Genomic DNA, 57,671 nt, shown 5'->3' on the forward strand with positions numbered 1-57,671 from the left:
ACATATTAGGTCACGGTAGTGGCGCCTCGGTTGTCTTCGTTTGCTTGTAACGCATGCCATCTGCGCCGTATTTAAACGTAGGCGTGGTGCCGTTTTTAACGAGGGTCATGGGTTTATTGTGTTTGTTATAAACGGTTTGCTTTAAACCGTTAACGGTGAGCGTATTGATTCCGTTAATATTTCGTCAATTCTTCAATATAAACCACTATAGAGATTTTACAATTCTGTACTAAGCAATAGTAGTCCGCTTTTTCTGGGTTTTTCGCCAATGTCATTATAGACAGCGGTAATAGTGCTGCCTTTGGCGTCTTTTATGTAGTCAGGTGCGCCTGCACTGCCATTGTTAATTGCCCACTTGCCAATTTAAACAAGTCATCAAAAGTGTAGTTGCTATATTACGACTCTATATATTCCTGTTATGTTAATATCCTTCGTAAAACGGACATCCACGAACCATTTGTTTTCACCTACACTGAGCGTAAATGTCATTAAATTTTCATCAGTCAAGTCATACCTTAAAGTATTGTAGATTCGAATTTTCTCAGAAGAAGTATCAATAATATCGAAAAACGCACTAAATTCATCATAGAAATTTCTCTCATACCACCCAATATTTGCGCGTAAGAATGAGGCTTTTTGTTTTTTTAATGATAACCAAAAATCATATGCACGGTTGACTAGTATTAAATTTTTAGAATCATCATAATCTTCGAAAAACAAAAACTGTGGACTTGAATGACTCTGACAGTTTTCAATACCTCCCCAGTACCTTCCGAGTTTGACGACACCTCTTCCATCAATCACAAACTCATCAAAAAAACAGAGATTAGACGGGCCTTTTTTGATTTGGCCGAAAAACACTTCATCACACTTAAAGTATTCCGTTGTATTTGATGATTGAGGACTTGCTACAAGAGCAGAGAGTTCTTCTTTGCTTGCCTGCTCAATTTTACAGGTTAAATTTGAAGCGTTAGTCGTAAACGAAACAAAATATAAACTAAAAAATGCCAAAGTTAATTTGTTCATTGAAACAAACTCCAAAAACAGCGCTAAGCAAAATTGGTCTTAAGGATTAAGTGACACTGACCCCTTTTTTACTCGCCACAAAAATTTAACTCGTTTCTTTAGGTTCTTTTCTTGCCATGAGTTTTTTCTTACGGTCGTCTTCTTGCAACCATTTATTTAAAAAACGGATCTGCCCGTTTTTATAGGCTGCATAGGTTATGCGTAACGAGTTGGATATAATATCGTTATCAGTCCAACCGGTTTTCTCTACAATTTCTTTGTAGTTGTCCATCGCGTCAGGTGTAATGTACCCGCGTACCATTTTTTTACCCAAGGCTTTTTGACGTTCTCTAAAACGCTTTTGTTTTTCTGCGTTTGCGACTAATTTTTTATTTTTCATATCGGTTTTATTTGTGACTTATGCTGTTAGTGTAGATCAAAATTTAAATTATTTTCATCTTTTTAACTGTTCAGAGTTGTTTAGCGTACAAGTGTTCGCTAAATTAGCGGATAATGATAATGTTACAACAACTTAAAAAGAAAATACCATGACGATGAATAAAAGCAGTTTTACCCGCGAAGAATTACTATCTTGTAGTACAGGCGAGCTATTCGGTCCAGGCAACAGTCAATTACCTGCCCCTAACATGCTAATGATGGACAGAATTACCATCATAAGTGAAGACGGCGGTGAAAACGATAAAGGCTTTATAGAGGCCGAGTTAGATATTACGCCTGATTTATGGTTCTTTGATTGCCATTTCCCTGGAGACCCGGTTATGCCCGGTTGCTTAGGACTTGACGCCATGTGGCAATTAGTCGGCTTCTTTTTAGGATGGTCGGGCGGCCCTGGCAAAGGACGAGCGTTAGGCGTGGGTGAAGTTAAATTTACAGGGCAAATATTACCCACCGCTAAAAAAGTTACCTATAGAATCGATTTTAAACGTGTCATTAAACGTAAATTGTTTATGGGACTAGCAGATGGCTCGGTTGCGGTTGATGGTCGTGTGATATACACCGCTAAAGATTTGAAAGTGGGTCTGTTCCAAGATACTTCTGCTTTTTAATGCAGCGTGAAAAAAAACTTGTTTAAATCAAAAAGCCCGTCGTAATGACGGGCTTTTGTTTAATTGGGTTTTATTTACTATCTTAAACCAGCGTGCCTGTCTGCAAAGGCCTCTCGCCAGCCTCCTAGCCACTCTACTCTTGCATTTGATTCTTGAAATGGACAATTCTCTTTAGAACGACCGACAATACCGGCTTGATAACCTTTGGAATGTGCTCTGGTCAACTTATCTCTTTTTTGTCTTTTCATTAATAGCCTCTCTTGGTTAAATAAATAAAGTAGAGAACATTTATTGCGGGTAACATTACTGCTTGCAGTGACACTTTCTACTATCGTTTATGCAGTGTCAAAAAATTGCCTACTGTCATTCTTATCAATGACATAGGCCCACTTGTGCAATACCAAGTCCCTACAATTTATTAGTACACCCATGAGTTAGATAGTTCAACAATGTGAAGCGGGAAAAAGTGATTAAGTTATATAACTACTTGAAAAACCTAGGAGCTTTTTTTTGTAATATTTGGTGCTAATGAAAAGGTAAAATATGCAAAAAAGTAATTAAAAAAGCGCAAAGTCACGGTTAGAGGGACTTTGCGCTTATAAAGTTTATTTTAGGATGTACATCCTACGTTACACTGAAAGCATGATTTATTGAGTGTAAATGTTGCGTTTCCTGAACACACTTATGAGTAATAATCCCGCAATCGTCAAAAAACCAACACCTGCACCTTGTCTTTCGGCTAATGAAGAGTCTTCCTCAGATAAGTCACAATCGCTGGCCGCTTCACCTGTAGGCGTTAGTTTAACCGCTACAACGCTATCAACTAAAACTTCTTGCCCGTCAGAGTCTAGCAAGACTTCGCCTCTTAAATCACGGGCAGGTCTTTTTACTAAGGCATCAGCAATGATTTCGCCGCTGTCGTTAATGTCATTTGCGGCAACGATGTCCATGTCAGCATCACAACTTATTAGCGCATTCAAATTAGTAAAAGTGTCTTCTTCTATATTGTATATGAAGCCACTTCTTCTTCTTGTTCCTTGCGTGGCTTCTGACTCTGCTTCTCCTACTACAAGGTTTTGATTATTGATTGCTCTTGGAATTGTTGATGAATTTACAAAAAAACCATCTAAGAACTCAACTTCTTGCGTAGAACGATTATGAACGAACATAATTGTTTTAAACACACGTGATACAAGCTTAGATTGATAACCTACAACATATCCGTTGTTGTTAATACCTGTAGCTGTATTTGGCATTAAGTCTTCGTCTTCTATAATACGAATCGTTTCACCGTTTTCAAAAACTACCGCGGTGTTGGCATAGGTAGTAGATACAGGCGCCGAGCTTGCACCAACCGCAACGCCAGCATCGTTAATATCATTTGCTTCAGTTGAAAGGGCAATGGTTACATCGTCATCAGGCTCAAATACCAAGCCATAGTTTGTTTGGCTTAATACTTGTCCAGTTGAGTCTACCTGCCAAATTGATGCTCGACGATTTGTAAACTGAGAAAAACTGTCACTGGCTAAACGAATTCTGTATAAACATACATCAGCGGGTTCATCAAGAGGACGCTCATCGTCGTCCAAACACTGCTCTATTGATTCACTTAATAACGCTTGCGGACCAATGCTGGTGGTCCCTGCAACTTGCAAACCAGCATTTATTGCTTTGGCAGTGCTAACGCCGCCACCAGAAAGATCATCAGGTACTAACTCAGTAACCGTATCACCTACTTGAATAAAACCACGCAAATTAAAGTCATTAATCGTGTAAACAACTTCTACACCACCTTCAGTTGTATGATTAAGCTGTCTAAAAGGGCCTGCCATGGTGCCTACTATGTGAGTACCATTTTGTGAGCCAGCAATAGTCGTTCTTTGAGCAAAGGTAAAACCATTGGTACCATCAGTTTCTTGGTCTAACCCAAATACATAATCAACATCAGTTCCGTCAGTTTTATAGACTATTTGTGATGCTAGTTTTTGACCCGTCAAACTGTTGTTTGACGTTTGTGAATAAATATAACTACCAAGGACATTGTAATCTGTATCGTCAAAATCTCCCTGTGCAGCGCCGTCTGGATCATTCAATGTAAAAATAGATAGGTCTATTAATGACAGATCAATTGGGGGATTGAATGGGCTATTCAAGGTCACCAAGACCAAACCTGTATTATCAATTGCACTACCAAATTGATTTAATGACAAGTCCTCGGTTGGGAGCTCTTCAATTGTATATGGCGCGGCATTCGCCAAAAGCGGTAAACTGCTTAGCATTAACAAAGTTGTTATGCGGTTTAATTTCATGAAATTTCCTGTTACTACAAATTATTCTGTAATGATTCTAACTCTTCCCAACGTGCAAACGCCTTTTCTAATGCGTCCTCCGTCTGGGCAAGCTCGTCCAATATAGGTTGAGTTTTAGTTACGTCAAGACTATAAAAGCCTGGTTGACTAACTTCCAGTTGTAATTTTTCTAAGCTTTCTTCTAATACTTCCAATTGCTTGGGCAAATTTTCTAATTCGCGCTGATCTTTATATGATAACTTTTTAGCGCTAGCCTGAGTAGTCGATTGTGTCGATTTAGGCTTTTCTTTTATCTGCTTTTGCTTAGAAGCTTGCGCCGTGGCAGCAGCTTCTTCAGTGGCTTTACGGTTCACATACCAATCGTGTACATCCTGATAGCCACCAATAAATTGAGATATCTTCCCATCACCTTCAAAAAACAGGCTTGAGGTTACCACATTGTCGATAAATTCTCGGTCATGGCTCACTAATAAAAGCGTGCCTTGATAATCTACCAACAAGGACTCTAGTAATTCCAGCGTTTCGACATCGAGATCATTAGTTGGTTCATCTAAAATCAACAAATTACTTGGCTTGAGCATCAACTTCGCAAGCATTAAGCGATTTTTTTCACCGCCAGAAAGAGTCGACACTGGCGCATTAACGCGTTCAGGAGAAAACAAATAGTCTTGCAGGTAACTTATAACATGACGAGGCGAACCATTAACTTCAACTTCCCTTTTGCCATCAGCAATAACATCAATTAGCGGTTTATCCAATTCGAGCTGGTTTCTGTGCTGATCAAAGTAGGCAATTTCAAGATTAGCACCCCTGAATACTTCTCCACTTTGCGCTTCTAATTGTCCTAGCAGTAACTTAATTAACGTTGTTTTACCGCAACCATTTGGTCCAATAAAGGCAACTTTATCGCCTCTATTAATGAGTACATCAAGATGTTTGATAATTGGCTTACTGTCATACTGGTAATTTACGTCCTTAAGCTCAAAAACTCGTTTACCTGATTTAACGCCAACAGAACTGACTATATTTGCACTACCAAGCTGATTGCGCCTAGTTTTAAATTCTTCTCGTAAGGCTTTAAGTGCCCTTACTCTGCCTTCATTTCTGGTTCGTCGGGCTTTAATACCTTGACGTATCCAAACCTCTTCTTTCGCTAACTTCTTATCAAACTCGCGCGCATGAGTTTCTTGAATTTCCAAATCATGCGCTTTTTGTTCTAAGTATTTTTCATAATTACCCGGATAAGACGTAACGCAGCCGCGGTCAATATCCACTATGCGTGTCGCCATACTGCGAATAAACGCACGATCGTGGCTAATAAACACAATTGAGCCTTGAAAAGACATGAGTGTTTTTTCTAACCATTTCACCATATCAATATCTAAATGGTTGGTGGGTTCGTCTAGTAATAATACATCGGGTTGCGATACCAGCGCGCGGGCCAAAGCCGCTTTGCGACGCCAGCCGCCAGATAAGCCCTGTAAACTGGTTTCGCCGTCTAATCCAAGTTGCGTAAGCACATTACTAATGCGTTGTTCTGTTTGCCAGCCATTGTTAGCATCTAAGATTTCTTGTAAACGCTGTAACTCAGCTAAGGCACTTTCACTGCTATCTTCGCTAATTTTATGTATTTGTGCGTTGTAGGCTTTAATAACTTGGGCATCTTCGCTTAAACCTTCTGCTACATAATCAAACAAACTAATATCGTTGTTGGTAGGTGGGTCTTGCGCCAATCGAGCTATGTTTACGTGATTGGCACCAATGCGCTGCCCTTCATCTAGCTTAACTTCACCGCTTAATATTTTAAGCATGGTTGATTTGCCGCTACCATTACGCCCTACAATGCAAACCCTTTCCTTTTCATGCAGTACAAACTCGGCTTGGTCCAACAAAGGTGGTTGACCAAACAAAATACTGGCTTGCTTTAGTTGCAATAAACTCATTTTACAAAATCTCTTAATTGCGCCAGCGAGAATGGCCATCCCAGGTCATCATTAGCGCCAATAGCAATATCATTATTTTTCTTGATAACAGGAATACGCATTGCGTAAAGATGGTATAGCTCTGCGCTATCTCTGATGTTCACTTTTTCAAGCTCTACGGGGATATCTAATTGCGCTATCAAATCTTGCGCTTGTTCACACAAGCCGCATTGGGGGCCAGTATAAAGTGTTAGTTTCATGCGCTTAATACCCAGCAATGGTGAATTTTTTGATTGCGTTTAAAATCTTCATCGATGGTTTGGCGAGTAATATCTTCTAGGCTAAAGCCAAGCGCTTCTAGTGCCTGACTATCTATTTTAAAATTACGCAAGTTATTACTAAAAAATATCTTCCCGCCTGTTGCTAACATTGCTTTAGCATCTGTTAGCAAGGCAACATGATCCCTTTGCACATCCCAATCATTATCCATACGCTTTGAGTTTGAAAACGAAGGTGGGTCAATAAACATCATATCAAATTTTTGCGCCGTGTTTTGGCGACTCAACCACACTAAACAGTCAGCTTGTACGAACTCATAAGCACCGCTGAGATTATTAGCCGCAAAATTGTCTTTTGCCCACGCAATATAGGTGTTCGACATATCTACCGAGGTCACTGATTTTGCCCCATGCATGGCCGCATGCACTGAAACACTGCCGGTATAACAAAATAAGTTGAGGACATGTTTATTTCGGCACATTGATGCAAAGCGCTGACGAGTAATACGATGGTCAAGAAATAAACCAACATCTAAATAATCACTAGGATTGATCAAAAACTTAGCTTGATGCTCATGCACTTCTATACGTTTTTGTTTTGCATCTACCTTTTGATACTGTGCCTTGCCCTCTTGCTTTTTGCGCACTTTCAGCACAATGCGCTTTTTATCAACCTTAAGAATATGAGGTATATGCAAAAGCGCTTGCGCTAAACGTTCTTGTGCAATGCCCTCAGGAATCGTTTTAGGTGGCGCATATTCTTGCACAATGACCCAGTCGGCATATATATCTATAGCAAAGTTATAATTGGGTAAATCTGCATCATAAACGCGATAAGCGTTGGTGTCGGTGCGTTTTAACCATGACGATAAACGTTTAAGATTTTTACTTAGGCGGTTGCTAAACTCATCTTCATTGGGTTTTGCTTGAAATGCCTGCAAATTCTCTGCCGTTAACTGATAAAGCGCTAGTACCGTTTCAATTTTACCATTAAACAATTTAAAGCGTTTATGGGTTCTTAGTTTAAGCGCTTTTAATAACTGTTCATTTGAACTTAATAAGGCCACTTTCCAGTTGGCAAAATTTGCCTTTAAATGTGCACCAAATTGAGTATAGAGGGGCAATAAACCTACGTAGTCGTCAAGCCTTTCACCATAAGGTGGATTGCTCACTATATAGCCTTCGGTTTCTTTTACTTTAGCGTGCAAAGCATCACACTGCTTAAAGTCAATATAATCTACAACACCTGCGTTTTCGGCGTTGCTTACCGCGTAATCAAGTACGGAAGTGCTAATATCAAAGGCGTAAATTGGGCCTTCAGGCGTTTTTTGCGCAGCTAGTACTTCTGCTTTTACCGCTTCAAATTCACTTTTTTGATGTCCAAACCAGTTTCTAAAGCCCCATAATTGCCTATCAATGTTTGGTGCGATATTCGCAGCAATCATAGCGCCTTCAATTGCAATGGTGCCTGATCCGCACATCGGATCAAGTAAGGCTTTGCTGCTATCTTTGTGCCAACCGCTACGATATAGAATTGCCGCGGCTAATTGCTCTTTTAAAGGAGCATCGCCTGTTGCCTCTCTATAACCACGTTGATGCAAGCTTGTTCCCGACAAATCGATGCAAATGGCCACTGATTCTCTACGAAGACGCACATGAACTTGAAATTCTGGAAACTGCCTTTCAACGTTTGGTCTAGCTTGGCCATCTTCAACAAATGCATCAACAATGGCATCTTTTACTTTTAAGGCACCAAATTGTGTATTATTTATTGCCTTACTAACGCCAACAAATTGCACTGCAAAAGATGTATTTGCACTAAACTGCTGCGGCCAATCAACCTGTGCGGCAACTTTATAAAGCTCTTCTGCGTTGCTTGCTTTGCCTTCATTCATCACAATCAATACACGATTTGCTAAGCGCGAACACATGCAAATTTTATAAGCGTCTTTTAATTCAGCTTCAAAACTAACCTGGCCAGGTTGCACCCTCGCAAAAGCTTGTCTTTCATCATCTGGAATATTTAACATATCCGCAATTTCAAGCTTGAGTAATTCATCAAGCCCTTTTGCTGCTGTTACTATAAATTTATGCATTGATGAGTTCTTTTATTAGCGCTGGGCCTTGATATATAAAACTGGAGTAAACTTGTAACAAGCTCGCGCCAGAAGCGAAGCGTTCTTTTGCATCATCACAATTGCTAATGCCACCAACGCCTATGATGGGCATAGCGCCCTTAAGCGCGCTATGAAGATATTTGGTGATTTGGTTGCTTTGACTCGTCAGTATTGCGCCACTTAAACCACCCATTTCATTGGCGTGTTTGTGCCCTGCTACCGCGTCGCGTGCGAGTGTAGTATTGGTTGCAATAACGCCATCCATGCCTGTCTCAATCAACGCAGCGGCGATGTCTTGTATTTCAGTTTCACTGTTGTCAGGGGCGATTTTTACCGTTAATGGCACGTATTTACCGGTCGCTTGATGTAATTTATGTTGCTCTTGCTTCAGGTCATTGAGCAAAGCTTTTAATAAGTCGCCATATTGCAAATTGCGCAAGCCTGGGGTGTTTGGTGAAGATATGTTAATCGTAATATACGAGGCTAATTCGTATACTTTGCGCATACAAATTAAATAATCGTCAATCGCGTTTTCTTCAGGTGTATTTTTATTTTTGCCTATATTGATGCCAAGTACGCCCTTATAGCGACTCGCTTTTACTTGATCAACTAAATAGTCAACGCCTTTATTATTAAAGCCCATTCGGTTAATAATTGCGCCATGTTCTGGCAACCTAAACATACGCGGTTTGTCATTGCCAGCCTGCGCTTTAGGGGTTGTAGTACCCACTTCAATAAAGCCAAATCCCATAGCATCGAAGGCATCTATGCATTCGGCATTTTTGTCTAAACCCGCAGCAAGGCCAATAGGATTTTTAAACTGCAGTCCCATGCATTCGACAGGTTTACTATCAACATTTTGGGCATAAATATTTTTCAACAGATTATGTTGAGACCGCTTGAGAAATTCCATTGAAAAATCGTGACTCCATTCGGGATCACAACACATTAATGACTTTTGAACTATTGAATACACATTTATCCTAGCTATAAAAAAGCCCTGCAAGCAGGGCTGTCTACTTTTTCGAGCTATAGTTTAATGGTTTGCGCTGATACTTAACAGCATCAATTCACGTAAGGCGACAGAAAACTTAGCAAACTCGTGATTATCGGAGGTTTTGAACTCCGTCATCATATGCTGCCAACGAGATAATTTCTCACTGTTTGCGCTAACCCAATCACTAAGTATTTTATCGGCGTCTTTACTTTCTGGTGCCGAATGTAATAAAACCATCGTAATTGCTCGTTGCTGCCAATCTAGCTCTTCTCTATATGAAGCTCTAGCAAGAGCCTGCCAATGATTACTAACACTTTGCTGGATAATTTGGGTCAAGAACCAATGTAACTCAAATTGGTTACCAAGTTGATAATATACACGTGCCACTACATCCACAGGTCTATCTTCTAACTCTGCAATTTGGGCCAAATCAAGTACCGAGAACAAGTTACCTAAACACGCCACACGATAGGCAATTTCTTTAGGAACATTGTTCGACACTAAGTGAGCACAACGTTCGTCAACTTCTTTCACTTCCTCTTCAACCAAGTAAGACCTTAAGTTGGCACTAATTGTGGTAAAAGCAGGCTGGTACTTAGCAATGGCTTGTTCAATACCAATACTCTTCTCGCCATGGCGAATAAACCATCGCACAGTGCGCCTTAGCGTTCTTCTCATTCCATCTAAAATTTCAAGTTGCAATGCTGATGAAATTTCGTTATCCAGTGCTTCAACCTCTTCCCATAAATTCCCCATGTTAAATATCGCTTTAACAATGGAATACGCGTTACAAATATCAGTCACACTAGCACCGGTTTCTTCGTTAATTCTATGGACAAAATTTAAGCCCATGTCATTAATAATTTCATTGGTCAATTTAGTCGCAATGATTTCTGAACGAAGTGGATGCTCTTGCATCTCATTGGCATATTTTTCTCTAAGTACTTTAGGAAATGCATTAAGCAAATAGCGATTATAATATGGGTTGTTGGTAATCGATACGACTTTAAAATCTTCTTTGAGTACCATTTTTCCGTATGCGATCAAAACCGAAAGTTCAGGACGTGTTAGACCTTGGCCGGTAACCACACGGTCTGAAATTTCATCGTCAGAAGGAATAAACTCTAACTCACGATTTAGTGAACCATCTCGTTCAAGACCATGAATAAAACGCAATTGCTCTTTAAGTTGTTTTACGCCCATCATTTGAGTAATTGAGATGGACTGTGTTTGACGATAGCAATCTTGAATAACAATATCACCAACATCGTCGGTCATGTCATACAGCAAACTATTTCGCTGTTTAAGCGTTAAATCACCGTTGTTCATGATTGTATTTAACAATATTTTGATATTAACTTCGTTATCTGAACAATCTACCCCACCTACATTATCGATGAAATCAGTGTTTACTCGTCCGCCAGCTGCTGCATATTCTATGCGCCCCAGTTGAGTGAGCCCTAAATTGCCACCTTCACCAATAATCTTGGCCTTTACATCAGCGCCGTTAACACGCAGTGAATCATTAGCTCGGTCACCTACATCAGAATGTGATTCTTTTTGCTTTTCACATAAGTACCAATGCCACCGTTCCAAATCAAATCCACTGGCATTTTTAGCACATTGTGAATAAGCTCTACCGGAGACATGCTTTGTTGGCGTGTATTTAGCCACTTTTTCATTTCTGGGCTAAGCTTTATCGATTTATCGCTACGCTTGAAAACACCTCCGCCTTTGGAAATAAGGCTTTTATCGTAGTCGTCCCAATTTAAACTAGGATCATTGAACAAGCGTTGACGCTCTTTAAAGGTCGCAGCTGGATCTGGGTCTGGGTCGAAAAATATATGCATATGGTTAAATGCACAGACAATCTTAGTCTGCTCAGAGGCTAGCATTCCGTTACCAAAAACATCACCCGACATGTCGCCTATACCCACGCAAGTAAATGGCGTTGTTTGGCAATTGATACCAATTTCTCTGAAATGTCGTTTAACTGACTCCCATGCGCCTCGGGCAGTAATTCCCATTTTCTTGTGGTCGTAACCTACGCTTCCACCTGAAGCAAACGCGTCACCCAACCAAAATTTAAACTCTTGAGAGATACCGTTAGCGATATCTGAGAAAGTCGCGGTACCTTTATCTGCAGCAACAACTAAATATGGGTCGTCTTCATCCAAACGCACTACGTCCTTTGGCGGGACTACATTGCCGTCAATAATATTGTCGGTAATATCAAGTAAGCTTCGAATAAATATTTTGTAGCAGGCTTGTCCCTCTGCTTGAATCGCTTTACGATCACCGCCCACAGGCATTTTTTTACAAACGAAACCACCTTTAGCACCTACTGGCACGATAACCGTATTTTTTACTTGTTGCGCTTTAACAAGGCCTAGTACCTCAGTCCTGAAGTCTTCCATGCGATCAGACCAGCGCAAGCCCCCGCGCGCTACTTTACCACCGCGCAAGTGCACACCTTCAATTCTAGGTGAATACACAAAGATTTCAAACTTAGGCGCCGGCAAAGGCATATCGGGGATGAGTTCTGGTAACAACTTAAACGATATATAGGGCTTGTAAAAACCTGCTTCATTTTTTTGATAGAAGTTTGTTCGCAATGTTGCGTTTAATAGCTCTAAGTAACGTCTAATGATCCTATCATCATCAAGATTGGATACTGAGTCGAGCTTACTCAACACATTCGTTTTGATGCTTTCTACCTTCGTTTTATTACGACGAATACTTGGATTGAACTTTTGATTAAACAATTCAATCAATAACTTTGCAATTTCAGGGTAACTTGCCATCGTATTGGCAATATAGTCGATGCTAAAAGATGAACCGATTTGGCGCATATACTTTGCATAGGCACGTACAATGGTCACTCGCCTTCCGGTAATGCCTGCCCCTAAAATCAAACGGTTAAAACCGTCGTCCTCTAGATTTCCGTCCCAAGTTGAGGTGAAAGCTTTTTGGAAAAGCTCTTGCGACTTCTCCATGTCAAAATTTCCACTCGTCTTATAGATCATGGTGAAATCCATAATCCAACTAATTTCCCCTTTATCATTGCTGACTTTGTAAGGACTTTCATCAACGACCCTAAGTCCAAAGTTTTCAAGAATTGGCAACACATCCGACAAATGAATCGGTTCATTTTTGTGATAAAGCTTTAATTTAACGATATTGCTTTGTGCAATCTCTTCTTGTGGTCTATAAAACAAAATATCGAGCGCTTTTTCACGACTTAGCATTTCTACGCGCTGAATATCAACTAAGGCAGCACTCGGCAAATTTTGTTCTGCATAACTATGAGTGAAGGCACTGTTGTATTTTTGCACGATTGCCTTGCCCTGCTCTTCACCGTAGACAGATACTATTTTACTGTTTAACTTGTCTTGCCAAGTTTTAGTGAGTTCAATCAGGTTCTTTTCAATCTCGTTCACATCAAATTCCAAATTATTGTTGTCAACACGCACAATGTAATGCGTTCTTGCGTAAACTGACTCTGAAAAATAAGTATTAAACTCTACGTCACCCTTCGCTTTGAATGAGCGTCGTAACAATTCTTGAGTTTCTCTTCTTAATTGTGTGTTGTATCGTTCTCGAGGAACATACACCATACAAGAAATAAAGCGGCCAAATGCCTCTTTACGGACAAATATTTTAGACATACCTCTTTCTTGCATCTGAAAGATACCTAGAATGATTTGCGCTAATTCGTGATCGGGCGTTTGAATTAATTCATCTCGAGGATAAGTTTCTACGATATTCACAAAGGCTTTATAGGCATGAGTTCCCTTCTCAAAGCCAGATAACTCGCACATTCTTTCTATTTTTTCTCGCAACATTGGCAAATCAGTCGCACTAGAATTATAAAAAGAAGCAGAATACAAACCAAGGAAACGGTGCTCTCCACTTACATTACCCTTAGAGTCAAACTCTTTTATGCCAATATAATCCATATATGCAGGACGATGTACGCGCGACTTAGTATTCGTTTTAGTTAACATCAAAGGGTTGCTACTTAGCGCTTCATCTCTTGCACTGGCCGGTATATTTGACAATACTCTTTCGCGTGTACTTATGGAGTTTTTCATAAGACCTAAAGAGCTGTCGTCGACCGGGCGCCACCTGTGGTCTCCTTCAATCGCCTTTACATCATAATAGCGATAGCCCATCAGCGTGAAGTTATGGTCGTTTAGCCAATTAAGAAAAGTCTTTCCTTGGGATTTAACCGCAGCAGATGCCTTGCTTTTAGATTTATCAAAGTTTTTAGTAATGTCAGTGAGCTTAGCTCGCATAGGTTGCCAATCAGCAACTGAAAGAGACACTTCACTTACGACCGAATGCAATTCAAGGGTGAGTTCTTTTACAAACTCAGGGCGTGATTGGCGGTCTATTTCAATTAAAAATACCGTCTCTGAATTGTGTTTCGCGTCACGCTCTGACTGCTCGACAAAACCCGCAACGCTTCCATTTGCTTCTCGAGTGAAGTGCATAGGCGCATGTAAAATCAAATGTGCTGTGATATTTAAACGGTTAATGGCCATTCTTATTGAATCGACTAAAAACGGCATGTCATCGACAATAATTTGAATCACCGTATGCGACGATTGCCAACCATGTTTGGCTATTTCTGGGTTAAATACCTTAATACATGGTTCACTACCTTTTTTGCTTTGCAATAATTTCCAAAGGCTTAAAATTGCGCCGTAGAGGTCACTATCACTTCGACCATCGAGATCGTCAAACGACATAGTTTTTAGTAGGAGATTACCAAACTGAATAACCTTATTTGATTCTGATGCATCAACTTTATCGTTGATAAGAGAGAAAACTTGTTCTAACAGTACTGAATGCTGATGGTGCGTAACCGACATATTCGTATACTCGCCTTGATTAGTAAAAAATTAGTTGCAATAACATTTAATTATCGCCATTTTCCTAAAAATATTAATGCTTTACCAGCTATTATTAACGCAATTTTTACATTTTGCATACTCATTAGATGAAACTGCATAAAAAAAGGACCATATTGGTCCTTTTTTACATAATTACGCAAAATTATTTTTTATGAGAATTGAACCACAATAATCTTGCAATCGCTGGGAGTACAAGAATAGCGCCCAACATATTTACCAAAAACATGAAGGTAAGTAAGATCCCCATATCCATTTGGAATTTTAAACTTGAAAACACCCAAGTACTTACGCCAATAGCCAAGGTTATACCGGTAAATAGAACTGCACTACCTCGTTCTTTTAGCGCGGCCATGTAAGCTGATTGGACATCCAAGCCAGCTTTTAGGCGCTCAGACATAGTCGATAGGATGTAAATGCCATAATCTACGCCAATGCCAACACCTAGTGCGATAACAGGTAAGGTTGATACCGTTAGGCCTATTTCAAGGTAGGTCATTAAGGCTTGTGCCAGTACAGAGACCACATAAAGCGGTATGACTACGGCTAATGTTGCGCGAAGAGACCTGAAACTAATCAAACATAAGAGAATTACTGCGCCAAATACGTAATAGAGCATAGGATCTTGCGCGGCTTCCACTGCTTCATTGGTTGCAGCCATTACACCAACAGGCCCCGAAGCAAGTTTAAACTGCAAGTCATCACTCTCAAACTCTTGTCTAATTTCTTTTATTGCACTTACGACCTTGTTGATCGTTTCAGCCTTATGATCTTCCATAAACAAAATTACAGGCATAACAGAGCAATTTCGATTTAGTAAGCCCGACGAACTAGGCACACGAGAAACCGCTTGAACCATGGTCGATTGGTTACGTGGCAGCACCTGCCACTTAGGATTACCTTCGTTGTAGCCTGCGTTCACTTGTTTTGCAACGGACGCCAGTGAAATGCCAGATTGCACGCCTTCAATATTTTGCATTTTCCATTGAAATTCATCAATAGCAGTCATCACATCATGGCGAGTACAAGCCTCTGGCGTTGCCTCTACAATCACCGATATATAATCGACCGTGATTTCAAACTTGTCAGTAATTAAAAAGGTGTCTTGGTTATAGCGCGAATCTTCGTGCAGCGAAGGAGCCCCCGCATGCAGGTCACCTATTTTCAAGTCTTGCGATTGATATATGCCCCACGCAAATAACACACTGGTAATCGCGACTATAACGACCGAAGTCTTCAGTGACGCACAACGAGACACCAGCACCCAAAATCTAGAGTCCTTGGCTTCGCTCGAATATTTTTCCTTATGAGAATCAGATAGCTTCACATAGGACATAAGCACGGGCAGTAGCAATAAATTGGTAAGGATAATGACAGCTACACCCATACTCGCCGTTATGGCTAGCTCTTTGATAATGCCTATATCTATTACCAATAGGGTCATAAATCCAATAGTGTCAGAAAGCAGTGCAACTCCGCCAGGCACGAGCAATGACGAAAAGGCATGGCGCGCTGCTGCTTTTACTGACATCCCTTTGGCGGATTGTTTTCCTACAGCGTTTATCATTTGAACGCCATGACTCACCCCAATAGCAAAGACCAGAAACGGTACCAATATAGACATCGGATCCATACCAAAACCGAACAGGGTTAATAAGCCTAACTGCCAAACAACCGCTACAATCGAACACGCAAGTGGTAAAAAGGTGAGCACCAAAGACTTACAGAAAAAATAGACCATGATTGCTGTAATCGCGATAGCAATTGCGAAAAACATCACAACGTCTTTGGCACCGTCGGCAACATCACCAATCATTTTGGCAAAGCCAATGATGTGAATGCTTGTTTTGTCGTTTTCAAATTCAGTGCGTAATTGTTGCTCAAGTTTCCCTGCAATTTCAAGTGTGTCGAGAGCTTCCCCAGTCTCAGGGTTTATATCGAGCAACTGCGCAGTTACCATAGCGCAACGTGAGTCACTTGATACTTGACGTCCAACAATGCCGGCTTTATCGATATTTTTGCGAACTATTTGTAATGAAGCGGGGTTTGAAGAATCAAAATCTGCGGGTATAACAGGGCCGCCAGAAAAGCCACCTTCGACAATTTCGGTAAAACGAGTTGAGGGTGCAAATAGTGACACCACAAGAGAGCGATTCACGCCTTCAATAAAAAATAACTGATCATGCACATCTTTTAAGGTATCAAAGAAGTTTTGATTATAGATTGTTTGGTTTTTATCACATACCGACACTAAGATATTGTTCGCACCACCAAAGTTTTCTTTATGCTTGATATAGGTCTGCATATATTCGTGGTTGAGCGGTATATTTTTTGTAAAACCGGCATCTAACTTCAGTAAGGATGCTTGATAGGCCAGAAACACCGTCGATAGCAAAAACAAAATTACCACGACCATGCGGTTTTCGAAAACGAGTGCTTCTATTTTTTTAACAAATGGATTCATCTTATTCTTCTATTGCGACTGTTTGCAAACCGCCACCTGTAACCACGATCAAGCGGTTATTTGCAGCCATACCGGTTAAAATAGCATCTGAAAATTCGGTTTCAATTGCTGTTATTGCAATGTGTTGTTGACAACCTTCACTGTTAGCAGCTTGTAAATCTTGTGACTCGAGTTTAGATGGGTCAATGCGCAATACAATGCCATTATTACCAAGCACGTAAACCATGTCATTATCCTTAATAACAGCATTTAGTGAAGTCGTAAGGCAGGTAGGAATAAGTCGATAATCGTTATCGTCAATAACAAACATATTTCCGCGCAAACCTACCGCTAAGACTTGGTCGGGCGCAACGTTAGCAACATCAAAAAAGGAACCTTGATAATCAATATCTAGGCGCTCCCAAGTCATGCCCTTGTCTTTACTTATTGCTATCAAACCAGCCTCACCAGCGACATAGACAGAAGATTGACTTGATGATATTTGATTGAGGTGAGGCGAAATAAAGGAAAGTTCTTCTAAATAAAAAGCTTCATCCTCTTTAATGCTATTGAGATAGTCGTTGTCATCAGCAGAAAGCATACTAGGATGCCTTTCTATGGCCCAAGTGTCACCACCATCGACTGTGCGGTAAAATAAGCCATATGCGCCAACAGCGATACCTTCAGACTTATTAAAAAAATGCACACTCAACAATGGTCGATCCAAATCGGGATCGCTTTGCACTAGCGTCCAAGTTTCTCCCGCATCAAGGGATTTAATTATCGTCGCATCATGCCCCACGGCCCACACAAGTTCATCGATACTATAAACATTTGTTAGGGTAGCTTTGGTGGGCACAACAACTTGTGTAAAGTTTGCAATAGACAAATCATCGGGGCTCTTGTTTACAAGAACATGCCCTCGTTCACCTACAATTACACTCGATTTTGCAGTGGCCGCACCAAGCAATAATGACTCTTTAACCAAAGGAGCCATAAACGATTGCTCGTCTGATTGTGCTTGAACCAAGCTCATAGCGCCTGCTAACACTGCTGCAATGAATATCTGTTTTTTCACACTGTCTCACTTAAAATGAAAAAACGGTTGGCACTGCCAACCGTTTCTTCGATTAACGCTTGCCTTCACGTCTTAGCGCTTGGGGCGTAAACTCTCTATCATCAAGTTCAATGGTAAAGTCATACATCGACTCTTCATTATCTAAGCCTATGGCTAAATAGCGACGAGAATTTAAATCATGATATACGTCGAGTGTAGACCAATGCGTAGGTACATCATAATAATTTACACCATGTGCAATACCAACTCTATACAACTCGCCACGATTATCGTACATATCGGCTACTTGGATTTGCCAGCTATCTTCGTCAATGTAGAAAACACGCTTTTGATAAACATGACGAAACTCTTCTTTTAGATTAGCTTCTACGACCCAAACACGATGTTTTTCAAAGCGAGTTAATGCCGGATTTACATGACCGGTGTGAAGAATATCTTCGTAACTCACATTATTGCCATGAATAGCATAGTTGTTATATGCCACGTAAAGTTCACGTTTGCCAACTAATTTCCAGTCATATCTGTTAGGTGAGCCGTTAAACATGTCAAAATCATCAGTAGTACGTAAACCATCAGCCTGAGTACCTGGTGCATCGTATGCGATGTTAGGCGCACGACGAACACGTCGTTGCCCTGTATTATACGTCCATGCCTGACGTGGCTCTTTAATTTGATCTACCGTTTCATGCACCAAAAGTGCAGTACCAGCCAATCGCGCGGGTTTAGTTACCCTTTGCTTAAATTTAAATAAAATATTCTCTTCAGTCAACTGTGCTGCAGTCATACCGTTTTCTGCATATTTTATCATTAACTGCTCTTCAAAGCCGATTACGTTGTAATCGCCACCTGAAGTAACCGCCGCTTGACCGCCGTAACGCTGAACGGCTTGTCCACGGTAACGCAATGTATGGTTCCAAATCGCTTCAACACCACTTTGTGGAATTGGGAAAGGAATACCAATCGCCGCGCCCTGAAGACCGTTACCACCTTGAAGAAGTTCTGCATTCAATGCATTTTGCTTGGTTGCATCATAAACAAACTGAGGGTTTGAAGCCGTTCTTCGACTTTGATAAACAGGCATCTTGTAAGTGTCTGGATAAGTTTCAAATAACTTCTTTTGGCCATCGGTTAAAAAGTCACTATGTTCCTTATAATTAGCCGCAGTTATCGTAAACAATGGCTTATCGTCTGGGAACGGGTCTATGTGAAAGTCGCCAGGAGTATAGCCTGCAGGCGCCTTGGTGATACCACCATTCCACGCGGGAATGCTGCCATCTGCATTGCCAGCTTTTGTTGCACCCACGGGTGTTAAACTCTGACCTAGTTTTGCAGCCTCAGCTTCAGACACTTTTGCAAGTGCTGGCTGACTAGCTACTACTATCGCAATACTGCTTGCAATTAAAGCAAATTTTTTCATATATATAGGTCCTTAAATAGCGTATTTAATATTGAATGAAGCGAAATCACGGTCAGACAAAGCATTTGTTGTGCCTATGCCACCCCAAAATGCGCTATATGAAGCAGAAAATGACCATTTACTCAAATAGTCGAAAGTAAAACCTAAGTTTGCTGATTTTCTATCTTCTAAAAACAAGAACAATGGGTCAGGTGTTGTACCCTTAACGTCATGTGCGAATGTGGCGCGGGCTCGTAAATTCATGCCGGCAAACACGTTATTGAAGTCAGCTACAGCCAAAAGTCTATAACCCCATGCTCCTTGAGTGGAAAACGGATTTGTTTCAGGTCCATCCGACAAGCCAACATGCAAGCCTTCACGACTATTTCCGTTCAAAGGCTCAAGCGATGGCGTTCTAGACGTACCTGGCGAGTTTAAACGAATAACGTTTGGATCTGGGAAGTCCTCTACTCTTACATAACCAGCTTCGCCTAGTAATATGAAGTTATCGGTACCAAATCTAGGACCAAAAACATGTGACGCTGTCATTTGTACTTGCCACGTATCTGACAATAAAAAGCCATCAGCAGTCTCGCCCGGACCTACGTCTCGGCCAATGTTTTTCAACTGAGAAATGCCTTCCAAATCAGGGCGTAGTCCCGCGGCAGCGAGTTGCTCAGGCATTGCCGTATATAGTAACTCTACATCATCGATTTGTAAGGGTTCGTCTTGGCGATATGCAAACTCACCAGCAAGGGCAGTTTCACCAACGGTAGTGTTAAAGCTTATACCATAAAGTTTAATATCTTCTGGATATGAGAAACGCGTTTCGGTAAATGCGTTTAAATCTTGCAGGTTGTCGCGATCAATTGTGGTCGTCGCCAACATGGTCAAATCTCGACCTATGCTCGCTTGACTAAAATCAGACGTGATACCCAATACCAATGGACGTTGAGAATGATAGTTAATGTGGTAAAAACCAAACTCAGTTTCATTTAAGTCTGATGCGAACCACGAAAGTTTAAGACCGTATTGTCCTGAATCACTCGCGTCATCGTGAGCTGCATCACTGCGCGCACGCACCGCAACTTTGGTGGGATAGGCTAAATAAGCTTGAGCTGCATCGGCTTGTGAAATTTGGCCGCTCGCTAATCGAGTACCTAAGGTATTTAACTGCGTTAACAAAGTATCGGCATCAATATCAGGATTACCGGTAAAGCCCAATTGAATGTTGTTAAAAGAACCACCCTCACCAGCAAAATCGTTACCTGCAAAATAACTACCAGCAACAGGAAGTCTAGAACGTTCGTATTCGTACTGATAATAACCCTCAACACTAATAGTGTCGGTAAGGCCTATAGATGCGTAAACCATTCCCACAGGAATGAACACTTCTTTTAATTCTGACCCAGGCGCTCGTGCTCGGGTTACGTCAACAGGGTTAGTCGTATTGATACCATGCTGTATAAAGGTACTCTCACCCCAACTTACTACTTGATCACCTACTCTGATACTAACGGGCGCATCACCAACATAAAAGTCAGCGTAAGCAAAGAAATCTAACATTCTAATGTCGCTACATAATTCTTCACTCGCACTTGAATCGCGACATGGATCAACGGTAGTACCGGTAATTGGGTTGGCCCAATCACGATCAGAATCCGATAATGCGAAGTCGTAGAAGTAAAAGCCCCTTGCGAAGAATCCGTAGTCTCCATAACGAAGGTCTAGTTCATGCAAGCCTACAAACTGCGTTGAAAACGCTTTTCCCGGATCAAAACTTAAATTGCCTAAGTCGCCATTAGTCGAATAACCGCCGTCTGATAGTGCCCAAACATCCGCACTAGGATAAATGACATTAGTCGCTGCATCATAACCAGTCCAATCAAACTGAGGGTGGTTACTGTTACCGATTAAATCAAAATCACGATCTTCAACACGAATACTGGTAGCCAATGTAAAGTTAGAATCTAAATTTACTTCAAGGTCTCCAAAATTCCAATCAGCGGCATAAACGCTATTAGATGCTGCCGCAATTACAGTTGCGACACCCAGTGCTAAAGAGGTTTTTTTAAATGCGCTAGGCTTATTTGTCATGGGTTTACCTTCTCCAAATACATTCATTTACGTGTTCGTTAATAAAAAATTTACACGCTGTTTATTTTAACAAAATGATTACATCATTTGTGTTTAATCGCAAGAACTAATCGTACCAGTTGAATTATCTTTATGAAAAATATGACGTTTTCCCTATATCCAATTGAATTTCAATCGTTAAATATAGATTATTTTATTAACGATTTATACACTTGATACTCTTGAACTTGTTGTTTTGGTCAATTATTAATTCATAATTTCCTTGTAAACCCTTAGGCGATATGAATTTTTGCATGTGCTGTTTAGGAAGTCTGATTCTCAGCCCCTCACTACTCGTGACGATTAAATACTGGATCTGTTGGCGATACAAATCCTCACACTGCGCATAATTCATGCTGACAGAGAAATAGTGCTTTTTACCACCAAATTCGTTTTTCGTCATAAAGTACGATGTCTAAGCTTACTCAGGCAACAAGTGCCTTGCTCACTTTTTCAAACAAGTCCTTACTCAAGCCTTGTACACCATAAAGTCGTTGTAACTGCGCTTTCATCAATCGCTGATTTTCTTCGGCATAGTTAGCATATTGCATTAGCGGTGTTATTAACCGTGAGGCGACTTGGGGATTTATTTTATCCAATTGTACTAAATAATCAGTCAGATACTTATAACCTGAGCCATCAACTTGATGGAAACCAAGCGTATTGTAAAAAGCGAATGAACCGATTAAGGATCTCACTTTATTTGGATTTTTTATCGAAAATTGTTGGTGCGCTTGAAGCAAATCCAAATGCGCTAAAATATCTTTTTTGCTAGATTTCGCGTGCATGGCAAACCATTTGTCCATGACCACTGCGTCGCCACTATATTGCGCTTCAAAAGCTAACATGAGCGAATCAAAAACCTCCCCTTCAATCAACTGTGCGGCTTTCAGAGCGCCCAATCGGTCAGTCATGTTATTCGCATGAGAATACTGATACCGTATTAATGGAGTAGCAAGTCGAAGGTCAGCACTGGCAAGTAATTGTAAACAAGTGTTTTTAAGTGCTCTGTCATTTACTTGTTGTTTGTCATAGGCATAGCTAGCATCACTTTTAGTTAAATCTTTGTAGTGCGCTAGGCAAAATGACTGCAAGCTTCTTGCAAAAATGTTAAGGACCCGATTTCGAGCAAAGTGCAAGCGCAGTGGATCTACTTTATCTATGTGTGAACTTAATGCTTCTGTACTCGGGAAAGTAATTATTTGTGCCAGAACTTCAGGTGCCAAGCTTATTGTTTTGAGAGTATTTGACAAGGCATTGATGCCTTCTTCTACTTCTTGGGAGTCAGCAAATTCTGCACCATCAAAAAGTGAATACATTTGTTTAACTAGCATGATATAAGCTTTGTTAGCGGCTTCCCATTTTGCATAGTCATTAGTTGCATTTTCAATGATGACTACTAATTGCGCTAAGCTGTAGTGATATTCAATAATGACAGGCGCAGAAAAGTTCTGTAATAAAGACGGTGTTAACGAGTCATTTTCAACATCTAAGGTAAGACGTTTATTTGTGCCATCAATGATTAATGTATCATTTTTCAAACCGGTCTTAACTTTATTACCGTGTTCGTCAAAACACTCCATTTGAATGGGCACGTATAAGTCTTGTTTGCTGGCCTGATCAGCACTTGCCTTATTTATTTGGGTAAAGTTAAGCACTGTTTGATGTTTGCCTGCGGCTTCTTGTTCTACCTTTATCACTGGTGTTCCTGACTGCGAATACCAACGCTTAAAGTGAGTGAGATCTACACCATTAGCATCTTGCATTGCATTTACGAAATCATCGCAGGTAACCGCTTGCCCATCAAAACGAGCGAAGTATTCATCCATGCCTTTGCGGAAACCTTCTTTACCAAGCAAAGTATGAAGCATTCGAATAACTTCTGCGCCTTTGTCATAGACTGTAACGGTATAAAAATTATTCATTTCCATCACTTCATCGGGTCGAATAGGATGGCTCATTGGCCCAGCGTCCTCTGCAAACTGGTGCTCTCGCATCACATTCACTTGACTAATTCTCGTCACCAACTCACTATACATCTCGGCCGAGAACTGCTGATCTCGAAACACCGTCAAGCCTTCTTTTAAACTTAATTGAAACCAGTCCCTGCAGGTAACTCTATTGCCAGTCCAGTTATGAAAATATTCATGCGCTATTATTGATTCAATATTAAAATAGTCTTCATCAGTCGCCGTATCTGCATCGGCGAGCACATATTTGGAATTAAAAACATTTAAGCCCTTGTTTTCCATCGCCCCCATGTTGAAGAAATCGACCGCAACAACCATGTAAATATCAAGATCATATTCTAATCCATAAGTTTGTTCGTCCCATCGCATCGCTTTTTTTAAGGAATCTAGGGCATGTTGGCCCTGTCCTAAACGACCTTCGTCAACAAAAAGCTCTAACGACACTCTGCGCCCGCTTTGGGTCACAAAATGATCGCTCAATTTATCAAAATGGCCTGCAACTAAGGCAAATAAATAACAGGGCTTGGGAAATGGGTCTTGCCATACGCATGTCCTTTTGCCGTCCACCATTGCGGTATCTTTTATCAAATTACCATTACTCAGCAAATAAGTGTCGCTTTCTCGCGTTGAGTTAATAGTCACCGTGTAGGTCGCTAAAACATCTGGCCGGTCAAGAAAATACGTGATTTTGCGAAAACCTTCTGCTTCACATTGTGTACAGTAGGCATCATTAGAATAGTAGAGCCCTTCTAAACTAGTATTTTCATTAGGTTTTATCGTATTAACGATGGTAAGTGTGAATTCTCCTAAAGAAGACTTTAGTTCTAAACCGTTGTCCAGCAAGGAATAGTCGATGTCTTGTTTTAATTCTTGACCATCTAATGCGATGGATCTTAAGGACAAGTCTTCGCCATTTAAAAATAAGCACGTCGCATTTTCATCAAGTCGTTTTATCGTCAAGACACTGGTCACAGTAGTGCAATCAGGAGATAAATCAAAGCTTAAATCCACTGTCTCGATAGTATGGCTTGGCGGTAAATAATCGAGTCTTTTTTTACTCATTACAGTTGCTGTCATGTGTATAAATACCTCATTGAAAAGAGAAACGATGCCCACTACGACTGCATATTACTATCGTAGCGGGCTTGGTCTTATGCTTTGATTTCGACCTTTGGCGGGTCTAAACGCAATATTTTGATCCCCAAGTAGGCGTAAATGACAGCCAGTACTGGATTGATAAGATTGAAGAAGGCATAGAATATGTATTCAAATGCAGGTACACCAAGTACACCACTCATGTAAGCACCACAAGTGTTCCAAGGAATTAGTGGTGATGTTAGGGTACCGCCATCCTCCAAGCTTCTTGATAAATTAAGTTGATGAAGGTTACGCTTTTTAAATTCCTCTTTATACATTCTACCAGGCATAACAATGGCCATGTATTGATCAGCGGTAACTAGATTAGTCCCTATACAGGTTAAAATTGTACGGCTAATCATATCGCCAGCACTCGTTGCACCTTTAAGACAGGCTGAAACAATAGCTTTAAGTAACCCCATTCGTTCTAAAACAGCACCGAAGGACATGGCGCAAATGATTAACCAAATGGTATTTAACATACTTACCATCCCCCCGCGGGACAATAAAGAATTTAAGTCTTTATCAGGTGTCTCAAAAGTAACACCATTAAATAAAGCCGTCCATGTCACCATTAAACTCTTTACTGTTTCAATTTGCGATGTGCTAAAAATGGTTAGCACAAGGTCATTTAAACCATCATCTTGGATTAACGGAGTCATTGTGGCTATCACGTCTTGCTGGAAAATAAATGCCCAAATGGCACCTAGCGCAGCACCAATAGACACAGCTGGGAACGCGGGTGTTTTATTGGCTGCTAAAAAAAGCAATACAATCAATGGAATAAGCGTATACCAGGCAATCGTAAATTCATCTTGTAAAAGTGTTTGCATGCTCTGAATGCGTTCGACAGAATCTGTTACTTCTACGTTAAAACCCAATAAAACAAACAAAATGATGGCAATAAAAAAGCTAGGGATCGTGGTCCACATCATATATTTGATATGTTCAAATAGGTCAGTACCCGCGATTGCTGGCGCTAAGTTTGTGGTTTCAGATAAAGGAGATAATTTGTCACCAAAGTACGCGCCAGAAATTATCGCGCCTGCGGTAATCGGTAGAGATAAGTCCATACCGGTTGCCACACCAATAAGGGCAACACCGATGGTTGCAGCGGTAGTCCAACTACTGCCTATGCTAATCGCTACAACGGCACAAATAATACAAGTTGCCGCATAAAAGAAGGTTGGGCTCAACAGCGATAAGCCATAATAAATAAGTGTTGGCACAGTGCCCGCTAGCATCCAGGTACCAATTAGCGCACCCACCGCTAAAAGAATTAAACATGCCCCCAAAGACATCGAAATACCTTTGATCATCCCCTCTTCTATATCGGCCCATTTGTGTCCGTTTTTCAAGCCAATAATGGCCGCCAAAAACATACCCATTAAAAGAGCTATCTGATTTGGCCCATAAGAGGAATCGCTTCCATAAAGCATTACTGCACTGAACATCAAAATCACTAATACAATAATGGGGATTAGTGCGTCTAGCAGTGAAGGTTCTTTTATGTGTGAACTCATTTTATTTTCCATATTATTCGGTGCTTAACATCGACAGTTTTTCTTATTGTCTTAGTCGACTCACATGATGGAGCGATAAAACATCAAAGCGATGACTGCTGGGCATACAAATTTTACATAGACCGGCCAAATTTTCCAAAATAAACTGTGCTCCATGTTTTCACTGCCCTGCTTGAGTTCTTCAAGTATTTGGTCGCGACGCCAAACCCAACCCGCAAAGATACAAAGCACCAAGCCTAATAATGGTTGGCTATATACAGTAGTAAGCGTGATCACGAAACCAAACAAAGCATTGAAGTTAAGCACTATAATCGCGCTTAACGCAAAAACTAATATAGTGAGTAAAATAGTTGCCTTTTTACGTTTAATTCCTTTGTTGTCGACTAAGTACGCAACGGGTACCTCAAGCATTGAAATAGATGAGGTTAAAGCGGCTATTGTCATTAACATGAAAAATACAAAGGCGACAAAAGTACCAACATAGCCCATGGTCACAAACAGTGATGGTAGTACTTGAAAAATTAAGGTGTCACCAGAAATTAGCTTGCCATCATTGAATATTTCTACACCATTTGCCAATGCCACATACATGGCCGGAATAATCAACATCCCAGCAAGTACCGCTATTCCGATATCGACCAACGCAACCGAGGCACCTAATTTGGGCAAATTCTCATTCTTTTGAATGTATGAGCCATAAACCAACATTGTCCCTACCCCTAAGGACATAGAGAAAAAGGCTTGTCCCATTGCATCTATCATCAGCGCAGGATCTAATACGCGGTTGACATCAGGCACCAAGAACGCGCGCCATCCCTCTGCTGCACCATTTAGGGTGCTTACATAGGCAATTAAGAGTAAAATTAAGACCAATAAAGTAGGCATAAGCCTAACCGACCAGCGTTCTATACCGTTGCTCACTCCGCCTATTACCACGATGCAGGTGAACATTAAAAATACGGCAGTAAAAAGTAGATTACGAGAAATTGAGTTGTTGGTTAACCATGGAATGCTTAGCGTGCTAATATTTGCAACTGAGTCTATTAGATAAGAAATCATCCAACCAGCAACGATGCTATAAAACGCTAAAATGAGAATAACGGTAATAGCACCCACGCTTCCGGTTATGGTACCGCTAACGTTACCAGAAATCTTTTGCAGCGCGTCAATCATGTTGGTTTGTTTCGCGCGGCCAATAATTAACTCTGCCATTAACACCGGATAGGCTAATAAAAAAGCCATAACGAGATACATCACGACGAAGGCAGCTCCGCCATTTTCAGCAACTTTTGTTGGGAAACCCCAAATATTACCTAAGCCAACGGCAGATCCCGCAGCTGCCAAAATAAAACCTAGCCGCGAGGAAAATTGACCGCGTGCACTCATAACTACCTCTTTTATTATTTTTATTTTTTATGTTTTTGCTATGCTAACAAAAAGGCGCCTCGAAGGCGCCAATTTTATTGTGCTTGTTTGTTGCTGTTGTCAATTGCGTGGTTTAACGCGTAACTACCAGACTCGATAATATCAAAGGTGATATTAGCGGCTTCAGATAAAAACGGGTCAATTTCTTCAAGCGCCTCTGGCAAGTCACCCTCCAAAGATTCAACCACCGGTAGACCAAGTCTCTTCAGCCTTTCATTTACTCTCGCTAACTGCTTAGCTTCAGATTCTTTCTTCTCAGCAACGCGCTCTGACTCGACCAAGGAAATAAAGTTCTTATCTTTATTTTCATTATACTCGTCAATATCTGAAAAAATGTATTGGAACTCAGGGTCTGCTTTCGTTCTTTGCGTGTGCTTCGCGGTTAATTTTTCAATAATCGCAGAGTTGTCAGCAAGCACTTCATAGCTAGCTTTATCTATGCTGTCCCAAGGTAATGCAGTATCTTCGCTACTCTCACCCCATGTTTCTGGATCGATTGCTGAGGGATATAAGATATCGGGTTTAACGCCAAGGTGTTGCGTGCTGCCACCATTAATGCGATAAAACTTACCGGTTGTAAATTGTACTGCACCAATGGGGTTATCAAACATATCAAAAGCGCGTTCTAGAGAACGATGTTGTTGCACGGTCCCTTTCCCAAACGTTTGCTCGCCGATAATGATACCGCGTCCAAAATCTTGCATTGCAGCAGCAAAAATTTCACTTGCTGATGCGCTAAAGCGGTCAACCATCACGGTCAAAGGGCCATCATAATAAACAATGCCATCTCTATTTTTTTCGATATCAACTCTACCACTTTCATAACGAATCTGTACAACCGGTCCACGGTCGATAAATAAGCCACTTAGCGCAATTGCTTCAGGTAGACTACCACCGCCGTTACCGCGTAAATCAACGATAATACCTTCTACTTGCTCTTTTTCGAGATCTCTTATGAGCTTTATCACGTCGATGTGTAGCTTGTGATAAAACGATGGAATTTCAATAACACCTAACTTTTTACCCGCATTCGGACCATCATTGCCTATAAACACTTCTGCTTTAGCTTGGCGGTCTTCTAGTTTTACTTTGTCACGAGTAATCTCTATTTCGCTGATCTTTTTGCTGTCTGTTCCGCCTTTTTGAAGTTGCAAGCGCACAATTGATCCTTTTGGCCCTTTGATTAGGTCAACAACTTCATCTAAACGCCAGCCAACAACATCAACAAAGGCTTTTTCGTCTTCTTGGGCAACACCAATAATTTTATCTTGTGGTTTTATTTGCCCTGATTTGTCTGCTGGTCCGCCAGCAACTAAGCTCATAATAACGGTATGATCTTCTTCACTTCTCAATACCGCACCTATCCCTTCAAGTGATAAGTTCATATTCATTTGAAAGCGCTCAGTGTTGCGCGGAGACAAATAACTAGTATGCGCTTCAATACTTCTAGCGAAAGCGTTCATCAATGTTTGAAAAACATCTTCGCTGTTGGTCTGTGTTAAGCGACGAATTGCGCGTTTATATCGCTTCTCAAGGATATCTTTACTCTCTTCCCATGTTTTATCCGCTAACTTTAAATTAAGCGCGTCATACTTTACGCGTTGGCGCCATAACTCATTTAGTTCTGACTCAGAGTTAGCCCAATTTGCATCTTCACGATCATAAAAGAATTTGTCATTCTTCGCTTCAAAATCAAACTCATCACTTAACAAGGTAAGCGCGTATTCATAGCGTTCTTGTCGCCTTTCTAAATTTGATTGGTATATATCATACGCTAGCGTCAGGTCGCCCAATTTGATAGCTTCATCAAATTTGGTCGCATATTTTTCAAAGACTTTAACATCATCCGCTAAGAAAAAGTGTTTACTACTATCAAGGGAATCTAGATAACGATTGAAAATCTGTGTTGATAAATCATCATCAATTTTCACTTTTTTATAGTGCGCTCTTACAAATAAATCTGAAATGCGCCTAACGGATTTCGCATGTTGCTTTTCTTGCGTCAATTCTGGTAAAACTAAGACTTCACTCGAAACATCAGAGGCTTGTGTGGTAGCGGTACTGCTGTCCACAAAACTAGACGCATACGCCAAAGCAGAAAAAGTAATCGAACTAGCTAGGGCTAGGAAAATTGTTTTTTTCGCGAATGATGATAAAGCAAGTTTATTTGCTTGTTTTAATCGCATATTTAGAAACCCTCAAAAATTTTGGTTATTTTTTAACAGCCTTTTTTGAACTGAATAACTGTGATTGTTGAACTTTGACTGTCATCCCCGATTTTAGTTGCACCGAAATACCATCTTTAGCGATATCGGTAATAGTAACCGGCATTGGTTCTTTACCAAGTCTGACCAAGGCATCTGCACCTACTTGTATTTCTGCATCACTTATCTGTGTTGGTGGCTCAATGACCGGCCTAGTAGTTGGAGGCCTTTTCTTAGGTTTTTTATTGGCATTTGACTTGGTTTCCTTTCCAGCTCCGTCCCCACTATTAGCCTGTTTTTCGTCTGTCGTTTTGGTTTTCGCAAAGCCTTTGTGTTTTGTAGTTGGCTTTTTCGCAGACTTAGGATTATTTTCGCGGTATTTAGCGGCTTTTGCCTTACTTTCTTTTAACTGTTCGCTCGCGTGCTCTGCGTGCTGCTCTTCAACCGCTTCGCCTTCATTACCTTGCAAGTCAATGCGGGCTGTCCCAGCTTTAACCGCACCTAAGTAACGCCAGCTGCTCGTATAATGGCGTAGACTCATCCGCAACAGTCGTTTACTGACAAGCTCAGAGTCACCGATATCAGCCGCTATATCTTGAAATATCCCTATTTTCAGTGGCTTTACAGGCCCTTCCAAAAAAAGCATTTCGGGTATTTGCTACACAAAAAAGCCAAAGCTTCTTTTTGGTTTGTTAACTTTTCTTGTTCCATTGAATCCAATTACTTCTGTTTATTCGTCGTCGTTGTGGGCATCAGTATCCCAAGTATTCAACAAATGATCCACCCAATCGACTAAATCGTCAACCTCAATATCAGATAAATGCTTGTCTTGATGCCAATGTTCCCATACAAAACTTAATTTTTTCTCAAGTTCCTCTCGTGGAACATCGTCGTCTGACATGTCATAAACAAGGTGTAATACCTCGTTTAATTTATCACTTGCGGTATACGGATCATCATGAATATCATCCATATCTTGAGGAGTTGATAATATAGTATGAATATCTACAAAATGCTTCATTTTTAGCTAATCCAAGGTATCAATTAATATATCGACAATTTTCGAGAAACAATCAGCATCCTTTTGGTCAAAGCGCGAAACCAATGGACTATCGATATCAAGTACACCAATCAACTCGCCATTTCGTATAATAGGCACAACCAATTCTGAATTTGAATTTGCATCACACGCGATGTGGCCGTCAAAGTCATGGACGTTTTCGATAACTTGAATCGTTTGCGTGGCGATGGCAGTGCCACGAGACACCTTGACCAAATGGGATCCTTATACAAGCAGGCTGTCCCTGAAATGGTCCTAGTACCAATTCTTGACCTTCGCATAAATAAAATCCAGCCCAATTAAGATCCGGCAAGCCATTGAATATAATTGCACTAATATTCGCCATATTTGCAATCATGTTACTTTCACCTTTTGTAATCGCGGCAATTTGATTAATGACGATATTGTATTCATTTGCTGTATTGTTCGTTGCTGTTTTGTTCATTGCTGTATTGTTCATTGCTGTAAAATGACCTTCGCCCTTATTTAATTTTTTTATTAGCATAAAAAGCAATCACGCTCTGTACACTAGCTATTGTAATCAACTCGACCTTTGAAAATTTGGCTTAACTCAGCCAAATCATCGATTATATGTACGGGTTCGTGAATTTGTATTTGTTGTTTATCATGAACGCCGTAAGAAACCCCTATTCTGGGCATACCAATAGCTTGCGCCATTTGCATATCATAAATAGTATCGCCAACCATTACCGCCTGATGAGCTTGTATTTGCTGTCTCTCAAGTAATTTTAATAACATGTCGGGCGATGGTTTAGACATTGCCTCATCGGCGCAAATTGTATCGCTAAAGTAGATTGCTGAGGAAGTCGTATCTAGCGCACGCTGCAAGCCTCTTCTCGCTTTTCCCGTTGCCACATTTAACACGTAGCGTTTAGATAAATAGTCAAGGACTTGGTGAGCTCCATTGAATAAGCGACAAGCACTTTGGTCTTGCTCTATAAATATGTCTCTATAAAAACCTTGCACTTCTTTTGCTTTACTTTGGTTTATTTCAAACAATTGCTCAATAGCCGGCAACAGACTTATGCCGATAATATGCTCAACAGCCGCTTTAGTTGGCACAGGTAAGTTAGCGCAAATCGCCGCTTTTTGCATACATGACACAATTTTGGCGGCTGAGTCCATAATTGTCCCATCCCAATCAAAAATAATATGACTAACTTGGCTCAAATCTTTGCCAATCGATGTATTCATGCTGTTTTATTTCTCCGCTTGATGAGGTCTACAATTCCAGTACGTTTTTATGCGTTCTCTAATGCTTTCATCAGATGACTCAAATGTTTGTCATACGGAGCTTCAAACACGACTCTTTTCTCACTCAATGGGTGCACGAATTCAATTCGTTTAGCGTGTAAAAAAGTCTTTTACAGCCTAAGGTGCGCACATATTTTGTAAATTCCTCATCACCGTATTTGCTGTCATTAGCAATGCAATGGCCTGCAAACTGACAATGCACCCTAATTTGATGGGTTCTTCCGGTGATAGGTTTTGCTTCAACTAAACTCGCCTTGGCAAAATGTTTAATTAATACAAACTGAGTTTCACTTGGTTTACCATTTTCATCAGCAAACACCATGCGCTCACCACTTTGTAATTGATTTTTTTGCAAGCTCGCTTTTACCTTAGTACGCTTTTCAGGCCAATGTCCTTGCACCAATGCATGGTAGGTTTTGTCCATCTTCTTTTCGCGTAATTGCTCGTGAAGATGGCGTAGAGCTGAACGTTTTTTAGCTACAACAATACAACCAGAGGTATCTCGGTCTAAACGATGGACCAATTCTAAGTATTGGCTATTAGGACGCAATGCTCGCAGTGCTTCAATCAAACCATAGCTTAAACCACTGCCGCCATGCACGGCCATGCCCGAGGGCTTATTAATAACTAATAAGCGATCATCCTCATATATTATGGCATCTTGGATGTAGTCTAAGTTGTCGGTATTGATGTGCTTCGGAGCAAGTTCGTCCATTTTTACAGGAGGAATACGCAGATTGTCATTCAATTGTAATTTGTAATCAGGTTTAGCGCGCTTTTTATTAACACGCACCTCGCCTTTGCGTAAAATACGATAAATTTTACTTTTCGGCACCCCTTTCATTTTACTAATTAAATAGTTGTCGATTCGTTGAAGGTGGTTTTCTTCTTCAATGGTGACAAATTGTACTTTGTCGAAGCCATCAGCCATTAACAATCCTATATTTCAATGTGACCATGCCCTTCGCATATGACAATTATATGCTTATTTATCTAGGTCATGTAAAACTGTTGTGATAGTATCACGCATTGTGTAGAAACGCTCTACGAAAAGATGCATATTTATTAATAACATACGCACTTTCTGAGCTTTTACTCATGACATGCGAGATTAACGAAAGTGGGAATTCCCGTCGTTAAATGAGCCCGTAAGGCTCCACTCAATATTTACTAAGTCATGAGCGATTACCGAGCATAACAATTAAGGATTGATGTTCACGGTACCTACGCAAAAAGATGAATTTACTGTGTTTTCCCGACTAAAGTGTTAAGAAGTCATACACGCCAAGGGTAGAACACGCATTGAAACAATGCAGATAAAACAGCAAACAACAGGCAACGCCAAATGAAAAACCATTTGGTGATAACACAATTTAATAGACCGCCGTAGATTGAGTGATTGAAGTATTTAAGCACTCAGAAGTTGTAAGAAAAGAAAGAGTCAAGCAGAATTAACACCGAGTATATGTTTTAGGTTTTTGATTAATGTACACCGCTTGTGTACTTGTTCACCTCATGTAAAACTAAAAATTGCACTCCTGTTATAGCTTTAGAATGGCTAGGGACAATATAAGCACGAACGTTTTTACCGCTTATTGCCTGTCCTAAAAGCAATAATTCGATAGCTTATCTTATCTACGTTCTTACATATCAGGCACTAATAACACTGCACAGGCGTGAGTCTCTGCGTAAAAGCCTGTTTGCTGATAATTCTGTATAGACACAGAGCTATTACAATATGAAAAGAATGTTAATTAATGCAACTCAGCAAGAAGAGTTGCGCGTCGCCCTAGTAGATGGCCAAAAACTCTACGACCTCGATATAGAAAGCCCCGGACACGAACAAAAAAAAGCAAATATTTATAAAGGGACGATAACGCGAGTTGAACCCAGTCTTGAAGCCGCTTTTGTAGATTATGGCGCTGACCGCCACGGCTTCCTTCCCCTTAAAGAAATCGCCAAAACCTACTTTCCAAAAGACTATCGATACGACGGTCGCCCAAGCATTAAAGAAGTTATCAAAGAAGGCACAGAAGTCATTGTGCAAATCGACAAAGAAGAACGTGGCCAAAAAGGCGCTGCTTTGACGACATTTGTATCTTTAGCGGGTAGCTATTTAGTACTTATGCCAAACAATCCTCGCGCAGGCGGGATTTCTCGCAGGATAGAAGGCGATGAAAGAACCGATCTTAAATCAGCCCTAAGCGAATTAGATGTACCAAAAGGTATGGGGCTCATCGTCAGAACCGCGGGTGTTGGCAAATCACCTGAAGAGTTAAAATGGGACTTAGGTGTATTAATCCATCATTGGGAAGCTATTTCAGAGGCCGCTGAGAGTAAACCTGCGCCTTTCCTCATCCATCAAGAAAGTAACGTTATCGTGCGCGCTATACGCGATTACTTACGTCGCGATGTGGGTGAAATACTGATCGACGACAAAGAAGTATATGACAAAGCGCTAAAACATATTGAACTAGTGCGTCCTGATTTTGCTAACCGTGTAAAACAATACACCGGTGAAGTTCCACTGTTTTCGCATTATCAAATTGAAACCCAAATAGAATCAGCTTTTAATCGTGAAGTGCGTTTACCGTCAGGTGGTTCAATTGTAATAGACCCTACCGAAGCACTAACCTCTATTGATATCAACAGTGCAAGAGCAACGAAAGGTGGAGATATAGAAGAAACCGCCTATAACACTAACCTTGAAGCTGCTGATGAGATTGCACGTCAGTTACGCTTACGCGATTTAGGTGGCTTAGTTGTTATCGACTTTATTGATATGTCGCCGGTTAAACACCAACGTGAAGTTGAAAATAGAATGAAAGACGCAGTCAGAAGTGACCGTGCACGCATTCAACTAGGTAAAATATCTCGTTTTGGCTTATTAGAAATGTCTCGCCAACGTTTACGTCCATCACTTGGCGAATCTGCACATAATGTCTGCCCTCGCTGTGACGGCTATGGCACGATAAGAGGGATTGAGTCTTTAGGCTTGTCTGTTTTACGGATCATGGAAGAAGAATGTATTAAAGACAATACAGGCCAAATTGAAGCACAACTTCCAGTAACCGTTGCTACCTATTTGCTAAACGAGAAGCGCCCTTCTATTCAATTACTCGAATCTCGTCATGGCGTGAATTTAATCGTTATTCCAAATCCTAATTTAGAAACGCCTAAGTTCCAAATTTTACGTCGCCGTGAAGCTGAGGTTGTATCAGACCTAAGTTATAACGTTGATTTAGTGGAAGAAAAAGAAACCGCAGCAGATACGCCTGCGGCAAAAGTATCGAAACGTGAAGAACCTGTACTTCAAGGAATGTCGGCACCTGCGCAAGCACCAGCAGCAACACCTGATGCACCTGCTCCAGAGCCTAAAAGTACTGGTTTGCTCAGCAAGATTGGCGCATGGGTGGCAAACATTTTCAGCCCTCCTGAAGTTGAACCAAAAGAAGTTAAAAAGCCTGAGCAACGCAGAGGAACCCAAAACAAACGCAGAGGTCCGCGCTCAGATAATCGTAACGATAACAAAGGCGACAGAAATGATCGCAACAGGAATCGTAACAATAAACGCCCTAGACCTGGACCTAAAAGCGATAATACCGCCGAAAACGAAAAACAAACTCCGGCCGCCAATAAGCGCCATGACAATAGACCAAACCGAAAGCCAGCTAATAAAGCGGCTGGCGACAATGCAAAAGCCACTGAGACGGTTGCTAAAACAGAAACAAACGAAGATAGCAATGCAGATAAACCACAAAAGCAGGCGCGCAGAAAACCGCAGCAACGTCGTTCAAGACGACCTGCCCGCAATACTGTACGTGTGAGTGACGATGAGCTAGATACAAATAACAATACAACGGCCGCGCTTGCCACGACTACAGTTGAAAAAGTTGAAGGCCAAGCCAAAGCTGAAGCGCAAACAGCTGCTAGCTCTAATAAACAAGCGGAACAAGCAAATACTGACACTCAACAAACGCCTAAGGAAGTTGAAAAGCCAGTAAGCGATACACCTAAGGCGCAAGAAGAAAAAGCGCTACCTAAAGAAACTGCTGAAAAAGGTGAGTCTGCAGACGCACAAAACGAAGCTGATGATGATTCAGAAACCAAAGGCCGCGCGCGCAGACGCTCTGCTCGACATGTTCGTGCAGCTGGTCAAAAACGCAAGCAAAGTAACACTGAAGAGTCGCAACAAGTTGAACTAATGTTTGATGCTGAAGTGAGCAAAAACAAAGCTAATGAGCAAGCCAAAAAAGAAGAAGTAAGTGGCCAAGACAGCAGCGAGTCAACCCAAGATCAAGCTGAGAACAAAAAAGACGACAGTTCCGTTCAAACAGAAATTGATTTAGCTACAAACGATGAAAGCAAAGCTCAGGCCGATGCTTCGCCAGAAAAGCCTAAGGCAAAGCCAAGAAAGACGCGGGCAAAGGCAAGTACTGCGAAAAAAGCAAGTGAAGCGGCAGAGGATAGTCCTGAAGAAAGCACTAAGGCTAAAGAAGTATCTGAAACACCTGAAGCGAAAGAAGTATCTGAGACCCCTGAAGCTAAAGAAGGAGCTAATGAGGCCACTAGCGAAGATAGCAAGGCAGCAGTAGCAAAACAAGCTTCAAGTGATACAAGCGAAGAAGGTAAGGAAGAAGCTAAAGCAGCACCTAAAAAAGCAGCCGCTAAACCGAAAAAAGCGAGCGCAGCAAAAGCAAACGATACTGGCCTTAAATCGGCGCCCGTGAAAACAACAGCTAAACTCAACTTCACGTCAAGTCCCAATACTAATCCTAAATCGATAGAGACTGGTGATGGGGAAATCGCGTCGAAGGCGATGGCTGACGCTGATAGACGCGAATATATCGCGCCAGATAAATCAGCAGCACTAGCAAAAGCTAAAAATAGTGTCAGTGCACCAATGACTAAGCCCGGCAGTTAGCCGCGTAAACTCAAGATGTTAAAAAAGGGACCTTAGGTCCCTTTTTTGTTACTCACTAAATTTACTTTTTAGCTTTTGCCGATTTAGTTGTTTTCTTTGTTGCCTTAGTCGCTTTCGCAGGCTTTTTGCGTTTATCATCCACAACCCATTTCTTATCTTGATACCAAGCGGACCACCCAGTGGCTTTTTTGTTTGCATCTTCAGACATAACATACTGTTGTTTAGTTTTACGACTATAACGCACTATAGCAGGGTTACCATCTGGATCTTGATCAGGTGCATCGGCTAAATAGTAGAACTTAGGTGATATTCTATCTCTGAATCTCGCAAGTTCTTGCACTTGGGGCGCTCGCGTCTCACGTGAACGTGGAAAGGTTGAAGCTGCTAAGAAAATACCAGAAGCACCGTCTCTTAAGACAAAATGTGCGTCTGAATTTTCACACTCTAACTCAGGTAGGAACACCGGATCTTCTTTAGGTGGCGCGGCTTCTCCGTTTCTAAGCAGTTTACGCGTATTTTTACATTCTTCATTGCTGCAACCAAAGTACTTACCAAAACGGCCGTTCTTCAGTTCCATGTCGCTTTTACATTTATCACACTCAATAACAGGGCCATCATAACCTTTTATCTTAAAGGTGCCCTTTTCAATTTCGTAGCCCATACAAGTTGGTACGTTACCACAAACATGAAGCTTTCTATTTTCATCAACTAAGTAGCTATCCATTGCAGTTTCACAAACTGGGCAGCGTTTTTTAGCGCGTAAGGCTTCAGTCTCAAGTTCTTCTTCATCATCCACCTTAATAACTTCATCACCTGGCACGAGGTTCATAGTTTGCGTGCACTTCTCTTTGGGTGGTAGTGCATAACCAGAACACCCTAAAAATACTCCTGTACTGGCTGTTCTTAAATTCATATGACGACCACATTTGGGACAAGCTATATCCACTGGAACGGCTTGATTAGGTAACATTCCGCCTTCGTCTTGGCCTTTTTCTGCTAACGATAGTTTTTCCGAGAAATCGGAGTAAAAGTTATCCAGCACTTTTTTCCACTTTCGTTCACCGTGAGCAATGTCATCTAAACTCTGCTCCATGTTCGCGGTAAAATCGTAGCTAATAAGCTCAGCAAAGTTGTCAACAAGCCTATCGTTTACAATCTCTCCCATTTTCTCAGCATAGAAGCGCTTGGCATCAAGACGGACATAGCCCCTATCTTGAATCGTAGAAATAATACTCGCGTAAGTTGACGGCCGCCCTATTCCTCTTTTTTCTAGCTCTTTAACTAATGAGGCTTCATTAAAGCGTGCGATGGGCTTGGTAAAGTGTTGTTTCGGATCTATCGCGACACAAGTCAGTGCATCGCCCGCTTTTAGATCGGGTAATTCGGCTTCAGCATCACCTTTCTTTTTCAATTGCGTCATTACGCGTGTCCAACCATCAAACAACAGCACGCGACCTTTAGCAGATAACTCAAATTCAGCTGCCTTTACTTTCAAAGTGGTAGCATCATATTTGGCATTGGTCATTTGACAAGCTAGAAATTGACGCCAAATGAGCTCATAGAGCCGCTGAGCGTCTCTTTCCATTTCGGTAAGGCTAGTAGCAGTTACGACCACGTTCGACGGTCTAATTGCTTCATGAGCTTCTTGAGCGCCATCTTTACTACCATAACGAATAGGATTTTCTGGAATGTACTTTGCGCCAAACTTATTACTAATATAATCGCGACATGCGTTTACTGCCTCACCACTTAAATTAGTAGAGTCAGTTCTCATGTAAGTAATATGACCAGCTTCGTACAGTCGCTGGGCCATTGTCATGGTTTTCTTTACGCCAAAACCTAAACGGGTGCTTGCTGCTTGTTGCAGGGTTGACGTTATAAATGGCGCCGAAGGTTTACTTTGTGTCGGTTTTGATTCACGACTAAGTACTTCAAAATCGCCTTTTTCGAGCGTGCTAACCGCGCTCATTGCCTGATCTTCGTTTAGCGGTTTAAACGCTTTATCATTTTGTTTTGTGACTAACATGCGTAACTGCGCAGCGTCAGTCTTTATCTTTTTACTCGCTAAATCCGCATGGATATCCCAAAACTCGTCAGGAACAAAGGCTTTGATTTCACGTTCGCGTTCAACAACCAAACGCACAGCTACTGATTGCACGCGACCCGCTGATAAACCTCGAGCGACTTTCTTCCAAAGCAAAGGCGACAGCATAAAGCCTACGATGCGATCTAGGAAACGGCGAGCTTGCTGCGCATTAACACGATTGATATCAACAACACCCGGTTTTGAGAAGGCATCTTGAATGGCTGTTTGCGTAATTTCATTGAAGACTACGCGCTTAAATTCTTTATCTTTGCCATGCAGCAACTCCTGCAAATGCCATGCGATAGCTTCTCCCTCTCTATCCAAATCCGTTGCGAGATATATGGTATCAGCTTGCTTAGCCAGCTTTTTCAGTTCACTAACGACTTTTTCTTTGCCCTGCAAGATTTGGTAGTGAGCATTCCAATTTTGTTGCGGGTCCACGCCCATCCGATCAACGAGTTTTCGGTACTCGTACGTTTTAAGATAATCGGCTTTTGCGTCATCGTCCCACTCTTTTAATTCTTTCGCTGGTTTTTTAGGTTCAACTAAGCCAAGCGACTTAGTTGGTAAATCCCTTATGTGACCCACGCTCGACTTAACAATAAAATCTTTACCTAGATATTTATTTATCGTTTTCGCTTTAGCGGGTGATTCTACAATAACGAGTGATTTGCCCATTTATAATTAAAAACCTTGTAAAAATAGAGAATTGCAACTTAACTATTACGAACTTGTTGCATTGATAATGTTTGTTTTCTTTTTAAGATATATCTGCAAAGTGAATAGAAAACAAGGTGAACCGTATAAATATCTAAAACGAATTGTTAAAGCTATTGTTTTTATTGGGTTTTTCGTAAAAATTCATTGGCAAGTGTTTTTAAGTACGTATAATTCTGCGCCAACGACGCGACATAATAACATTATCGCGCGTATCAGCAACCCAGCAATATGGAGTACATTATATGAAAGCAGTTGAAGCCAATTTTGACGGTCTAGTCGGCCCTACCCATAACTATGCTGGACTGTCCTTTGGCAACGTCGCGTCAAAATCAAATGCCAATGCGTCAAGCAACCCCAAACAAGCCGCACTTCAAGGCTTACAGAAAATGAAGTCCTTAGCTGATATGGGAATGTTACAAGGTGTTCTTGCGCCACAAGAGCGGCCCGATGTGCACAGTTTACGTAGATTAGGCTTTGGCGGTAAAGATGAACAAGTACTTACGCGCGCTGCAAAAGAAGCACCTGCGGTGTTTTTAGCTGCATGTTCCGCATCAAGCATGTGGACTGCCAATGCCGCTACGGTATCCCCTAGTGCGGATTGTGCTGATGCTAAAGTAAATTTTACACCCGCTAATTTAACCAATAAATTTCATCGCTCAATCGAGCCGGCGGTCAGTGGCAATATTCTCAAAGCTATTTTTAAAGATGAAGCGCATTTTACTCATCATCAACATTTACCAGAAAACGACCATTTTGGTGATGAAGGCGCCGCTAACCATACTCGCTTTTGTCGTCAATATGATGAACAAGGGCTAGAGTTTTTCGTTTACGGGAAATATGCATTTGACGATAGCAAACCCATGCCAAAGAAGTACCCTGCTAGGCAAACACGTGAAGCGAGCCAAGCGATTGCCCGCTTGCATGGCCTACAAGAAAAACATGTTGTGTATGCACAACAAAATCCAGATGTTATTGACCAAGGCGTTTTTCACAATGACGTTATTGCAGTAGGCAATAAAAATGTCTTGTTTTATCATCAGCAAGCTTTTCTAGATACCGCAAAAGTGAAACAACAAATACTCGGAGCGTATGGCTTTGATGACTTTCATTTTATAGAAGCGCCCACATCACAAGTCAGTATACAAGATGCAGTGAGTAGCTATTTATTCAATACACAATTGATTAATTTACCTAACGACGAAATGGTTATTATTGCGCCAATGGAGTGCCAAAATAATCACGCCGTAAATGCTTATTTAGCTGAAGTAGTAGCGGCCAACAACCCAATTAAAAACGTACACTTTTTTGATGTAAAACAAAGTATGCAAAATGGCGGTGGTCCAGCATGTTTGCGATTGCGCGTAGTATTAACAGCGGCAGAGCAAAAGGCAGTAAATCAGCATGCGATAATGAATGATGCTTTGTTTGAGCGTTTAAATGAATGGGTCAATAAACATTACAGAGATGTGTTGAGCACTTCAGATTTAGCCGATCCTCAATTACTGAACGAATCTCGAAGCGCCCTAGATGAATTAACACAAATTATGCAATTAGGCAGTGTGTATCCTTTTCAAAAGTAAGCTTCTTCGTTCAGTAAAGCCGATGGCAGCAAATACTAAAAAGGGCTTTGATACGCATATCAAAGCCCTTTTTTCATCATTGTCACACTAGCGTTAGTTGCTGTCTGTACACACAGTGCTTGATCCAAATGGACTGCTAGGAGGTGGTGAAGCTTGTTCTGTTAAATCGGCCGCCGCAACACCCAATCCAAAGATTTGCGATTGCATCGATTCTGACCCTGCTGACTGACCAAAGACACTTAAAACGACCCGAGTCCAGTTACCAAATTGTTTAGGGTAGCGAACCTGAAGCGTTGCCTGACCAAACTCGTTAGTTCGTGACACGTTGTCCTTAAAGCTGACTGAGGCGACATTACCTGGAGTCAACAATTCGTCACCATTGGTGTCTTCAGTTGCGTCGAGGCGGCCATCTTTGTCAACGTCTTCACTGTTACATACTGCTGTCACCAAGGACGTACCATCGGGCATAACAGTTGTGTATATAGAATCAACTTCATTCCATACCCATGTGCCTTTAAAGTAGGAGCTAACACTTGTTGGCGTTACTGTGGCGGTTAATTCTGCATCAGAAACTGGGCGTCCTGAAGCATCAGTGACAAATACCGCAAACTCTTTTAAGTAAGTAGACGTATCAGGAATTTGAATGCTACTACCTGTACCCATACTGATATCAAATGCTCTATCACCCACGGTGAGTTCTGTACGACCAACAACGTTATCACTTTGCGCTTCTACTGTTACGCCATTATCACCACTAACCGCATTTGATGTATAAACACTAGAGGCGATGCCGTTACTGTCGGTAATCGCGTTGTTAGGCGAAATGCTTCCGCCAGATGCATCGGTGACTAATCTAAAATTAACGACTTTGCCCTTTACTAGATTTCCGCGCTCATCTCTGACCACTGCAGTGATAGTCGTCGTTTGTCCTTCTGGACCAATCAAATCAGGCGTTGCATCAACAAAAATACTATCCACAGTTGAGGCAACAAATTCGATGGCAGCTCTTGCAGTCACTTCATTGCCATCGTTGTCGATACCAATTGCTGAGATTGACGCAGGTCCGGCATAATCAGAGCTAATATTAATTGTCGCTAAACCATTTGCGTCAGTTGTTGTTTGATTTTCACCTGGCACACCATTTACACTAATAATGCCGCGTGAAGTGGTCACTTCTACTGAGCCATTAGCAAATGGCACATTATTTTTAAACCAGCGTAAACGCAAAGGATGGTCAAGGCTCACACCTAAACTCTGTGTAGGTAGCGAATCGAAACTAAAATCATCTTGCTGTATCACTAAGTTGAATGCCGTAGTGGTATTTAACGCACTCGCAGTAATAACCGACGTACCCGCTTGACTCGACGTAAAGTTTACAGTGACTTGGCCATTCGCTCCTGTCACAGGTGTTGGGTTGTCTATCGTGCCCAGTGATGCTGATAAGTTCACGGTTTGGTTAGCGATACCAAGGCCGTCTGAATCCGACAAAACAATAGTGATGGGAGACGTGTCATTAATAATAACCGAAGAGGCGCCATTGATATTTACTTCAGTACCAACCACATTTATTTGTAAAGACTGAGACAACCCTGCAGCGGTAGCTAAAACCGTGATCGTCCGATTTTGTTTATTGTTTTGGGTGGTAAGCGACGCTCTCGCGGTTCCGTCTTCACCGGTTTGCAAATCAATGCCTGATAAAGAAGCATTTTGATCTGCAGAGAAAGACACCGCAACGTTCGGCAACAGAATATTTTGTTCATTTTTAACTACGGCGATAAGTTCGATTTCATCTCCTCCACTTGACGCGAGCTGAACAGCATTCGCGTAAAGAGCAAGTGACGAAGGAATCGCTTGACGCGTACCTAAACTAGTAAATCCTAAGCTTACTGACGCTGAATTGTCGATACTAGCGGTAACCGTTCCACTTCCTGATAATTCACCAACGGTCATTTGTATTGTCGCAATACCATCGCTATTCGTTAGTCCAGTGCCTGTATCGTTATTGAAATTGGCAAGTTGGTCTTGACTCAATTGATAGGTCACGACCTGACCGGCAACGGGATTTCCACTGGCATCGAGTACCTGAGTGTTTACATTCAGCGGCACACCTTCGACTAACTGCGTTTGCTCGCTACCTTGAGGGTCAAGAATAGACATAGCAATCGTCATGTCGTCACTGGGTTGAGTAGGCGAATTTGGGTCTATCAAGCCTTCGTCTCGGCTAAGTGATTCGCCACCGCCGCCACACGCTGTTAAAAACAATAGCGATGCAAAAAATATAGATAGGAACTTAGCGGTTTTCATTTAATTACCCGTTTTAATAATGTTGGCTAAAGCAATTCACTGCACATTAAGCACAGTGTATAAAAAGATTTTTGATTTTGAGTTATACTTGGTAACCTTAGGTATCTAGACTAATAACCAAAAACAATAGGTCTTTGCATGTCAAATGATGTAAACAACAAGCTCACAACCACACAAAACATACTTCACCTCGCAAAAACAAATCTTACATTCCGTATATTTATCGGCATGATTTTAGGAATCGTTATAGGTTACTTTATACAAAGTTTATATGACGACAGTGGAGACCTTGTGATTGGGGTTGTAGACATGAATTTTTCCTTGAAAGGATTTTTTGTTGACGGCTTATTTGGGATTGGCGGCACCATTTTTATTAAGTCCTTAAAAATGTTAGTCGTGCCTTTAGTGTTTGTCAGTCTTGTTTGCGGTGTTAGCGGTTTATCTGACCCATCTAAAATGGGCCGCTTGGGCGGAAAATCTCTTATTTTATATGTCCTTACAACCTGTATTGCGGTGACATTCGCATTGATAGCGGCGCTTATAATGAAACCCGGCGTTGGCTTTGACCGTCCAGCTGAGGTGACTTATGTCCCTAACGAAGCCCCTAGCCTTGTGCAAGTTGTTACCGATATGTTTACCTCAAACCCGGTAGAGTCCTTGGCTGAGGGTAACATGCTGCAAATCATTATATTTTCTATTTTATTTGGTATTGCCATTACCAAAGCTGGAGAGCAAGGTAAAAAAATACAAAATGCCTTTGAAGCTACCAATGAAGTTATTATGCAAATCGTCAACATTGTGATGAATCTCGCTCCCTACGGCGTATTTTTCTTAATGGCGAAATTAGGCGCAACGATTGAGTTAGAAAATTTAGAAAACATCGGTAAATATTTCTTTTTGGTTCTGGCGGTATTGATACTCCATGCTCTGATAACCTTCCCTGTGCTACTAATATTTTTAGCTAGATTAAATCCACTTATGCTTTTTATGAAAGTAAAAGAGCTAGCCGTGTTTGCATTTAGCTCGTCAAGCAGCGCGGCCACCTTACCTATCACCATGGCGACTGCCCGTAAAAAGCTTGGTGTACAAAAATCTGTGGCTTCCTTTACCATACCGTTAGGTGCGACCATTAATATGGACGGTACTGCAATTATGCAAGGCATTGCGACGGTATTTATTGCCCAAGCATACGGTATTGACTTAAGTACGACGAGTTTATTGATGGTAGTAGTTACTGCCACACTCGCGTCTATCGGTACAGCGGGTGTACCAGGCGTGGGGCTAATCATGCTTGCAATGGTTTTACAGCAGGTCAACCTCCCTGTTGAAGGTATTGCACTTATAATCGGTATAGACAGGCTGCTAGATATGACCAGAACCGTCGTCAATGTTACCGGCGATTGCACAGTCGCATGTATTGTCGCAAAATCAGAAGATGAGCTAGATAAGGACGTTTATAACGATAGAAGTTTGTAGTTTTACATGCAATTTTGGAGTTGATGCATTCTGTGTCAATTGTCATCTTCGCGAAGGCGAAGATCTCCAAAACAGCCTAGCAAACCCAATAAAAGGAAACACCTAAACTAATGTAAATTAGCGGCGGGCTCAACCTTCGCCGCTTGTTTTGCCGGATATAGCGTCGCCACGATGGAAATACTTACCACCACCAAAGCGGTCGTGGCGACATCTAACCAGTGTAATTTCGAAGGTATAGAGCCGGTAAAATAGATATCCCCCGACAACACTTCAGCGCCCAATATAGATTCAATAAATACGATTATCTCGCTTAAATAAAGTGCGAGAATAACGCCAATGCAAGTGCCAATAAATGCACCCTTAAGGCCATGATAGAGCCCTTTTAAGATGAAGATCCCGGCAATATTGCCATTAGTCGCACCAATCGTTTTCAAAATCGCAATTTCTTTGCTTTTCTCTTTTACCGACATCACCAATGCCGATACAATATTGAAACAAGCAACGGCGATTACAAGTGCCAATACAATGTAAACAACGGTTCTTATTAACTGAATATCTTGGTATAAATGTCCGTTTGTCCGCGTCCAATCAGACATATAAATTGCTTGTGGAAAATCGTAACCATATTTTCTAACTAATTCATAAGCATCGAAAGGGTCTTTAAGTTTTATCTCAATATGCGTGACCTTGTCTTCAAGCCCCAGCAAGTTTGCTAAGTATGCTTGGTTTACAACGCCTATTTGGTTATTCAGTTCACCGCCAACAGATACCGAACCTACCACCTCTACCCAGGCCGAAGTCGGGGCCGCAAAGCTCAGGTCATGCGTGCTTGCGGGAAGCAAGAGTTGTATTTGATCCCCAATGGCAATACCTTGCTCTTCTACTATTGTTTTTCCGAGCAAAATGCCATTTGGCACCAGATTAAGTGAATCATATAAAGCTTTATTATTTGCCACTCGCGTAAATTTTTGTACGAAATAATTTTTATCCACCCCTACTACCGAGACGGCTTTCATTTTTTTCCCGATTTGTAACAATCCACTTGCCTTGTTGAGTAAAAAAACATCGCTTACTTTTTCATCTTGGGCAACTAAATCTACAAACTCTGGTGTTGGATAAATTCCGCGATTATCAATCGAAAATATTTCAGCGTGTGGAACAACATTTAATAATGAATGCTTAAGTTCATACTCAAATCCGTTCATTACGGAAAGCAGTAAAATAAGTACCGCGCATCCCAAGCCGATGCCAGCGGTTGACGAGGCTGAAACAAAGCTTATATATGCATCTTGTTTGTTCGGTTGACGCAGACGCTTGGCTATTTCAAAAACAAAATGACTCATGCATTAACCGTTTTATTTAGCGTGAAATTACCGTTAACTAAAGTCTCAGTGCGGTCCATCTTTTTAGCTAAAGCATGATCGTGCGTTACAATGATAAAGCTTGTGTTGTCAGATTGATTGATATCGTTAATCAAGCTTAATATTTCATCACTGGCGTCGTTGTCTAAATTACCGGTTGGTTCATCAGCCATAATAATGCTTGGCTTATTTATCATCGCCCGAGCGATTGCTACTCGCTGGCGTTCACCACCAGACATTTGATGCGGCTTGTGTGTTAAACGGTGAGATAAACCAACTCGATCTAGCAAGCTTTTCGCACTTGCATGTGCCTCTTTTTTATTCACACCTGCAATTAATTTCGGCATTGCGACATTTTCTGTCGCCGTAAATTCAGGCAATAGATGATGAAATTGATACACAAATCCTAACTCTGCATTGCGAAACGCGGCTTGTTGTTTTTTTGAAAGAGCAAGAAGGCTTTTATTCTTAAATAAAACGTCACCCGAGTTGGGAGAATCCAGTGTTCCTAAAATATGTAATAAGGTACTTTTACCCGAGCCGGAGGCACCTAAAATGGCCAGCGTTTCACCTGCGTATACATTAATATTAACTGAGTGCAAAATATCGACACTCGTATGTGCTTCAAGATAAGATTTGACAATATTTTTGCCAACTAATAAAGGGGAACTCATATGCTCAACAACAAGGAAAACGGTGGCTTTAGTGTACCTTTAATGAAGGCAGAGCCCAAGCAAATAATGGCTTGTGACATAAACTAATACGAGTGGGTGATAAGGAAATAACAACAATTTAGCTCTGGGGAAACTAAATGGCGGAGTGGACGGGACTCGAACCCGCGACCCCCGGCGTGACAGGCCGGTATTCTAACCAACTGAACTACCACTCCACATGGTATTTAGCGTCTTGACGATGCCAGCAGATACAATCTGCGCTTATGACGTCGCTTTCATTGATACATAGATGGCGGAGTGGACGGGACTCGAACCCGCGACCCCCGGCGTGACAGGCCGGTATTCTAACCAACTGAACTACCACTCCACACAATGTAAACATGTAAAATGTATCAATTTTTTTGAAGATGGCGGAGTGGACGGGACTCGAACCCGCGACCCCCGGCGTGACAGGCCGGTATTCTAACCAACTGAACTACCACTCCGCAATAACTTCAAAATAAGACTGCGTAGTTTTGCACGTGAATTAACTCATTAGTTTATACTAAAAATATTAAAGCCCTGCTCAACTGCGGCGCAGATAATACGGTGACAGCTTTGCGTAGTCAACTGCTTTTTGCAAACTATTAGCTTGTTGCCTATTTTTCGCACATCGTGTGTCGTTATTAGGTCAAAATATATGCGCTGACTGCGCCAATTTAACGACTGATTAAAATTAACTTAATACCCCAGACGTATTTTGCTTCTCTTTTTTGCTAAATCGCGCAGCCAAACGTCGTTTTAGTCTCAACATAATATGGTTATTTGGATGCTTGCGTTTGCTCACCAACAGTACAATAAATAAGCTACCAAAAATCAAGATGGTAACATTCACTAAAATCGCAAGCCAAAGCCAATCACTTTCTTTTGGTTCTTCTGGTAACGGTTGCGCTGGTATTTTTTCAAGCTTAAGCGTGTCGTCGACAATTGGTTCAACCACCTCTGGCTCTGGAAGTGCAGTCACAAAGGAATATTCCGGTATAGTCAAAATGACTTCCCTACCACTCACAGTCGTGGCATACATCGTCATATTTACTTTATATATACCATAGTCACTTTTTGTTACTAACAATTTATCGTGTACAAGGTTAGGCTCTGTCATCGAAAATTTAATGACTTCTCCACTCGGATGTCTGACCGAACCATCCACCACATAAGCACGTGGTTTAAGATGTTCTTCATCTATCGTTATATGGACAACGTGCTCATTTTGCTCTGGGCTGGCTTCTTCATGATGAATAGTGACAGGGCTTGCCAATAGCACAATATTTTCATTAACTTGTTCGCGCGTGAATAAGGGAGTTCTAACAGTAAAAATAGGTCGCCACTCCCCTTGTGTAATATCTAAATTAAATTCACCCGTAAATACACCGTCAGCCAGTTTTTCGTCAAACCCTAAGCCATTATCTTCAAACCGAGCTATCTGACGAGAGCCTAAACCAAAATTTGGGTAGACGGGATTATTGGTACTCACAAAATCAATCGATAAGGTAATTACGTCTCGAAATAGCGTTATATCTACGTCTGATCCTACGTTTTCCAAACGCGCGGTTTGTTTTAATGTTTCGCCAGCAAAAACAGCCTCAGGAATACTTTGTGCATGCAGTGTTATCCCCGCAATCACCATCACGCGGCTTTCAGGTAGAATATCACCAATTGCTTGCCATGGTCCTGGCATAGGATTTTTCAACAAGATCATATCGTAACGGTCAGTTTCAAACCATTGATAGCTATCATCATTGGTATCATTGTCTAAATATAACTTGCTACCATCAGGTCTCACCAATACAACAGGCGCACTGCCATATTCTCGAAAAAATACAATAGTAACTTCTTCTATATCGGCGTCGATACGGAATCTATTGTTGAGTATTTTGATGCTGTTTTGATACTTGGTGCCAATGGGAAGTACACCCACCAGCGATTTATTTAAGCGCTCAGTTGATGACGACGCAAAACTGCTAGGGCTCATGCTAAGTAGATAAACCACAAAAAAACCCATCCAAAGTACACGCAAAAGAACGGAAGTGCTATTTGCACTGCCGTTACTGGTATTGATTAATGTCTGAAGCTTAGTTAAAAATAATCTCTGTTTCACTACTAGCCAAATATAGCTTTTTCTCTAGCTATATCATCGGCAGTGGCTTGAATAATCTTTAAGGTAGGTTTTGTATTTAGTTTTTTAACGGTCTCTATGCCGTCGTTATTGTCTTCTTCGCTGCTCGCACCAAGCGACAAGCTAGTTTGGCCACCCGTCATGTATAGATAGACTTCAGCTAAAATTTCTGAATCCAGAAGAGCGCCGTGGTAGGTTCTGCGACTATTATCTACATTATAGAATCGACACAAGGCATCTAGATTGTTTTTCTGTCCAGGACGCATTCGACGAGCCATAACGAGAGTATCTAACACCTTACATATTGAGTGTGTGTTAGGTAAGTTTTGACCAGTGAGGGCAAATTCATGATCCATAAATCCAACGTCAAATGGCGCATTATGAATAATAAGTTCACTACCTTTGATAAAATCGATAAAGTCTTGAGCTATGTCTTTGAATAAAGGTTTGTCAGCGAGTTGCTCGTTTGTGATGCCGTGAACTTCTATTGCTTCCTGCTCAATTTCGCGCATTGGATTTATATAAACATGGTAAGTATTGCCGGTTAATTTGCGGTCAATTAACTCTACACAGCCAATTTCAATAATGCGATGTCCATCTTTAGGATTTATACCTGTGGTTTCAGTATCAAGTACAACTTTGCGGTCTACCATATTTTGTAAACACCTTTTCTAATAAATTCGTTATAACACCTATTCTATAACAGATTATTGATAAACACATTGCAATTAACAGGATTTTTTTGTAAAGTCCATAAGACATTCCTTATAACTCCGCATTTATGTAAACATGAAGCTAGTCATCAAAGATTTTATCGCACAAAACGGCGAAAGATTTTCACAGCTTTACGACGTTGAAAATATGGAAAATGGGCTCCCTCTGTTTTACCCCACGGCATACACAACCAGACAGCTTCGAATGGGGAAAATGCACAATACGCAAAAAGACGCGCTTCGAGCTATCAAAAAGTTGTACGACTGGACTGATCGAGAGAATCTTGACTTCGACAACATATTCCTGAGTAAAGCATTCTTAAAGCCACACCAAATCGCGTCCCTAGCTCAGTCCCTGAGAGCCAGTGACAAGGATGGTACTGCAATCACCGGGCTCAAATACAACAGCTACCTCTCCACTGTTGCAAACTATCTCGTTTGGTACGCCGCAGAAGTCATTACGGACTCGAACTCCCCGGCCATTTCAAGATCGATTGACAAGATGGGTGAAGCGATCAATGCACGTAAGGTACGCAAGGCAGGTTCTGAATCTAGAAAAAATCAGTCGATATTGGCGAAGAAGCTGTCAGAAGAAACAGAGCGAACACTTTTGAACCTATTTTACAACCCATTTATGGGTCTAATACAGCTCAACCAGCACGCTCCTCGCTTTCGCAATGTACTGGTCTTGCGCATCCTTTACGTGACCGGCATGCGCCTGGGTGAACTACTCGGCTTGCGATTGCAGGACTTCATTCCGGCATCAGGAGGCGAACCGGCTTATCTGGTCGTGCACCGTTATCATGATGACTCAAGGGACGACCGAGCAATACAACCTGTCGCTAAAACATCGGGGCGAAAACTCCCGATAGATCAGGATCTGGAAAGCGCTATTTCTGAGTATTTGAAAATGCGAGCCAATGTCCCAAATGCAGGCTTTAGCGACTATGACTTTCTACTAATCAATCATTTGCAGGGAATCCGACAAGGGAAAGCCATCAGTGAATCCAGTTTCCGGTCAGCACTGAACGTCTTACAAAAGAAATTCCCGTCTCTTAACGAGCTACACCCACACTTGTTAAGGCATGACTGGAATTACCGATTTTCCAACAAGGCAACCGCAATGGGCATGTCCGAAGTAGAAGAACGAGCCACCCGAGAGTATTTGATGGGTTGGGTCGAAGGGTCTGCGTCGGCCAGTCGCTACAACCGGCGTCATGTCCAGGAAAAGGCGTCGGAAATTGGCCTGCAAATCGCAAATGACACTGCAAGAAAAGACAAAGCATCAGGATAGACTCATGGATAACGATACCATTGATCAGGAACAGTTAGCGATCTTGAATGAGTTTGATCGATCTAATGAAGCTTTTCGACTTCCTCGCAAGTTTCGAATAACAGGCAATCGTCTTGAAGCTATCGGCATCGGATCAATCGATATATCTGGAATTAAATATAGTTTGTCTACTTCTCATTTTGAGTCTTTTGCTCAAGTGATTGCCAGGTTAGACGAATCATTTTCGATGAGCACGATATTTGGTCTGGTAAACGGGTTTAACAAGTATTTTACAAAACTTGGTAATGATGAAATTACAATTGAGGGGCTTTCACTCCTTCATGAAAAGTGCGTTAGTCATGAAGTAAATAGTGCACTTTTTGCCAACGTTAGAACACTCCTAAAGCACTGGCATCAATTGGCTCTGCCGGGTGTTGATGATGACATCATCGACTTTCTATTGCCGATTGAAGCCCCCAAACCCAAACGTCCTGCCGGTAGTAGGGTTAGATCGGATAACCCTGAGGAAGGCTGGTATACCGATCACGAGTACAATAATCTGGCCTCCTGCATTTGGTCGTCGTACGAATCGGGCGAGACATCACTCCACAAAACGACACTACTGTTGCTTTCTGCCCAGTATGGTCGACGCCCTGTCCAGATGGCACACCTGAAAACCGGCGACCTAAAAAGCGTGGGAGAAAGCTGTGGCGTTTCGGGCCGACGCATTGAATTTCCCGGTGCAAAAGACAAGAGCTCCGGTGGTTTTAGAGAATCCAAGATCGAAGTTCATCCCATGGGGGACGATCTATGGAGTCTCTGCCAACTTCAAGCGAATGATAGCGTTAACCGATTTCAAGAATGTTTGGGAAGAAAACTTAAAACAAGAGAGAAAAAATCCTTCCACTATTTCCACCTCTCGATTCTTTTAAGGAAAAAACACTCCTAAGAAAAATTGAAGAGGCTAACGAGGTAGCCACTCATGAGACGGATATACTGAATTCTGAAATACTCCATCAAACGCGAAACAGCGTATCTAATATAATAGGTGCAGGACCTGGTGGAGACCCCATTATATCGGAAAGAACGGGGCGTCCTCTTGTTCAATATGCCTACCGAAACCGGTTCACACGCGCCAGGCAACTGGCCCGCATGGGTGTCCCGAGGGCAACCTTGCAATACTGGATGGGGCATGAATCACCTGCTTCGCTGGACGCTTATTATGATGATCCCGCCGAACGTGCGAGGACCCTGAATGATCAAATAGCACCACTCTTGGCTCCCTTATCTCAAGCATTTCAAGGGACACTAAGGGACAAAGAAGCAGATGCCATCAGAGGTGATGACCCAACCAGTCGAATAGAAATGGATGGACGAAAAGAATCGGGCGTCGGAACCTGTGGAGAGCAAGGGTTTTGTGCAGCTTCAGTTCCTATCCCCTGCTACCGCTGCACCAAGTTTCAACCCTGGGTCTATGGTCCCCACGAGGAAGTGCTTGAACGCCTTTTAGAAAGGCAAAAGCTGGAAAACGAAGTCCCAAGAACAGGTCAAAGCCGACGATTACTTGTTCCTGTTCAGCTAGACAGGGATATTAAAGCCGTTAAAACGGTCATTGCGTTGTGCGAAAACCGCAAGATGATTCTTGAGGAGGAAGAGTGACAATGATTGTTCATTTTAAGCCTCAAGCCCAGCTATCGGCAGAAGCGAACCTTACAGAATTTATCACGTTTGCCCGCGATAAGATCAAACTGTGGGATAACCTTGAAAACTTTGAATGGGACTCCTTCAAGTTGGCCAACGCACTTCCGCAAAGTGAGGTTTCTAAAACTGACCGAAAAAAATCTTCATCCTTCCAAAGATGTTTTGGCACAACACCTAATGACCCCCGATTTTATCGACTTTGCCAAAGCTTACATACGTTATGATCAACAGAAAAAACAGACCAAAACATTCAAGCGCACCATTGCAGCGTTACAGTTACTAGAAGCATCACTTATTGAACTGGAAGATCAGGCAGATGTTACCCAAGTGTCTGATCGTCATCTGGACAAAGCAGTCGCACTTCTTAAAGAGGAAGGCTTTAAGGATCGCCAAGGCATTTCACTTGCTTTAAAACGGCTCGCTAGCGATTTAGGCACATGGCACATTGCAATTTCCAACACCAAATATTGGAAACATCCCTTCACCAGATCCGAATCCAATGAGAAAGTATTAAAGCGCGATACAGAATCATCGCAAAAACTGCCTGAAGACGACGCATTACTGGCCTTAGCCGAGATTTTTGCTAACGGATATACTACTGACCAAGATGACGAAGACATTTTCATCACCTGTACAACAGCCTTACTACTCAGCGCCCCAATGCGAATCAACGAGATACTGCATTTTCGGACCACTCCACTACGTTCTGAAGAAGATACTACAGGAAACGACCAACTCTACCTTTCTTATTGGGTGCCTAAAAATGGGAAATACGTGAAAAAAGAAGTCCCTGAGGTGATGGCTGATCACGCGCAAGCAGCCGTTCGGCGACTCGCAACAATTACGGAAGAGTCACGCAACCTGGCAAGACATTTTGAAAGTGGATCTGATCGATTCTATCGCCACAAAGACTGCCCTGACGTACCGGATGACCAGGAATTAACGCGAGACGAGGTAGTTAAGGCGCTGGGATTTAACGGTTCAGGATCAACCGAGGACTATGTGTTAAAACATACTGGCTCATACAGCTTAATTGGCTGGACCCTAAATTCATTATGGAAACTCGTACTGGCTGATCATCGTCAAAAAAATCCTCACTTTCCTTACCAAGTAGATCCCAGTTCAAACACTTCTGGTAAACCCCTGAAAATGTCAGAATCCCTTATGTGCTTTCGATACCAACAACTGTCCACTAGAAATAGAACCAGTCCTGTATTACTAGCTCCAATGAACCGAGACTTCTTTGCCAAACGACTGGACAGTAGAAATATGAAACGTGGCAATAAACTGGTGAATATGAGCTTTTTTCTTAAGCACGGTTATGATGGATTTAAATTGAAATCACACCAATTAAGGCACTTCTTAAACACTTTAGCCCAGGAAGCAGGCGTCGGCATTGATGCGATTACTGAATGGAGTACGAGGGCATCAAAGACACAATCCCGTACTTACATGCATCAAAGCGATGAGCGTAAGGCTCAAAAAACTTCAGAGAAGTTGGGCCTGATATCTAGTTTAAGTTTAGACCCTGTTACCGAGGAAGAGTACCGAGTGATGAAACACGGTCCCATCATCACGACACGGTATGGTATCTGCACCCATGATTACACGCTTACGCCCTGCAACAAACACGCAGACTGCCTGAATTGCTCGGAGTTACTGCTGTGTAAAGGCCATAAAAGATCGATCCAGGCGATCCAACAAGAACGCGATCGGGTGGCCGAAAATCTGGCCACTGCCCAATTGGACATTGATGCAGGAAAGCGTGTCGCCGGTCGTTGGCATGAGGCTCACTCTAAAACGATTATCCGGCTGGATCAGTTACTTGAAGTGATGACTGATCCAAGTGTGGAAGACGGTAGCGCAATCCAAATGAGAGGCAAGGATTTTACCCATGAGTCACGCATCATGAATCAAAAGGAAGAACAAACTCAATTAGTACAGAAGGATCAGCACTTGAGTTTTACCTACAGCGACGATATTGCAAACTGTCTGAAAATGCTTCAGGAGGAAACGAATGGCTAGCTCCATCCCAAACAAACAGCTAAAGAGAATTGCTGAAATGATCAGGGAATGGCCGATCAAGGACAAACTCACCTGGGAGGCGATATGCAATGCCTCCGAGGTGATCGTTAGCTACAGACCAACTCGACAGGCGCTTGCCAATAAACCGTTACTGGTCAATGCGTATAAAACGAGAAAGGCTGAAATCAAAGCAAAGCAGGATGCACTCTCCGGCGTAGCAAGGCCAAAGAGTATACCCGCTGCAATGGAGCAAATTCTCAAGCTCCGACAGGAGAACGAAAGACTCAAAAAGGAACTGGGGCTAATGGCAGAAACCGCCCAGCGTTTCATTCACAACGCCAGTCTGCATGGACTGACACGAGCGCAACTTATGAAGCCCCTGCCCGACATCGACAGGAAGGAGTAGCTATGGCCAATGGACAACAGAAAGCCCGAGCAAACCTTGATTCCTTTTGTGCTTGGATAGCCACGCAAAGCGATGAAGACTTCAAGCAAATCGTCCACCGGGGCCAGTTGAACCGTGGCGAGGTCGCCAAGGCGATAGGCATTGGCAAGAGTGCCTTACGACAAAATCCTGCGATTAAAGAGCGTCTGAACGCTCTGGAGAGCGAGCTACGCCAACGGGGTGTGTTACCCCCTCTGACGGGCGAAGCAGAAGCGCAGAAAAAAGCGCCGAAACGCTATGACCAGACAGAAAACCGAAGGGCTGTTGAGTCCAGACGACTTTCACAACTGGAGCAAGAAAACGTTGAACTGAAGGCTAAAGTGGCTGAATTAAAGGCACAATTGAAACGCTATGGCGAGTTATCAGAAGTGCTTATTGAATTCGGGGTTGCCCCGCAATGAATGAAGACTTCTTCCGTGTAACCAGTACCCAACATTTTAGCGCCAAGTACGCCATTTTCTCGGGCATACCGCTCAAATCAGACAGCTATCGTGTCAACAGCGGCAAGTACATTGTCAGTGTCAAATGCGAAACAGAATGTCTACCTGTGAAACCGGCCACCGGACAACAATGGCGTGTTAAAGGTTTGCGCAACCTGGAGACTATTGAGACCGGTAATTATGCGTTACAGCAACATACCTACGATTCTCCGGCTGAGATGGAATGCACCTTACCCGCTAATGGCGAGGCGCTCATTCGATTCATTGCCAGTGAGAAAGATTTCAAAGGGATCGGGGAAGCCAAGGCGCGGGCCTTGTGGGATGCTTTTGGCGCAGACCTGCATGAAATACTTCAGCAGGACACGGAAGCGCATCGTAACCGACTTATGGGCCATCTCAACCCGCAATCGGTGCAAAGCCTGTACGAAGGCTATGCCAAATACAAAAACCTCCCACACGCGAACTGGATGGCTTCCATTGGCATCCCGTTACGCATCCAGCAACGCATTCTTAAATACCATGATGAACAAACTGTCGAGGTGATCAGGGCCAATCCCTATGCCCTGATGGGATTCGGGATGAGTTTTGCAATTACAGACAGCATTGCCGAAAATCTAAAGGTGGAGAAAGCCGCTCCCGGCAGATTAGCCGCTGCGGTCGAATTCGCCATCCGCACCCAGGTGGAATCCGGTCACACCTACACCACACACCAGGCAATTAAGCCCATCGTGAGCAAGTTGCTGGGCGACTCCGAGTTAGCGGCACAAGCGCTTGCAAATGGTCACACTAATGCTCAATTCATTCTCAAGACAGAGACTGGCACCTACCATCCCACAGCTCAACTGATGATGGAGTCGGTGGTCACCAAACGGCTTAAAACTGGTTCCAGCTCGATTCAGTGCGATGATACGGTGTATGAGGCTATCAAGGAAGCGGTGCTGGAGCTATCTTACGATCTGACAGATCAGCAATTGGAAGCCGTTGAAACCTGTTTAACACACAGGGTTTCCTGTATTACCGGTGGGGCCGGTACGGGCAAAACGACAGTTTTGAGAACGGTGCTGAAAACCTACCATTCCCTTGGCTATGAACTTCATGCTGTTGCTCTGTCAGGCCGAGCGGCCATGCGGCTACATGAATCCATTGGCTTCTTTACCATGACCATAGCAAGGCTTTTGCGGGAAGAACCCATTGCCCCCTCAAAGGAAAACGCCAAGCACCTATTGGTTATTGATGAAGCCAGCATGATTGACCTCCCAACCATGTACCGGATCGTCACACACATCGACCCCTCTGTCAGAATCATTTTTTCCGGTGATCCTAATCAGCTCCCCTATAGGGTGCGGCAAAGTGCTTGCCGACATTGTTGAGTCAAGAGTTGTCCCAAATACGGCGCTCAACATTGTTAAGCGTCAGGAAGGCTCTACAGGAATACCGGAATACTCGGCCAGTATTAACCGAGGGGAAGTGCCGCCACTACTGACCATCGGAGCCATTACCTTTCACGAGACGCCCCCAGATCAGATCGTGTCCGTC

The 57,671-nt window shown here is 42.0% G+C and carries 38 protein-coding genes, 3 tRNA genes and 3 pseudogenes (1 of these 44 cut by a window edge); 12 read left to right on the top strand and 32 right to left on the bottom strand.

Annotated features, from left to right (window positions below; all coding sequences use genetic code 11):
* Window positions 1-390: 390 nt before the first annotated feature.
* Both AC0L6H_RS16315 and AC0L6H_RS16320 read right to left on the bottom strand, forming a co-directional pair.
* Window positions 391-1,026 carry a hypothetical protein gene (locus tag AC0L6H_RS16315; protein WP_473390209.1) on the bottom strand — a complete coding sequence of 212 codons (636 nt, stop codon included), beginning with the start codon at window positions 1,024-1,026 and terminating at the stop codon, window positions 391-393.
* Between the two features lie 85 nt (window positions 1,027-1,111).
* Entirely contained in the window at window positions 1,112-1,405 is a 294-nt protein-coding gene (locus tag AC0L6H_RS16320) for a hypothetical protein (RefSeq protein ID WP_473390210.1), read from the bottom strand.
* Between the two features lie 148 nt (window positions 1,406-1,553).
* On the opposite strand from AC0L6H_RS16320, the gene fabA reads away from it, so the two are divergent.
* Window positions 1,554-2,072 (top strand): bifunctional 3-hydroxydecanoyl-ACP dehydratase/trans-2-decenoyl-ACP isomerase, encoded by a 519-nt coding sequence (fabA, locus tag AC0L6H_RS16325; RefSeq protein WP_473390212.1) that lies wholly within the window; start codon window positions 1,554-1,556, stop codon window positions 2,070-2,072.
* 77 nt (window positions 2,073-2,149) lie between these two features.
* Here fabA and rmf read toward each other — a convergent pair whose 3' ends face one another.
* The 21 genes and pseudogenes from rmf to rluC form a co-directional block, all read right to left on the bottom strand.
* Window positions 2,150-2,320, bottom strand: coding sequence for a ribosome modulation factor (rmf, locus tag AC0L6H_RS16330; protein WP_473390213.1), 171 nt, complete (start codon window positions 2,318-2,320; stop codon window positions 2,150-2,152).
* A gap of 399 nt (window positions 2,321-2,719) precedes the next feature.
* Window positions 2,720-4,381, bottom strand: coding sequence for a DUF3466 family protein (locus AC0L6H_RS16335; RefSeq protein ID WP_473390215.1), 1,662 nt, complete (start codon window positions 4,379-4,381; stop codon window positions 2,720-2,722).
* A gap of 14 nt (window positions 4,382-4,395) precedes the next feature.
* Window positions 4,396-6,324: an ATP-binding cassette ATPase Uup gene (uup, locus tag AC0L6H_RS16340; protein WP_473390216.1), complete on the bottom strand. Its 1,929-nt coding sequence runs from the start codon at window positions 6,322-6,324 to the stop codon at window positions 4,396-4,398.
* On the bottom strand, window positions 6,321-6,563 hold the full coding sequence (locus tag AC0L6H_RS16345; RefSeq protein WP_473390217.1) for a glutaredoxin family protein: 243 nt from the start codon (window positions 6,561-6,563) through the stop codon (window positions 6,321-6,323). The genes uup and AC0L6H_RS16345 overlap by 4 nt, the downstream gene beginning before the upstream one ends.
* Window positions 6,560-8,677, bottom strand: coding sequence for a bifunctional 23S rRNA (guanine(2069)-N(7))-methyltransferase RlmK/23S rRNA (guanine(2445)-N(2))-methyltransferase RlmL (gene rlmKL, locus AC0L6H_RS16350; RefSeq protein WP_473390219.1), 2,118 nt, complete (start codon window positions 8,675-8,677; stop codon window positions 6,560-6,562). The genes AC0L6H_RS16345 and rlmKL overlap by 4 nt, the downstream gene beginning before the upstream one ends.
* Entirely contained in the window at window positions 8,670-9,674 is a 1,005-nt protein-coding gene (gene pyrD / locus AC0L6H_RS16355) for a quinone-dependent dihydroorotate dehydrogenase (RefSeq protein ID WP_473390220.1), read from the bottom strand. Before pyrD ends, rlmKL begins: the two co-directional genes overlap by 8 nt.
* Before the next feature lie 60 nt (window positions 9,675-9,734).
* Window positions 9,735-14,572: pseudogene (locus AC0L6H_RS16360) on the bottom strand (NAD-glutamate dehydrogenase).
* Window positions 14,573-14,756: 184 nt separating this feature from the next.
* Window positions 14,757-17,075 carry an efflux RND transporter permease subunit gene (locus AC0L6H_RS16365; RefSeq protein WP_473390221.1) on the bottom strand — a complete coding sequence of 773 codons (2,319 nt, stop codon included), beginning with the start codon at window positions 17,073-17,075 and terminating at the stop codon, window positions 14,757-14,759.
* Between the two features lies 1 nt (window position 17,076).
* Window positions 17,077-18,132, bottom strand: coding sequence for a WD40/YVTN/BNR-like repeat-containing protein (locus AC0L6H_RS16370; protein WP_473390222.1), 1,056 nt, complete (start codon window positions 18,130-18,132; stop codon window positions 17,077-17,079).
* A 52-nt stretch (window positions 18,133-18,184) separates the two neighbouring features.
* Window positions 18,185-19,549, bottom strand: a complete 1,365-nt coding sequence (locus tag AC0L6H_RS16375; protein WP_473390224.1) for a DUF1329 domain-containing protein — start codon at window positions 19,547-19,549, stop codon at window positions 18,185-18,187.
* A gap of 12 nt (window positions 19,550-19,561) precedes the next feature.
* Window positions 19,562-21,625: a DUF1302 domain-containing protein gene (locus AC0L6H_RS16380; RefSeq protein ID WP_473390225.1), complete on the bottom strand. Its 2,064-nt coding sequence runs from the start codon at window positions 21,623-21,625 to the stop codon at window positions 19,562-19,564.
* A gap of 196 nt (window positions 21,626-21,821) precedes the next feature.
* On the bottom strand, window positions 21,822-22,067 hold the full coding sequence (locus tag AC0L6H_RS16385) for a DUF2835 family protein (protein ID WP_473390227.1): 246 nt from the start codon (window positions 22,065-22,067) through the stop codon (window positions 21,822-21,824).
* A gap of 22 nt (window positions 22,068-22,089) precedes the next feature.
* On the bottom strand, window positions 22,090-24,711 hold the full coding sequence (pepN, locus tag AC0L6H_RS16390; RefSeq protein WP_473390228.1) for an aminopeptidase N: 2,622 nt from the start codon (window positions 24,709-24,711) through the stop codon (window positions 22,090-22,092).
* A 74-nt stretch (window positions 24,712-24,785) separates the two neighbouring features.
* Window positions 24,786-26,294 carry a Na+/H+ antiporter NhaC family protein gene (locus tag AC0L6H_RS16395; protein WP_473390229.1) on the bottom strand — a complete coding sequence of 503 codons (1,509 nt, stop codon included), beginning with the start codon at window positions 26,292-26,294 and terminating at the stop codon, window positions 24,786-24,788.
* A gap of 60 nt (window positions 26,295-26,354) precedes the next feature.
* Window positions 26,355-27,680 carry a sodium-dependent transporter gene (locus AC0L6H_RS16400; RefSeq protein ID WP_473390230.1) on the bottom strand — a complete coding sequence of 442 codons (1,326 nt, stop codon included), beginning with the start codon at window positions 27,678-27,680 and terminating at the stop codon, window positions 26,355-26,357.
* Window positions 27,681-27,754: 74 nt separating this feature from the next.
* Complete coding sequence (gene prc / locus AC0L6H_RS16405) at window positions 27,755-29,905, bottom strand: carboxy terminal-processing peptidase (RefSeq protein WP_473390231.1); 2,151 nt, start codon at window positions 29,903-29,905, stop codon at window positions 27,755-27,757.
* Between the two features lie 25 nt (window positions 29,906-29,930).
* Window positions 29,931-30,569 (bottom strand): RNA chaperone ProQ, encoded by a 639-nt coding sequence (gene proQ, locus AC0L6H_RS16410; RefSeq protein WP_473390232.1) that lies wholly within the window; start codon window positions 30,567-30,569, stop codon window positions 29,931-29,933.
* Window positions 30,570-30,653: 84 nt separating this feature from the next.
* The gene (locus AC0L6H_RS16415; protein WP_473390233.1) at window positions 30,654-30,944 is read right to left on the bottom strand and encodes a hypothetical protein; all 291 of its coding nucleotides are present in this window, start codon (window positions 30,942-30,944) and stop codon (window positions 30,654-30,656) included.
* Between the two features lie 6 nt (window positions 30,945-30,950).
* A pseudogene (locus AC0L6H_RS16420) lies at window positions 30,951-31,428 on the bottom strand (GAF domain-containing protein).
* Window positions 31,429-31,511: 83 nt separating this feature from the next.
* Window positions 31,512-32,198, bottom strand: coding sequence for an HAD family hydrolase (locus AC0L6H_RS16425; protein ID WP_473390235.1), 687 nt, complete (start codon window positions 32,196-32,198; stop codon window positions 31,512-31,514).
* A gap of 47 nt (window positions 32,199-32,245) precedes the next feature.
* Window positions 32,246-33,189, bottom strand: a pseudogene (gene rluC / locus AC0L6H_RS16430) (23S rRNA pseudouridine(955/2504/2580) synthase RluC).
* A gap of 807 nt (window positions 33,190-33,996) precedes the next feature.
* Between rluC and rne the strand changes: the two are divergent.
* Complete coding sequence (gene rne, locus AC0L6H_RS16435) at window positions 33,997-37,182, top strand: ribonuclease E (RefSeq protein WP_473390236.1); 3,186 nt, start codon at window positions 33,997-33,999, stop codon at window positions 37,180-37,182.
* Between the two features lie 61 nt (window positions 37,183-37,243).
* Here the strand turns inward: rne and topA are convergent, their stop codons facing one another.
* The gene (topA, locus tag AC0L6H_RS16440) at window positions 37,244-39,946 is read right to left on the bottom strand and encodes a type I DNA topoisomerase (protein WP_473390237.1); all 2,703 of its coding nucleotides are present in this window, start codon (window positions 39,944-39,946) and stop codon (window positions 37,244-37,246) included.
* A gap of 284 nt (window positions 39,947-40,230) precedes the next feature.
* On the opposite strand from topA, the gene astB reads away from it, so the two are divergent.
* Window positions 40,231-41,568, top strand: coding sequence for an N-succinylarginine dihydrolase (gene astB / locus AC0L6H_RS16445; RefSeq protein WP_473390239.1), 1,338 nt, complete (start codon window positions 40,231-40,233; stop codon window positions 41,566-41,568).
* Window positions 41,569-41,661: 93 nt separating this feature from the next.
* On the opposite strand, the gene AC0L6H_RS16450 is transcribed toward astB, so the two are convergent.
* On the bottom strand, window positions 41,662-43,872 hold the full coding sequence (locus AC0L6H_RS16450; RefSeq protein ID WP_473390240.1) for an Ig-like domain-containing protein: 2,211 nt from the start codon (window positions 43,870-43,872) through the stop codon (window positions 41,662-41,664).
* A 138-nt stretch (window positions 43,873-44,010) separates the two neighbouring features.
* Here AC0L6H_RS16450 and AC0L6H_RS16455 point away from each other — a divergent pair, with 138 nt between their 5' ends.
* The gene (locus AC0L6H_RS16455) at window positions 44,011-45,348 is read left to right on the top strand and encodes a dicarboxylate/amino acid:cation symporter (RefSeq protein ID WP_473390241.1); all 1,338 of its coding nucleotides are present in this window, start codon (window positions 44,011-44,013) and stop codon (window positions 45,346-45,348) included.
* Between the two features lie 107 nt (window positions 45,349-45,455).
* On the opposite strand, the gene AC0L6H_RS16460 is transcribed toward AC0L6H_RS16455, so the two are convergent.
* The 7 genes from AC0L6H_RS16460 to dnaQ all read right to left on the bottom strand — a co-directional run bounded on the left by AC0L6H_RS16460 (window position 45,456) and on the right by dnaQ (window position 50,191).
* The gene (locus AC0L6H_RS16460) at window positions 45,456-46,691 is read right to left on the bottom strand and encodes an FtsX-like permease family protein (protein ID WP_473390242.1); all 1,236 of its coding nucleotides are present in this window, start codon (window positions 46,689-46,691) and stop codon (window positions 45,456-45,458) included.
* A complete protein-coding gene (locus AC0L6H_RS16465; RefSeq protein ID WP_473390244.1) occupies window positions 46,688-47,383 on the bottom strand; it encodes an ABC transporter ATP-binding protein in 696 nt (231 codons plus the stop codon). Before AC0L6H_RS16465 ends, AC0L6H_RS16460 begins: the two co-directional genes overlap by 4 nt.
* Window positions 47,384-47,521: 138 nt before the next feature.
* Window positions 47,522-47,598, bottom strand: a tRNA-Asp gene (locus tag AC0L6H_RS16470).
* 75 nt (window positions 47,599-47,673) lie between these two features.
* Window positions 47,674-47,750: transfer RNA gene (locus AC0L6H_RS16475), tRNA-Asp, on the bottom strand.
* A gap of 41 nt (window positions 47,751-47,791) precedes the next feature.
* Window positions 47,792-47,868: transfer RNA gene (locus AC0L6H_RS16480), tRNA-Asp, on the bottom strand.
* A gap of 230 nt (window positions 47,869-48,098) precedes the next feature.
* Entirely contained in the window at window positions 48,099-49,520 is a 1,422-nt protein-coding gene (locus AC0L6H_RS16485) for a TIGR03503 family protein (RefSeq protein WP_473390245.1), read from the bottom strand.
* Between the two features lie 2 nt (window positions 49,521-49,522).
* Window positions 49,523-50,191, bottom strand: coding sequence for a DNA polymerase III subunit epsilon (gene dnaQ / locus AC0L6H_RS16490; protein WP_473390246.1), 669 nt, complete (start codon window positions 50,189-50,191; stop codon window positions 49,523-49,525).
* Between the two features lie 136 nt (window positions 50,192-50,327).
* On the opposite strand from dnaQ, the gene AC0L6H_RS16495 reads away from it, so the two are divergent.
* From AC0L6H_RS16495 to AC0L6H_RS16530, 8 genes are all read left to right on the top strand, one after another.
* Window positions 50,328-51,545 (top strand): tyrosine-type recombinase/integrase, encoded by a 1,218-nt coding sequence (locus AC0L6H_RS16495; protein WP_473390247.1) that lies wholly within the window; start codon window positions 50,328-50,330, stop codon window positions 51,543-51,545.
* Between the two features lie 4 nt (window positions 51,546-51,549).
* Window positions 51,550-52,473 (top strand): hypothetical protein, encoded by a 924-nt coding sequence (locus AC0L6H_RS16500; RefSeq protein ID WP_473390248.1) that lies wholly within the window; start codon window positions 51,550-51,552, stop codon window positions 52,471-52,473.
* Between the two features lie 236 nt (window positions 52,474-52,709).
* Entirely contained in the window at window positions 52,710-53,183 is a 474-nt protein-coding gene (locus AC0L6H_RS16505) for a hypothetical protein (RefSeq protein ID WP_473390250.1), read from the top strand.
* A 102-nt stretch (window positions 53,184-53,285) separates the two neighbouring features.
* The gene (locus AC0L6H_RS16510; protein WP_473390251.1) at window positions 53,286-55,250 is read left to right on the top strand and encodes a hypothetical protein; all 1,965 of its coding nucleotides are present in this window, start codon (window positions 53,286-53,288) and stop codon (window positions 55,248-55,250) included.
* On the top strand, window positions 55,243-55,656 hold the full coding sequence (locus tag AC0L6H_RS16515; protein WP_473390252.1) for a hypothetical protein: 414 nt from the start codon (window positions 55,243-55,245) through the stop codon (window positions 55,654-55,656). The genes AC0L6H_RS16510 and AC0L6H_RS16515 overlap by 8 nt, the downstream gene beginning before the upstream one ends.
* A gap of 2 nt (window positions 55,657-55,658) precedes the next feature.
* Window positions 55,659-56,096, top strand: a complete 438-nt coding sequence (locus AC0L6H_RS16520; RefSeq protein ID WP_473390253.1) for a VPA1267 family protein — start codon at window positions 55,659-55,661, stop codon at window positions 56,094-56,096.
* Window positions 56,093-57,505 (top strand): AAA family ATPase, encoded by a 1,413-nt coding sequence (locus tag AC0L6H_RS16525; RefSeq protein WP_473390255.1) that lies wholly within the window; start codon window positions 56,093-56,095, stop codon window positions 57,503-57,505. The genes AC0L6H_RS16520 and AC0L6H_RS16525 overlap by 4 nt, the downstream gene beginning before the upstream one ends.
* Window positions 57,486-57,671, top strand: the 5' portion of a protein-coding gene (locus AC0L6H_RS16530; protein WP_473390256.1) for an ATP-dependent DNA helicase. 570 nt of this gene lie beyond the right edge of the window; the window shows 186 of its 756 coding nt (coding positions 1-186); the start codon lies at window positions 57,486-57,488; its stop codon lies off the right edge, out of view. Before AC0L6H_RS16525 ends, AC0L6H_RS16530 begins: the two co-directional genes overlap by 20 nt.

This window comes from Glaciecola sp. G7-5, assembly GCF_055808975.1.

Coding starts and splice junctions, on each gene's coding strand:
- proQ (WP_473390232.1), bottom strand. CDS start 30,569: ATGCTTTTTTTGGAAGGGCCTGTAAAGCCACTGAAAATAGGGATATTT.
- AC0L6H_RS16395 (WP_473390229.1), bottom strand. CDS start 26,294: ATGAGTTCACACATAAAAGAACCTTCACTGCTAGACGCACTAATCCCC.
- AC0L6H_RS16520 (WP_473390253.1), top strand. CDS start 55,659: ATGGCCAATGGACAACAGAAAGCCCGAGCAAACCTTGATTCCTTTTGT.
- AC0L6H_RS16400 (WP_473390230.1), bottom strand. CDS start 27,680: ATGAGTGCACGCGGTCAATTTTCCTCGCGGCTAGGTTTTATTTTGGCA.
- AC0L6H_RS16415 (WP_473390233.1), bottom strand. CDS start 30,944: ATGAAGCATTTTGTAGATATTCATACTATATTATCAACTCCTCAAGAT.
- AC0L6H_RS16455 (WP_473390241.1), top strand. CDS start 44,011: ATGTCAAATGATGTAAACAACAAGCTCACAACCACACAAAACATACTT.
- AC0L6H_RS16525 (WP_473390255.1), top strand. CDS start 56,093: ATGAATGAAGACTTCTTCCGTGTAACCAGTACCCAACATTTTAGCGCC.
- prc (WP_473390231.1), bottom strand. CDS start 29,905: ATGCGATTAAAACAAGCAAATAAACTTGCTTTATCATCATTCGCGAAA.
- uup (WP_473390216.1), bottom strand. CDS start 6,324: ATGAGTTTATTGCAACTAAAGCAAGCCAGTATTTTGTTTGGTCAACCA.
- rne (WP_473390236.1), top strand. CDS start 33,997: ATGAAAAGAATGTTAATTAATGCAACTCAGCAAGAAGAGTTGCGCGTC.
- AC0L6H_RS16505 (WP_473390250.1), top strand. CDS start 52,710: ATGGGGCATGAATCACCTGCTTCGCTGGACGCTTATTATGATGATCCC.
- AC0L6H_RS16380 (WP_473390225.1), bottom strand. CDS start 21,625: ATGACAAATAAGCCTAGCGCATTTAAAAAAACCTCTTTAGCACTGGGT.
- AC0L6H_RS16320 (WP_473390210.1), bottom strand. CDS start 1,405: ATGAAAAATAAAAAATTAGTCGCAAACGCAGAAAAACAAAAGCGTTTT.
- AC0L6H_RS16335 (WP_473390215.1), bottom strand. CDS start 4,381: ATGAAATTAAACCGCATAACAACTTTGTTAATGCTAAGCAGTTTACCG.
- pepN (WP_473390228.1), bottom strand. CDS start 24,711: ATGACAGCAACTGTAATGAGTAAAAAAAGACTCGATTATTTACCGCCA.
- AC0L6H_RS16385 (WP_473390227.1), bottom strand. CDS start 22,067: ATGACGAAAAACGAATTTGGTGGTAAAAAGCACTATTTCTCTGTCAGC.
- topA (WP_473390237.1), bottom strand. CDS start 39,946: ATGGGCAAATCACTCGTTATTGTAGAATCACCCGCTAAAGCGAAAACG.
- AC0L6H_RS16515 (WP_473390252.1), top strand. CDS start 55,243: ATGGCTAGCTCCATCCCAAACAAACAGCTAAAGAGAATTGCTGAAATG.
- AC0L6H_RS16500 (WP_473390248.1), top strand. CDS start 51,550: ATGGATAACGATACCATTGATCAGGAACAGTTAGCGATCTTGAATGAG.
- AC0L6H_RS16425 (WP_473390235.1), bottom strand. CDS start 32,198: ATGAATACATCGATTGGCAAAGATTTGAGCCAAGTTAGTCATATTATT.
- astB (WP_473390239.1), top strand. CDS start 40,231: ATGAAAGCAGTTGAAGCCAATTTTGACGGTCTAGTCGGCCCTACCCAT.
- AC0L6H_RS16315 (WP_473390209.1), bottom strand. CDS start 1,026: ATGAACAAATTAACTTTGGCATTTTTTAGTTTATATTTTGTTTCGTTT.
- rmf (WP_473390213.1), bottom strand. CDS start 2,320: ATGAAAAGACAAAAAAGAGATAAGTTGACCAGAGCACATTCCAAAGGT.
- rlmKL (WP_473390219.1), bottom strand. CDS start 8,677: ATGCATAAATTTATAGTAACAGCAGCAAAAGGGCTTGATGAATTACTC.
- AC0L6H_RS16345 (WP_473390217.1), bottom strand. CDS start 6,563: ATGAAACTAACACTTTATACTGGCCCCCAATGCGGCTTGTGTGAACAA.
- AC0L6H_RS16465 (WP_473390244.1), bottom strand. CDS start 47,383: ATGAGTTCCCCTTTATTAGTTGGCAAAAATATTGTCAAATCTTATCTT.
- AC0L6H_RS16365 (WP_473390221.1), bottom strand. CDS start 17,075: ATGAATCCATTTGTTAAAAAAATAGAAGCACTCGTTTTCGAAAACCGC.
- AC0L6H_RS16450 (WP_473390240.1), bottom strand. CDS start 43,872: ATGAAAACCGCTAAGTTCCTATCTATATTTTTTGCATCGCTATTGTTT.
- AC0L6H_RS16495 (WP_473390247.1), top strand. CDS start 50,328: ATGAAGCTAGTCATCAAAGATTTTATCGCACAAAACGGCGAAAGATTT.
- AC0L6H_RS16375 (WP_473390224.1), bottom strand. CDS start 19,549: ATGAAAAAATTTGCTTTAATTGCAAGCAGTATTGCGATAGTAGTAGCT.
- AC0L6H_RS16460 (WP_473390242.1), bottom strand. CDS start 46,691: ATGAGTCATTTTGTTTTTGAAATAGCCAAGCGTCTGCGTCAACCGAAC.
- fabA (WP_473390212.1), top strand. CDS start 1,554: ATGACGATGAATAAAAGCAGTTTTACCCGCGAAGAATTACTATCTTGT.
- dnaQ (WP_473390246.1), bottom strand. CDS start 50,191: ATGGTAGACCGCAAAGTTGTACTTGATACTGAAACCACAGGTATAAAT.